Below are 51242 nucleotides of genomic sequence, written 5' to 3'. Positions count from 1 at the left end.
GGATAGTATCAGAGCGTACAAGTGCGAAGTGTCGGATGAAGTGAGAGGTAGGGTTCATCAAATGAGTAGTGACATCCTCAATACATGAACCGCCACAGAAGTAGATACTCATGAGAGAACGGATGATTTCGCTGTACTGATAACCGAACGATCTACACCTTAGACCGAGGGTTGAGTCGATGACAGATGATAATGTGGAGTCAAATTGCTCCATGATTGAAAATAATCCCCCAAAAGGAGTGAGTCTCTCAGATTTAATTTGTATCTTCGCCATGTCTATCGTTGGATTCTCTTGTTTTTTTTGCAACACTAAGATAAGTGAAAATTCTGACATGGCAAAATCCTGAGCAACTTTTTGTTGCTCAGGTACTTAAAAAGTTTAATTTATAATAGTGTTGCGGAATTAAGGTTTTTAGTAGTTTTTAATGCCTTTATTAGTGAACATTTTTGTAGTTGGCAACCTTATAGGTAAAGAATTAAATAAGTAAGGTTGTCAGATACGTATAAAAGACTCATGGTACTGATAAATATATCAATAGTCTATTATGATGGTATTTACGATTAATATTCTACTATTCCTACTTGTCCTTGGTGTTTGGCTATGGATGGATAATAGGAAGAAAAGTAAACAAAAGGATGTAGTTGGCGATGCAGAGGGTTCTTGTAAAAGCTATTATCGTTTCTTCTTCTGGCTGTTTCTACGTTTTTTGATATATGTTCTTGTAACAGTCCTGTTGTTTACAATCATGTTGAGCTTCTACGAAGATGATTATCCAGAGGATTCGCTCTCCTGGTTAATGATTTTTGCAATACTTGGTTGGTTCATTTCAATACCTATTGTTCTTGTTTATATCTGTTCTCTTGTACAGTCGGTTTGGTATCGTAATTATGTGAACAATATCTTTCTTGGACTCCATTGCTTTAATATCTTACAGGTGTTGTGTATTACGGTATTTGCTGTTGTTCCACAAGAAGAATGTACTCCTGAGACGATGGAGGCGTCCTACAAGGCTAATCGGCAGAATATAGAGAGACTTATTAAGGTTACAAGAAGTTGGCTACCAGATAGTACTGGATTCTCTGTAGCGTATTCGAAGCATGGAAAACTGACGGACTGGGGTGTATCTTCAAAGCAAGACGTTAATTTCAAAGGTGATGAGATAGAGTCGAAGAAAGAACAGGAAAGAGAACTACAAAAGATAGGATTAAGTATAGACAGACTCGATTCTGTTCGTTTAGCCTTGCAGAAGATGGGTTATCGAGGCTTGTCTGTCAGTAGAGGTGGTTTTGTAAGTGACTATACAGAAATCGTTTATGGGGTGACTGGAAATAAAGAGTTTGATTATAGAATCTATGATAAACCGCTCACAGACTCACTTGCGTATGAGTTAAATCGGCATTATAGCCTTGTTGTCTACAATCGATATGTAGTGTTTAGTTGTGTGGAGTCATCTGATTATGATTATCCTTTCCCTGGTAAATATGACTATTTGCAGAAACATGCAAGGGCTAAGCGTGTGCAATAGTTTGTAAGAGAGTATATGTATAAGGGTTTTAGTACATCACTACTGATAGTAAAAAGCCTTCATCTTCTGCAAGGACAATAATGCTGCAGACGGATGAAGGCTTTTTATGATTGTGTTTTGTTTACTCTTTAGAACTTGTAAGTGACTGTAGCTTTTATGTTCCGTGGAGCACCTGGGAAGGAACGGAGTTTGTCGTAACCTCCTACCCAATAAACTTTGTTCATTGCGTTGTCGAGATTTAGTTGTACCTGCAGGTTACGGAGACGATAGTAAAGTGCTGCGTTGAGGAGTCCATAGCCAGGATAGACAATGGTATTCTCACGTCTTCCAACCTGTCCGTAACGTTTTGTTACAGCATTGAAACCCAGACCGAAACCAAAGTTGCGTAGCACACCTGTCTGAATGATATACTTCGACCAAATGTTGAATGAGTTACGTGGTGTGTTTGGACGTTGCATACCATAGTCTTTCTCTGAGTTGGTTGCAGTCTTTGTGATAGCAGCATGGGTGTAGGCATAGTTAGCAACGATACTCCAATTAGGAAGAATGAAACCTGCTACATCTAACTCAATACCCTTTGAAGTTTCTTCTCCCACTTGTTCTAATAACTCTGGATTATTTGCATCGTTGGCATTATAGAGTGTATTGCGTTTCTGAAGATGGAAGAAAGAAAGGGTTGTACTGAGTCGTTTGTCAAACCATTCACCTTTCAAGCCCGCCTCCAACAACTGGCTGTATTCTGGGTCGAATGGTCCACCTGTGTTAGGGTTGCCCTGTACGGATGCACTCTGTGGCTCAAAGCCTTTTACCCATGTACCATACACATTCAGATTCTTGTTGATAGCAACGACAGCACCAAGACGTGGAATGAACGCATGCTGCGTGGTACGGGTCTCCTTATTGGTCTTATAATTTAGTACATCAGTGAATATTTCCTGGCGAATACCCAAGAGAAGCTTCACTGGTCCTACCTCCATCTGCTCTTGAAGATAGATGCCATGAGAATACTGCAGGTAAGGAGAGAGTGCTGTTGAGACAAAGATATACTTTGAGTAGTCGCGTTCAATGTTGTTATTATTACTTGTCAAGTCATAGTAAGGCACATTCGTTCGTGGATTACCATCCTTGTCGAGTACGTATTTAGCAATGTTGGCAGGCTTGAAAGCTGTTGTTGTCGTACCGTCTTTTAGCAGATAGCCTCCTGCAGTCATTGCTGATGAGCCTGCTTGCTGTGCCATTTGGAAATAGTCATAGCCCAAGAGGATACGATGATGGACTGAACCCGTGCTTACGTTATAGTTAAAATAGGTGTTGAAACTATTGTTGCGGAAGTGACGCTGGCGTATAAGGCACTGCATAAGAATGCGTGACGGACTTTGTGTACCATCGGCTAACTTCACATACGCATTAGCCTGATTGTGCTCACGAAGGTCTTCATCATAGGAAGAATTCAGATAGGTAGCATTGAAAGAGAGGTTGTCCGTGAACTTATGAGTTACACCAAGCGTGATATTCACGAGGTTCTCCTTTAGATAGTCATTTGTTGCAGAGAGCGAACGACTAATTGGTACTGAATTGAGGTCACCATCTCCAAAGATAGGCTGACCACGGTCAACCTTGCCATCGGTGCGCTGATAAACGATGTCGACGTTAAAGCGTGTCCTTTGTGTTGGGAGAAACGAGAAAGATGGTGCAACGATATAGTTTGTGTTTTCTTGTAGGTCACGGTAAGAATCAGTATGTTCGTAACCGATGTTAAGACGATAAAGTAGGGTATGCTTCTTGTCTAATGGTCCAGTAAAATCTCCATAGGTGTTCAGTGTGTTGAAGCTACCAACGGTTGTTGATACTGTATTGCGTTGATAAGGTAGTGGTTTCTTAGTTACACGATTAATAACACCACCCGGTGCAGCATTGCCAAAGAGAGCAGAGGCAGGACCTTTGATAACTTCAACACGCTCGATGTTTGCTAATGACTGCTGTTTCCAAAGACTTGTCTGTGCTCGCATACCATTGACAAGGTTACCAGAATTACGGTTACCAGTAGTGCGGAAACCACGGATAGAGAAGTCATTATAGAAGGTATATTGGTTTACACCACTGATATTCTTTACAACCTCATTGATAGTTGTTGCACCTTGGTCGCGCACTAACTCCTTTGTTACGTAACCGATAGATTGTGGAATGTCTTTCAAAGGTGTCTCTGTCTTTGTACCGATGAAAGAGTTGGTATTCTTATAGGAACGTTCGTTACGTCCGATAACTTCTACCGTCTGAAGCACTTGGTCGTGCAGATAAGGAGTTGAGAACAATGTGTCTTGTGTTAAGCTGTCAGTTGTGACTTTTCCCGGTGAGTTTGTTTGTGCATTTAGCGGTAGGGCTGCAGAGTATAATAATGTGCCCGTTAATAATAAACAAGAGTGTAATTTTTTAACCATATTGATAAATATAATAATCCTGAAATAATTTATAAGCGGTGCAAAAGTATATATAAAATATGATTACTACAATACCTAAGAGTTGGTATAAATTAGTTTCTGTTAGGTTATTGAGTGACAATATGTAATAATAAGTCCCTACTTATGTGTGGTGTGAGAGCACTTGTAAAAGTTAGAAAGAATGGTTTAACTTCCGTATCTCTCCAAATGTAGCGAGGAATAGAATGTTAGTTTACCCTTATGATAAAGCTGTTAGCTGAAGAGGGGGACGCTAAACGAGTAAGTAGAAATTGTAAGGATATTTCTGTGATTACTCCCTCTTCATTCAGAGAAAAGGCTGTATATGAGGGAAGAAGAGGCCTAACTACGTTCAAGAACATGCTCTTCTTATATGAAGAAGACGCCCTTCTTGCTGCAAGAGGGACGTCTTCTGTGACGCAATCTGTAATATGCTGATTTGTTGTGTGTTATGAGTTTGGCTGTTGGAGATGTTATATCCTTTCGGTGAAGATGTTTCGTACGATGTTATGTAATGATTTTTATTATTTTACTGGTTCTTTTGAAACATGGAAGATTACCTATTACGTTTCTATGAAGATGTTGAGCAAAGTAGTAGTTTACGTTCTGTTTCTTAGTGTAACGTCGGTTGGAAAGTTATTAGTCGGACGGTAAGTCTTCTCTTTTCAATTAACTACGTTACCCAGCAATAATGTTTTTTACACCTCTGTATTCTGAAGAACATACTTCGGAGACTCACCATACTTGTTTGCTTCTGGCTGACTATCTTGTAGAAGGAAAACCAGAATTGTAATACCTAAGGCGATGTTTATTAGATAGAAAACGATAGCTAAGATACCTGTTATGCTTGTTATAGCACTAATCAAAACGTTCATTGCGGCCTGAATATCTTGTGATCGTATGGCTTCTAAATATGCGCTGAAGTTGAAAGACACAAAGAAAAGTGTACAAGAAATTGTTCCCACACAAGCTTGGGCAGCCCACCACCATCCGCTTCTTCCAGTGTCATGCAAACGACGGAACTGCATAGAAATACCTGCAATACTAAGAACAAGTGCTACAAGAGGTCCGACAAAGGGAACTAATGATATAACAAAAGCAGCGATGAAAAGGGTAAGAAAGCCCCACCAATACTCAGAACGACGGATGCGTCCATTGAACTGAAAGAATTTCTTGAATGCGTTCTGTGCTGCTACAGCAAACTCAACTTGTGGTAATTCCTTAAACTGTGACATAATTAGTATAGTTTTATTAGTTAATCTTAGATGCTCATTTGTCTTATTCTTTCAGGAGGTCAGGACGCAATCTTCTAGTTCGCTCCATTGCTTGATCAAACTCCCATTGTTTAATCTTAGCCTCGTGTCCACTGAGAAGTACCTCAGGAACATCCCAACCATTATAACTACGAGGGCGAGTGTAGATAGGTGCTGAGAGCATATCATCCATAAAGCAGTCTGAGAGTGCACTCTGTTCGTCACTGATAACACCTGGAACCAGTCGTACAACAGCGTCAGCAATGATGGCAGCTGGTAGTTCGCCACCTGTTAAAACAAAGTCGCCAACAGAGATTTCACGTGTAATGAGATGGTCGCGTACACGTTGGTCAACACCTTTATAATGTCCTGCAAGAATAATGAAGTTACCTCCCAACGAGAGGTCGTTAGCTATCTTCTGATTGAATTGTTCGCCATCAGGAGATGTAAAGATGACTTCGTCGTACTCCCGCTCTTCCTTCAAAGTAGCGATACAACGGTCGATAGGCTCAATCTGCATGACCATACCAGCTTGTCCACCAAAAGGATAGTCGTCAACACGACGCCATTTATCCTTTGTGTAGTCACGTAGATTATGCAGACGAATCTCTGCTAACCCTTTCTTTTCAGCTCTGGCAAGGATGCTCTCGTGTACGAATCCTTCCAGCATTTCTGGTAATACGGTGATGATATCTATTCTCATATAGGCACAAAGTTAACTAATCTTTTGCTATTACGTTGATAGTTTAGGATTTTTTTGTAACTTTGCTGCAGTTTCTAATATATAAACTAAGAACAGTTATGAAAAGATTCTTTTCCCTCGCTATCTGTATGGTAGCAGCTTTTTGTTGTGCAAACGCACAAGATGTCCAGTTGCATTATGACTTAGGTCATAGTCTTTACAAGAACCTAAGTTCTCGTACGTCAGTAACAACAACAGTAGAAATGTTTAAACCTGACACATGGGGTTCTACCTATATGTTTACTGATATTGACTACAAGAGCGATGGTGTAATGGGTGCTTATTGGGAGATTTCACGTGAGTTTAATCTTACGAAGAATAAGCAGTGGGCTGCACACATAGAGTATAATGGCGGTTTAGGTTCTGGTAAAACTATGGATAGCTATTATGGTAACCGTTATCAGCATGCTGTTCTTCTTGGTGGAGCATGGAACTGGGCTTCAAAAGACTTTTCAAAAACGTTCAGTCTTCAGTTAATGTATAAGTATCAGTTTAAGAATGGTCACACTGGTGCACATCCTTTCAGTGGTTTTCAGCTGACAGAGGTATGGGGTACAACCTTCGCTAAAGGTCTTTGTACATTCTCTGGATTCTGTGACCTTTGGTATGATCCAAATGTTAATGGTAAGTTGATACTCCTTTCTGAACCTCAGTTCTGGGTTAATCTCAATACACTCAAGGGTATGAAGAATGTGAATCTATCATTGGGTTCAGAGGTTGAGATTAGTAACAATTTCGTATGGAACGACAAAGGACAGAATAACCACTTCTATGCTATCCCTACGGTGGCAGCTAAGTGGACATTCTAAGCAGATAATATAGAACTTAATTATTTTAAGATAAGAAAAGAGAGTGTGTCAGAATTCAAATGCCATTTTGATAACCTTACAGTTTGAAACAATTCATTTTAAAAGACCATTTCTATACTCGGTTTTGAGTAAAGGAATGGTCTTTTCTTTGCCTTTAAGAAAAAAATACTTATAGTTTGAAAGTTGTCAAGTTATTAATTTGCATTTTGACACCCCCTCTTTCCCATATATTTTGTATTATTTATATCCTATAAGGTTTATATTGTTAGTACCTAATGTCATTAGAGGTTGTCCTAATAAGTAACAGTGTATAGGTGATAAATGGCGAGATAGTATCTTTATTTGATACTGTCCTATAAAAGTGCCTCAACTCAAATTCTATAATCTCTAATGACTGCATTTGCGTTAAAGATTAGATTTTATTTATGAAATGATAGATTAATGATATATATGAGTTAATGGGTATCTCTTTGAAATGCCCAGCTATATCTGTCTTCATGTATTATGTTTTTCATCGCTTCACGGTATAAATCATTTTCAGCATCAGCAAAATAGATATCGGAGCAAAAGTCATTCCACCACTGCTCAATGTTTTTATAAAAGAAATCTAATTCTTCAACTGTAAATGAGGGATCATAATCGTCTACTGTTATTCCTTTGTCTTTCAGTTTTTTAGTAATACTATTCTCTGTTTCACTTGAGTTTATAGATACATTATACAAAACTGCTTTTTGTGATACCACTTTATCTTTAAATCTTTTTTTCATTCGATCATGCCATGCATGCATTAAAATGTCGTCTGGAAAATAGTTTTTACCATTGTTACTTTTGACAAAAAGATCTTTGGAGATTCTCGCATTATGTCGAAAGAATATTTTCTTTATTTCATCAACATTTTCTTTTAGGTCTGCTTCTTTATCCATTTCAAGAAGAAAACCACTTTGTAGACCACTTCTTGAGAAGATCTGTTTGCCAATAGTTTTTAAAGCATAATGCTCATGTTGCTGGAATGCTTCAGGAAATTTTAATTCATAATAATATATTACTCCTATTTCGTTTTCTTTAACAAATGGAACATATTCATCAGTTTCACTCTTATAATCTGTAGTAGCAAAGAATTTTACAACTTCTAAATCAGATGAAAAATCAAGAAAGTGTGACTTATTATAATAATGTTGTGCTAAACCAGAATAATGCATTCTAATACGGAAAGTATCATGAAGTAATTCTATACCATTTTCCAATAATTGAACAATCGGATGACTGCGAATTAAAAGTTCTAACTCTTGGGAATAAATCAAGAAATCTAAGTAATCGCCGGCATCGTTATGTTTCTTATCTCGAAATAAATTAGGTTTACATGGTTTACCAGGATAATAACTTGATTGTCCACGGTACAAAAATTTATGTTTATATAAATTAGGCTTTAAACAGAAATAGAAATGTTCTGGGTGTGTAAAATCCAAAGGTGCCATCTTTGATATGAAAAAGGATTTCTCTGGAAAAGAATGTTTTAAATGAGCAACATACGGAGAAGCCCACATAACACGAAAATGTTCAGAATTTGTGTCATAGAAATAATCCATATTGGCGATATCATTTATCAAAGAATCGTTAGTATAAGCAACATGTTCCATCTTTCTAAGAAATTCTACAGCATCGTTTATATTGTTAAAAGGATTCTTTGAAGATCCTTTTTCACCCGATAAAGGTTCAACTCCTGTATACGGAACGCTTCTTGTATATTTTTTTTCGATTTTTTTTCGATCAGTTTCTTCCAAGCGAAGTTTATAAAAATAATTACCCTTATAAGGATTTGTTGGCATTTTAAATATTTTTCCATGAAGGTTATACTCGTTAGCGAGAATTTGTAGTGCTCCCTCGAATTTTTTTTTAGGTTGTAAAGATGGGTTACACGGTAGTTGCAGTCCTTTTAAAAAACATAATGCAGTTGCAAAATTTATTGCATCACAGATGGCATCTCCATGCCAGTCAAGTTTTCCTTTAGCTTGTCTTCTTTGGGAAATATACCTGATACGTGCATACAAATCTATTCTTAGTTGAGTAAAACTATTACTACTGCGTAAAAAATCTTCCCCAATTACTATTGTGTCATCTTGAAGAACTGTTGAAATCTGTGGTTCTTTAATTTTTGGGGGGATAATATATGAAGTAAAAATAATTCTTAATGAATCTGCACTTATATTAAGAAAATGACACGCCTCTTTTACAAAGGATTGTGATAATTGTTTGATTTGATATAATGATAACATTTTATATATTTAGATAAAAGATTTCATAATTTTATATTTAAAATAGATTTGATTCCATTATATCTATTGCGCCTAATGGATAATTATTTGTTCTATTTTGTGCAAAACGAGCTATGAATTCATCTTCAGAGATAATAGGGATAGAAAGTTCCTTTGCTTTCTGATTCTTTCCAGAAGTACTTTCTACGTCATTATTAATAAGATAATTCGTTGATTTAGAAACAGAACCAGTTACCTTACCACCCTGACTTTCTATGTACGCTTTCAGTTCGTTACGATTCTTATAATGGTGAACATCACCCGTAACAACGAAGGTTAATCCCTGGCAACTATTACCAGTTGGTGCTGATGATGGCTGACTAACGTTAAGTTCGGCCAATAGATGTTGTAGCATTGATTGATTATCATTATCTTTCATCCAACGTACAAAGCTTGCACTCTTCTCTGGTCCAATACCAGCAATCGTTGAGAAGACATCTTCTGCAGCACTTTCTGTAGCTGTTTTAATAAGTTCCTCCAATGGATAAGCTGATAAAAGACGATTGCAAACATCTTGTCCAACAAGGGGAATGTTTAAAGCAAAGAGCAGACGACGTGCTTCAACATTACGCGCTTTTTCAATAGCAGCCAATAATTTAGTGACACTCTTGTTTCCGAAACCTTCCATTGTACGCAGTTCTGTGGCATGTTCTGTAAGATGGAAAAGGTCAGCATATTCACGAACCCATCCAAGGTTTATAAATTTCTGTACGGTTTGTTCAGAGAGTCCGTCGATGTTTACACCTTCTTTTGATACAAATCTACCAAACTTCTTCAGCTGTTTAGCTGGACAATGTGTATTGGTACAGTGTAGTGTGCGTGTTCCACTAACCTCACTTTCGCTAACTTCTGTAGCAGAATGGCATACTGGGCAAGTCTCAGGAATATGGAAAGTACCAACGCTTTCAATAACGTTAATAACCTTTGGAATAATCTTATTTGCCTTTATAACAGCTATCTTCGTTCCTTTATCACCAATCCCTAATCGTTCACACTCGGAGATGTTGCAAAGTGATGCACGTTTAACGGTTGTTCCTTCTAAGTCTACAGGACGAAAAACAGCTACTGGCGAGATTGTTGAAGCAGCACATGACCATTCTATATAGTCTAATTCCGTTTCCGCACTCTCGTCTTGCCATTTAAAAGCATAGCCTGCACGTGTGGCATGGTGACCAGTGACAGAACCTGTTGCAGCATAAACGGTGTCGTCGTATGAGATTACCAAGCCGTCAACAGGGTAGGGAAATGGTGATGAACTCACACCAGTAACTCTTTCTGTCCAATGATGAATGACCGCTTCTATATTGTCAATGGTAGGCTGTTCGATAACCTCTCTGTCTATAACTTTGAACCCTTGTTGTTCAAGCCACTCCATTCTTTTTCCCCAAGAAGTTATTTCTTCCTCTGTATAAACGAGTGTAAAAGGAATCCAACGCAAGTGGCGGGCTTTTACTTCATTGATGTCTTTCAGTGTGAGTGAGCCTGATGCGAGGTTGCGAGGGTTGGCATATTCTTCCTCTGCTTCCATGTTAAACTGTTCAAAGTCAGGATAACTGATGACAGCTTCACCACGAATAACAAGATGTCCCTTATAGGGAATGGTTTGCAAGATACCATCAATAGCCGTAGAAAGATGAGTAATATTGGTACCAATATGTCCATTACCACGTGTGACAACCTTTGTCAGTTTACCATTATCGTATGTAACAACAAGTGTCAAACCATCCAACTTCCATGAAAGCCATATAGGTCTATTCTCTGCCCATTTAGCAAGGTCTTCTACCTTCTTAGTTTTTGCCAAGGATAGTGCAGGGAACTCATGTTCTTCCTTTTTGCCAGTAACATTATCGGCAGCTACATTTTGTGTTGGAGAATCGGGGAGTATAATACCTGTTTCTTCTTCTAATTTTTTTAGCTTATCAAAGGCTGCATCCCATTCATAGTCTGTCATAAGTTCGTCACGACCATTGTAATAAGCGTCGGATGCAGCATTAAGTTGATCGACAAGTGATTGTATTTCTTTGTTCATAATTAGGTTTGATAGCTGATGATGATAAATTGTTCTGTGTATTTATTAAGTAGGAATAAGAACTGATTGAACCGTTAGAGGCTATTTCCAAAGCTGTTTAATGAGTGCTGCATCAGCCTTCGTCCAATTGAGCTTTGTAAATTCCTCTGGCCTTAACCAGCATGCGTCAATGTGTTCAAGAAGTTTGAAATCTTTATCATGTGCCATACAGTCGTAGGCAGTAAGCCGGACAATGAAATCAGGATATTCATGTTCAATACTCCCGAGCTTTGCCCCTACATAGATATTCCAATCCATCTCTTCGTGTAGTTCACGTCGCAAAGCCTCGTAATCATTTTCTCCCTCCTTTACTTTACCGCCTGGGAACTCCCAATGCTCAGCAATATATTCAGGCCCTTTACGTAACCGTTGGGTGCATAAAAACCTATCACCGTCATGGATAACAGCACATACAACGTTTAGATATTTCCTTTCCATCGTTTTCTTCTATTATCAAGATAATTTTATCTTTTACTTCATACTTTACTTGCAAATATACTACAATTTAGCGAACGAGTCTATCTTTCTTATAATTAATTTGATTTCTTTATGTGCAACTCATTTCTTTTGCTTACCTTTGCGCCAAAGTACAATCGAATTAATATTTTTTATGTCTACACTAACACTTGCTATTATCGTCGTTTTCGTCTTGGGTTATGCACTCATAGCGATGGAAAGTCTGACGAAAATCAACAAAGCTGCAGTTGCTTTGTTGATGTTTGTTTTCTGTTGGGTTCTCTATATGGTTGACCCTTCACCATTTGTGCAACTGATGCACCCAGAGTTTAAGGGTATTGGAGATCAGCTCGTCACATTTGCCAACAAGTTGATAACAGAACATCTTGGAGACACTGCAACCACGCTTTTCTTCCTTATGGGAGCTATGACAATCGTTGAGATTGTCGATCAGAATGGCGGCTTTAATTGGGTTAAAGACGTGATGCGTTCTAAGTCAAAGCGTAGTTTATTATGGAAGATAGCCTTCATGACTTTCTTCCTTTCAGCTATCTTGGACAACTTGACGACAAGTATTGTGATGATTATGATTCTTCGCAAGCTCGTTCAAGACCATAAGGATCGTATGATTTATGCGTCATTGGTTATCATTGCCGCCAACTCTGGTGGTGCTTTCTCACCAATCGGTGATGTAACAACTATTATGTTATGGAATGCAGGAATGATAACAGCTGGTGGCGTGATAAGCGAGATTTTCATTCCATCTCTTATATCAATGATTATCCCAGCCTTTGTTCTTCAGTTCTTATTAAAGGGCAAGTTAGGTGGTGATATGTTAGAGACGGATCACTCTGGTGATACTGAACTATTAGAGTTCAATGGCTCACAACGCAAGATAATCTTTGCCATTGGAGTGGGTGGTCTCTGCTTCGTACCAGTATTCCATTACTTCACAGACCTTCCTCCATTCGTTGGTATCCTCCTTGTATTAGGTATTCTTTGGACGATTACAGAGATATTCTATCGTAGTTTGCATCGTTCAAAAGGCGCCAGTGAGGATTTCTCAAAGCGAGTATCCAACTTATTGAGTCGTATAGATATGTCAACAATCCTCTTCTTCCTTGGTATTTTGATGGCTGTTGCCTGTCTTGAGGAGGTGGGAGTATTACACGAACTCGGTGGAGGATTAAACAGTTTCTTCCAAGGTAATCATTATGCAGTGACAGGAGTCATTGGTGTTCTCTCGTCTATAGTCGATAATGTACCTCTTGTTGCAGGTAGTATGGGTATGTATCCAGTTCAGGCAACAGGCGACATGACAGTTGATGGTATCTTCTGGCAGCTATTGGCTTATTGTGCTGGAGTAGGTGGTTCTATCCTTATCATTGGTTCTGCAGCAGGTGTTGTCGTAATGGGATTGGAGAAGATTACCTTTGGTTGGTACATGAAGAAAATTTCGTGGATAGCTTTCTTAGGCTACCTCTGTGGTATTCTCTCTTATTGGGTTATCCGTACGTTTATCTTTAAGACACCATTGTAAACGACCGTATTATTATTCAAGGAGTATTAGAAATTACATTATACATAAAGCGGGTGGTTCCTCTATAGGTGGGAAACACCCGCTTTACTTGTTCTTTGTTCCCACATCTTGTGGCTTTCTCATTATTTATGAGTCTAAATAATCTACCTTGTATAAGTGATTTTTCATGTCTTAGAACTTATCAAATATTACCGTCATCAGCATGAGTAGGATTGTGGAATATGAAGGAAAACAACTACATAAATACCCAATATAGTTTTATTTTAGTTTGCTGTCATATTTAACATTTCGTGTAAGCTGTTGTAGACTAATGTGTTATACGGCGATGATAGCTGACAGGAATGACAGCAAATTTGGTTTTCAATAAATCAGCCAACGATTGCGAACTCCTCAGATGTACAAGAACATTACCAAAAAAGTTTATGTTTCCCCTTTTATTCTCACCTTCTGATAGGATTAAACTTATCTGTCCAATGGAATAAGCTACAAGACAAATCGATTGTTATGTATTCTTCTCTATGAAAGATGAATTCCCCAACATAAATGTAGCAAAATAGCTTTAATTGATATGAGGATAATTGTTTGCTAACAAGAACCCAAAACGTTCATGGGAAAGTGGACGCTAACACCATGGCGACTCATAGTTATTTTATTTAGAATGGCGCGTGAATGGCTGTGGAGCATGTAGTATATTAGGATATTATATACCACACAAAAAGGAGATAAACACCGATAAATGATGTTTATCTCCAATTTTTTTTGTTGTGTTTAAGTGATGCTTTAGTTGGCAAAGCGTACGTTCTGTGCACTCATTCCAACGATGATGTTACCCTGGATAAGCTTACCTTCTGGTGAGTAGTAGAACACTTCGCTTGGTGCATTATAGCTTGGATTGTCTATAACATAGATGTTACCCCACTTGTCAACATTAACTTGTTGAGGACTGCGAAGCCCTGTCATGTCGAGGTTCGTCTTCTGACCTGTAGCTAAGTCATAGAGGAAGAAACTCTTATCATTGCTTCCGTAAGGAGCATAGAGACAGACAAGCGCATTCTTCTGGGCACTGTATGCAATGGAAGTAGCATTGAAGAGTTGTGTCACTTTGTTGGTCTTTGTGTCAATCTTCTGTACTAATGGCTTTTCTACATAATCAAACATAGACACAATAAATACGTCGTTGCCAGCAGCAATGTTCTGATTGTAAGGGTTGAGACCAACCTCAATATTCTTTGGATTACGGAATGTATTGAGGTCAACTACTGCTACGTACTTACCATTACCGGTCATACTATAGTTTGAAAGGTTTGCATAGAGCTTACCATTCGTAATTGAGATGGCCTCTGGGTGGTCACCCACAACAACAGAGTCAACCATTGGCTTCACTTTGTCGTTAGGATTCATCTTATATACTTTACCGCTGTAGGCAGAGAAGTAAACATACTTACCATCTGTAGCCAAGTAACGAGGCTCAACGTTGTGGAGCTTAATTGTCTGTTCTACTTTACCTACACGGTTCAGAACCTCAATCTTAGAAGATGTAGTACAAGCAACGACAACCTTATCACCAAATACGATCAAGTCTTGTGCATCACCAATCTTGATGCCATTTTGTTCCTGGTAAGCATTGCGATAAAGGAAAGGTGCTGTTGGACGAGCTTGTATGTTGTAATCAAGAATACCAACAGTTCCATCATTTGCACCAAAGTTACCGGCACAAGAAACATACACATCTGTGGTTGATACCTCTGGTTGCTTACCATCATAAAAGTCGTCATCATCGCTACAAGCGGTGAAAGTGAGCGCAGACATGAGGATAATGCCTAACGCAAGTAGATTCTTTTTCATTGTCTTCATTGTTTTGTTTATAATTGATTTTTGATTGAAACCTTTTATTGTGATTATATTCTTGCTCAAAGAACCCAGCTTACAGACAGTCGCCAGTTGGTGCCTGGCATTGGATAGAAGCGAACGACCTCATAGTTCTTATTGCCGAGGTTGCGCACATCAAACTGTACTCGTAATTGCTGCTTATTGATGTTGAACTCCCGAGAGAGCGTTATGCTATGGTCAGCAAATGGTCTCATACGATTGTCTGGAATGTTATAACTCAACGTGTATCGCTCTCCCATCACTAAGACATTATAACAGAAGTCGAGCCAAGGAGTATGTAATAAGATACTTGCTGAACCCGAATGGCATGGGGTATAGGCTATCTGATTACGATAATAGACAGCTGTAGGGTCGCTGATGTCCGTTGCCTTCATCAGACTATAGCTACCTGTCGCACTCACGGACCAATCATTACCCCATCTCTTCTCAATGTTTGCTGATACATCCAGCCCTAATTGGCGCACCTTCCCAGCGTTCATCATCTGCCAATAGAACATCTTTGGCACCGCAATAATCTTATCGGTGACGTTGCCGAAATACCCATCAGCGGTCAAGGAAAGCTGGAGTGTACGATTAAAGGTGTGCGAGTAAGTCGTACCAAGGTTCCACATGCGTGATTTCTCAGGGTTTAGATGGCGGTTGCCGATACCTGTATAATATAGTTCATTGAGTGTTGGAGTACGGAAAATGTCCTTATATCCAAAGCGGAGGCGGAAGTCTTGCAGGCAACGCCACTGCATACTGAAGGCAGGCGACAGTCTGTGAAATCCGTTCGAAGCGTTCCCTTGTTTTACACGTTCGTAGATATTCGTTGCGAGAAGAGATGCATTGATACTGAAAGAACCTATCTGATAGTTGGCTGCTAAGGCTGTCCACAGCGAGTTGCGGGTTGGGTTAGCAGCTTTCGGCAGTGTCATGGATAGATGGTTGTGCGCATAATCCTGTGCGAAAGAAAGGTTTAATCCCTGCAAAGGATTTGTCCACAGCGTTGCTGTTAGGTAAGTCTCGTTCTGTCGATAGGTATCTTCTTTGTATCCACTGGCAGGTATATCAGAGTAGCGTGACCATGAATAGTTCCATTTTGCAGCCGCTTTCATCTTGATACGATTGCTAAATAGGTTCTCATAGAGCATTTGTGTAAAGACATTCTTATCTCTCAGCCGTTCTGCCGAATATGTGTTGTCATAGATGACAGCCCCTGGCAATCCTCTGTTTGACGTGAAGCCGTAAGCTTTCCACTGCAATGTCTGCTTATCCGTGAGCTGATAGCTCATGTTCAGTTCGCCTCGCCACGTCTGTATGTCACTGTTATTTCTACGCTCATGGATGGTCTTGATACCATTCTTTAGCGTGAACCAGTAAACTCCGTCAGCCCTTTCGTAGCTCGTGTATGCGCCAATCGCCAAACGTGAGAGCTGTTGATGATAGAGTAGGGAGGGCGAAAAGAGCCCATAGCTACCCGTGCGCAGTGTTGTTGTGAGGTGTGGCTTGCGATCGGATATGCCTTGTAACGTACTGATATTGATGAGTCCTGCCGAGGTATAAGCCTTTGCACTCTGATAGATATTGTCTTCTTGTCCAATCTGCAAACTGACGAGTGAGACGTTGTCAAGCGTGAAGCGAGAGAGATCTACCTGTCCACTCTGGCAGTCGCCCACCTGTACTCCGTCATACGTAACACCCGTGTGCCCAGCCCCTAAGCCTCGAATATTGACAGTCTTCATACCGCCTACACCGCCATAGTCCTTCACCTGTACACCAGCAAATCGTTTCAGCGCATCGCCCATATCGTGTATGCCGAGACGCTCCATATCCGTGTGTGACAGAGTCTGTATCGGTGTACTTGCCAATACATTCCCAGGAATACGGAAGCCTTTAACCACCACCTCCTCTATCGTCTGTGTGGAGTCATTGGTTACGGTTTGTGCTGTCATACTCAAAGGGCATAACAACAGTAAGAAAGAAGCCAGTTGCCTCATCTTCTTATAATGTATCATAATGGTTCTATGCAGTGCCCTTCCTCGAGAGATGCAATGACTTGCAATGGCAGGTCTTCTGACTTGTTATCCAAAAGAAGGTAAACGCCTTCCCAATCATTTGTTATCAGTGGCTTATGTTTACCTGTGACAGACAACTTACAGCTGCGGGACAGTAGCGGAATCTCACCGCTTTCCCTTTTTAATCATGCTTATAATGAACCTATTGCGCCTACAAAGATACGATAAAGGGTGGAGATTAACAAATAAAGGTATGCTTTTCTGTCTATCGTCTCACAGGAATGTTGTCATAGTGAGAGGATAGACTGTAATTCTATAAGCAGTCCTATCGTTTCATAGATAATGTTCTTTTGAACCGATAAAAGCTGTCCTATCTCAAAGTTCAACCTCAATCAAGGTGTTTTTGAAGGTGTTTCATCTGATGTCCACCCCATTGGTTATCGTCTACATAAACGAAGCCTATGCGGTGATAAAGTCGTTCGGCAGAAGGATTACCAGTGTCGACGAGTAGACCAGTAGGGAGGTTCATCTTCCTTCCTTTCTCTATTGTTGCCTCAAGAAGTAGCTTTGCAATCCCTTTCCCACGGAACTTTTTGTCTACACAGAGCGAATCGATATACAGTTCGCCAGCCGATGTCTCGTCATCCATATCACCGTAATTGCGACCGAAAGCCTTGAGGGCTCCTTCGATGAAGGCTTGTCTCAGCTTCGGAAGTCTCGCACCATCATAACTGACACAGATACCCGCAATCTCGTTATGTGCTGTTAGTGCAACCAATGTGTTGAGATAGGAGTATTGCGAATCATCCCGTTCTACTAACGATGTTATAAGCTGATGGAACTCTTCTAAGCTATGGTCTGGTCCTGCAAACCACTGACAACAGTCGTGGTTCATCGCTTCCATTATCAGTCGGGCTATTACTTCAGCCTGTTCTTTTTGTGCATCTTCAATTCTAATCATATTGCGAAGATACGAAAACTATTTGAGATAGCGTGTTTCTCGTGGGTGGAATTCGTATGATATAAGGTTTGAATAAACTCCCCACCACCTCCTAAGCGAGGAAGGGGTGGGGTGAAATAGGATTAAAGACCTAAATCTTTCATAGCCTTCTTAGCAGCCTCACCAGACTTACCCTGCATCTTTTCGGCAGCTTCCTTAGCAGCCTTCTTAGCAGCTTCAATCTGTTCAGGTGTTGCATTCTTTACTGCATCCTTTGCCTTCTGTAGACTTTCTGTAACGTCCTTTGGGTCCTGCTTTGATGCTGCGTCAACTGCCTTGCCAACAGCCTCAGCAGCTGCTTCATTGCCAGAAGCCTTCAAAGCCTCTTGAATGTTCTTTGAATTACTCTGCATCCACTGCTGAATCTTTCCGATATACTCCTGTGCCTGCTTTGGATCCTTCTGTGCCAACTCAGCCATCTTAGTCTGAGCTGTGGTCAATAAAGCGGCAACACCCTTCTCATCCTTAGCCTTTATCTTCTCGTTGAGTTGGTTGATGAGCTGGTCAGCATCGGTAGGAGCTGCTGCTGCTGTTGCTGAGTCAGGAGCAACAGACTCTGTTGTGTCTGAGTCTGCATTAGCCTTTGGAGCATTAGTTTTACCGTTGTTACAACTTGAAATAGTCATTGCTGCTACAGCAAGAGCCATAAGAAATACTTTCTTCATAATTTTCTTAGTTTAAATGAATTAAAGACTTAATCTATAAATGTCCTCAAAGATAAGTATTATTCTTGTTAGTTGTTGCCTTTTTAGAATGTTTTAACTATAAAAATGTAAAGTTGATTGACTCAGAGATAATGGTCTTTCAACGTGGGTTTAACCTGTGATTCGTTGCTTGTCGATGATGTTAGACGCTCTCCTTAACGGGCAATAACGATCTTCGTCTTACCCTTTTCCAATACTTCGGAGGAATTTGCAACGTGGTAAAAAATCATTACATAAGTGCGAGATGAATATCCTCACGAAAGGAATGTAGCTCTGCTTAAAAGTAAGTTCGTAACTTATAGTAAATCAAAATGTTACGTATAATGCCGAAAAAGACGCCCTTCTTGCTTCAAGAAGGGCGTCTTCAACATGCAAGAAGGGCATGTTCTTGAACGTTGAAAGGCGTCTTCTTGCTTCTTCCTCGGCCTTTCTTCGAATGGAGAGACAGGAGTTTGATGAAATATCCTTACAACTTCTATCTGTATATTTAGCCTTCCTTTGGTCTCTATCAATATCATTGTAGGGGTGTTGTGGGTTTTGTATCTCACAAAGAGATATCAATTTCTCCACAGAGAGAGAGCCCGCTGAGGAATTGTTTAAACGCAAGATATCACAGAGCTTATAGCCGGTGTCAGCGATAGTACTCTGTGATATCTGTCGGTAGAAGCCCTTTTGAAGACTCTTCACGTGTGCAAAAATGCTCTGTTTCGTTTGTGGTATTCGTGAGAGATGATTAATCTCACGCCGTTCCCATCGACATCCTTATTCATCCGCAAAAGGTTAAGATAGGATGTCTATCACGTCTTCAACAATCTGTTCATCAAGTAAACGGTTGTCTGAAAGAAGCTGTTGAAGGTCGAAGCGGTCATAGAGGTCTTTCTTTATACCTCCCACGAGCACCTTCATCTCTGATGTCCCGTAGTAGGCAGCGATACGTTCTCCGAAGCCTCCATCTTTACTACCATCTTCTAATGTGACTACCAAATCGTGGCCTCCCTTCAGTGAGTCGAGCGTCTCTCGGTCAACTTCATTCAAGTAACGAGGGTTGATGAGTGTTGCCTTTATTCCCTTCTCAGCAAGTAAACGAGCAACATTTTCACCCTTTTGATAGAAGGAACCGGCAGCGATAATAGCAACCTTTTCACCCTTCTGTGTCACTTTGTATTTTGCTTCGTAAGCATATTCTCTGTCAACAGTCTCCGTAGTGTGATGCACACCATTGCTTGGTATGCGGATAGCAATAGGCTTCTTATCTTGCAGGATAGCCCAACGTAGCATTGCAAAATACTCTTCACATGTTGTTGGAGCAAGGTAGATAAGCCCCGGAATACTGCATAACATTGGTATATCAAAGAGACAGATGTGGGTGATGTCATTCATGGAAGCAGTGCCGCCCCATGTCACATTGATAACAGCTGGATTAGCGTTGATACAGAGATCCTGTGCTATTTGGTCGTAGGTACGCTGGATAAAGGTACTGAAAACAGTCCATACAGGTCGCAATCCTCCCTTTGCCATACCAGAAATCATCGCTACAGCCTGTTCTTCTGCAATACCTACGTCAACATGTTGTGCGCCAGCTTCTTTACGTTTCTCTGGTGTGAAACCTGCTGCAGAAGGTGTACCAGCTGTCACAGCGACGAGTGTTTTGTCTTGCTTCATCTCTTTCAACAGCCAATCACTAAGTAGTTGCTCGTAGGATTCAGTAGTTGGACGCTCTGGTCTGCTGCCATCTTCCTTATTGAAAGGCATACCATAATGCCATGCTTCCTTATTCTCAACGGCTGGTGTAAAGCCATGTCCTTTCTCGGTCTGGATATGAACTACGGTCGGCTTGTTCGTATCTTTCACGCTGCGGAACACCTCGATGAGTTTTTCTACGTCGTTGCCTTCCTCTAAGTACTTATACTCGAAGCCCCAAGCCTTAAACCAGTTGTGGTTGCACTGGCCATTGCTTTCACGTAAGTCACGTAGGTTTTTGTAGATACCTCCGTGTGGCTCAGCGATAGACATCTCGTTGTCATTCACGACGATAAGAATACCTGTGCCGAGTTCGGAAGCCTCGTCAAAGCCTTCAAAAGCCTCGCCACCAGAGAGAGAACCGTCACCAATGACAGCTATAATATTCTCTTTCGTCCCTTTTATATCACGGGCTTTCTGCAGACCAGTGGCAAGACTCACGGAAGTAGAGGTGTGTCCAACTTCGAAATTGTCATATTCAGGACACTCCGTTGGTGAAGAATAGCCACTAATAGCATTCATTTCGTCGACGTTACCAAGGAACCCTGAAGCACGTCCTGTTAATACCTTGTGTGGATAACTTTGGTGGCTCACGTCAAAAACCAACTTGTCTTTAGGCGTGTCAAAGACATAGTGGAGGGCAACAGTTGCCTCTACAAAGCCGAGGTTAGGTCCAACGTGTCCGCCATGCTTGCTTACACGATTTAATACTGCTTGACGGGTCTCATCAGCAACAACCTTTAATGCCTCAATATTCAGCTGCTTTAACTCGGCTGGAGATTTAATCTTCTCTATATACATCTTCTCTATTTAATGTGAATACATATCTTATTTGATTGGCAAATGTACTTAATTTCTGTTGAGTATCCATTACCTAAACTATTTATAAAACAATTATTTTTATCTTTTTATCAATTGATTGTATCTTTGTATTGCGTTCCTTTTGTTCTATTTAGGTCTTGTGGAAAAGTTTGTTATCCCTGTAATGGAGTTGTATTTTCGGCTACAATCACTTATTCTACTTGTGTTTTGGGCCAGTTGACAAGGTAGAGATGTTCAGTAGCACGAGTGAAAGCGGTGTAAAGCCAATGGATGTAATCGGGTGTGAGCATCTCGTCTGTCATGTATCCTTGGTCAAGATAGATGTGTGCCCACTGTCCGCCTTGTGCTTTGTGACAGGTGATAGCATAACCGAACTTTACCTGTAAGGCATTATAATACTCATCTTCACGCACCTTTTTCATGCGGTCTGCCTTTAGAGGGATGTCTTCATAATCCTCCAACACATGTTGGAAGAGTTGTTCGTTCTGCTCTTGAGTCAAGGCAGGGGCTTCCGTCATCAGTGCATCAAGGATAACTGTCATCTCCTCTTCAGCGTTATTATAGTCGGGAAACTCCAGTGATACATCGGCAAAGCGGAACCCATAGAACTCGCGGACATTGCGAACACGACGCACAACAGCGCGGTCGCCGTTGGCAATGAAGGTTAGTACGGGTTTTTCTATCTCCTTTCCACCTCCTGAAGGGAGTTGCGTAACCTGTCTTGTCGCTTGTGTAGTAACGCTGTTTACATTATTTGTAGCATTGTTGAGGCTGCCATTGAGAGAAGGTGATGGGGGTGGGCTGTTCTTATACTTATTCTTCACGACCATCAACATGTCGCCTGTTGTCAGTTCTTCCTCACGTCCAAGAACCATGTTTCGAATACCTTGATTGAATACATTAGCACGTTTGTTGGAGCGTGTGATGACCATAGTCTCATCGATTCCCACCTCGGAATAGCTGGAAGCCAGTCGTTCGATAAGTTCATCACCTGGTACGATGGAGATGTCAGCAAAGCCCTTGAAACGAATCTTTGGTAGTTGCGTTACCTCATCATGGGTTATCATTTGACGAATAACGGTGGCATTATAGAGAATGCCAGAGTCTTGACTCTGACGAAGAACCTCGTTTAAGTCGCATTCATAGACTGTCAGACCGTAGGCGCGAAGAACATCGGCACGCAGAGCAGGGCTCTCTTCTTCACCTACAGGAGGGAGCTGTGCCTTGTCTCCAACAAGCAGCATGCGACAGTTTCGGTCGTTATAAACATATTGAATAAGGTCGTCAAGTAAGCAACCACTGCCGAAGGTGGTGTTGTTAGACGATAAACTAATCATCGAAGCCTCATCGACCATAAACAAGCGGTCGCGGAAGAGGTTGACATTTAGATTGAACTTTCCATCTAATCCGGTAAAGGCTTTCTCACGATAGATGGTGCGATGGATGGTTGCAGCGGGTTGGTTGGCATTTAACGAGAACACCTTAGCAGCACGACCCGTCGGTGCTAAGAGTGTTACCTTCTGTTGTAATTGCTGCAGTGTACGTACAATCGCACCCGCTAAGGACGTTTTACCTGTTCCGGCACTACCTCTGAGAATCATTACAACACGCTCGTCACGGTCGGTCATAAAGTGTGTAAAGACCTCAATAGCATGTGTTTGGTCGGTTGTTGGTTCAAAGCCAAAGTTCTGTAATATCCTATATTTCAGTTCATCAATTATCATTGCTTAATGTCTTTTACCCTCATTAATTCCAATCTTTAATGTCTGCTTTACCTTCTATCTGTCGTTCGATGTTGTCAGGAAGTTGTGAGAAGAAGTCCATACCAGTGATACGTTCTACCTCATCGACAGTGTTGACGTAGTCAGTCTTCTTATGTCCTTTGGCTGAGACATTCCTACAGATAAAGCCAATAGCCTTCGGTTCGTCTTTCAGACGGAGGATAACTTTGAAGAAGGCTTCGGGCACTTGCACCTTATTCTTACCTATTGTCTTATGCTTTTGATTGAGATAAATAGGTCCACAGACAATATATACGTCGCCATACTCTTCTGCCCATGTGCGGCATTGATTCTCTATTGAGTTCCACAGACCACTGTTTAAGGCTGGGTTCTGTGGACACACATTGGTCATGAGGAAGCTTTGTTCCATTGCTCTCTGGCTCCAATGGTTGTCAGCAGCAGGACACATGTGACCTCGGTCGTAGCCAGAACGCATATAATCGTAGGTGTCGACACGTGGTTCTGGTACGTCTTCATCTGCTTGGAAGGTGATACCCTTGCGCTTAGCAGGACCATTAGTGTGAGCTGCTGTGAGGTGCCATGCCACCCAATTAGGTGTACGTGTATCAGCATTATATGAAGTTGTATAACCTTCGCGATAAAGTAAAAGGGACGGGACATTGGCTTTGCCGATAGGAATCTCTAAGCCTTGTTTTACTTTAAGCGTCTTTCTTTGATTGGTATTTGGGTCCTCATCTGATGTGTTGGGAGCGTCTGCTCTTTCGTTGTTATATGACTCTACAAAGGGTTTGTCTAATGTTGACAAGTCTCCTCTTCGTTTCTCTCCTTGACATGCAACGGCTACTAAGGACAGAGAAAGTATGATGGTTTTTAAGAATATATGGTTCATTGATTGGTATGTTGGTTTTAATGCTATTTATAATAAGGTGGGGCAGCTCCTTATTCAATCCTTTTCCTAATGAGGTGAGAATAGCTTTCTGCCTCAAATGGTTGGTTAAGAATAGAAAAGAAGGGCTATATGTACCTGTTAAGTCTTCTTGTTTATAATAAATTACATGTGTTTACAAAGTTACTATTTTCTTATTACTTAATAGGTGTTTTTCATCAAAGAAGTTTATTAGAGGGCTATCTTTTATTGGTCTTATCCGTTGTTTAGGGTGATATAACAGCGACTTTTTGTAGCGTAAACATTTGTTTTTCTGTATGCTTTTAGCTTTCCCAGTACTGATAAAGGACAAGTTCTTTTGTCCTATTAAGTGTGAAAGGAAGGCGGAGGAGGGAAAGTGCAGTACGAGTTTCTTTCTCTTATCCTTTTCTTTATTGCGTATATACCTTATATACAAATGGTCTTCTTCAGAAAGGAAAACGCTGAAGGGGGTGATAGTCCATGAGACTAAAGATAAAAGAAATTAATCATTAAGTTGTAAAATTATTGCTGAAATGCTTGCAAGTAATGATTTTTAATATTACATTTGCAGTGTACTATTATGGTAGTACACTGTTACTAATAAATAAGCAAGTAATAAATGACGTTATATAAAACAATCTAATAAAAGAAAGAAAGCCTTATGATTCAAGTTAATGAACTGACTTTCAGTTATCCTAAAAGCAAGCACAATGTGTTTGAGGGACTGAGTCTACAACTCAAAGAGAACCGAATTTATGGTCTTTTAGGCAGGAACGGTATGGGAAAGAGTACACTGCTTTACCTCATTGCTGGCCTTCTACGACCGCAAAAGGGTAGTGTTTTGGTTGATGGTTATACTGCTTCAAGTCGTTACCCAGAGATGTTAGAGGAACTGTATATTGTGCCTGAGGAGTATGATTTGCCTAATATGCCACTCAGTAAGTACGCTAAGATTCACGAAGACTTCTACCCTCGATTTAGCGAGGAGGTTCTTGAAAAGTGTCTGACCGACTTTGAGATGTCCTTAGATGTCGACTTTAAGCAACTCTCTATGGGACAGAAAAAGAAGGTGTATATGAGCTTTGCACTTGCTACTGGTTGTCATCTACTATTGATGGACGAGCCAACTAACGGGCTCGACATTCCTTCAAAGGCTCTTTTCCGTAAGGTTATTGCTGGGAATATGGCAGAAGATTCGTCGTTGATTATCTCTACCCATCAGGTGCATGATGTTGAGCAGCTGCTTGATCATATCATCATTCTTGACAATTCACAAGTGATTGTGAACGCATCAACTGAGGATATAACAAATGATTACACCTTCGGTATTCGTCAACCTAACGAGATGGACGACAGCGTACTCTATGCAGAGCCATCCATTCAAGGCAACAACGTGATTGCACGACGTCAGACGGGTGACAACGAGACTACGATCAATCTTGAATTGTTGTTTAATGCTGCAACAACAGGTAAACTTAAATAAAACGAGGAGGAAGAGAATTATGAAGACGACATTTGCAAAAATCATTAATATCAGCCTAATCTCTGTAGCTTGCTTACTTGCTTTAAATTCTTGCTACATCCGAAAAATTGACTACGGAAAGATGGTGACAGAGGAGGCCTCTGTTGATTCGTTTGACACGATAGACATCCGTGGAGCTGGTACTGTTTATATATCACAAGGTAAGAAGTATAGTTTAAAGTTTAAAGGGGAGGAGGAGCGACTTGATGTATTAAGTTTTGTCAATAAACAGAATAGACTGGTAATTGACATGAAAAACCTGATTCAGCATATAGGCTTTTTTGATTTGAAACCTTCAGATAGGGTAACGCAAAGTATTGTTATTTATATCACTACGCCAACACTCTCAAAGCTAAGTTGGAACAATTCTGCTACTGTTATTCTTTCAGATTCTTTTAAACTTGATAAGCTCAGCATTGATGCTCCTTTAGGTGGTAATCTGAAGATAAATAAGATGAATATCAATCAGTTGGAAGTCTCTATGAATGGTTTGGGGGCTATTGATGTTAAAAGCCTAACTGCTAAAAAGGTAATCTTTGATACCTATGGAGAAGTAGGCTTAGGTGTAAATTTCTATCGAACTGATACGGCAATTATCTCTGCGAAGGGTGAACCAAAGATCAATACTACGGGAACAACGTGCTTACCCTTGACCATGGTTACAGAGAAGGGAGCCGTTATTAAAGATAAAACAACAAGAATAAAATAGAATTGAGGAGGATATAAATTATGACAAAGTTTGATTTAGACCGTTTCGGTAAGGTAATGAGCAGACTCTCGGTGATAAGTCAGCGCAAGAGAAGTGTAATCTTTATTACTTTTCTTATCATATTCTTAGTTCTTGCAAAGTTCACTACACCTATGTTTTCTGGAAAGTCTATGGATGATATAGGTTACAAGTCATTCGTTTCAGAAGTTGTAGATTTTATTGGGATTTTTTCTCCAATTGTCTTCTTCGTATTAGGTACATTTTTCATTCAAGACCTTGAAGGGCGTCAGCAACGTATCAATGAATTGATGCTGCCAGCTACTAATCTTGAGAAGTTTGTTGCACGTGTGCTATTGGTTGCAGTGATTTATCCTTTAACTATTTGTGCTGCTTTTATTGTTGCAGATGGATTACAGCTGTTGATTTCAATGCTTATTGCACCCGAAGAAAGTTTTTCTATGGTTGTAGCCTACTTTGACAGCAATTCGTCTATAGGAGATTCGCTCCTATGGGATAAGGTTCTGTCAACACTTATGAGTTATTCAATTGCTATCTTTGGAGGTTTACTTTTCCGCAAGTTAGCTTGGCTGAAGACGACAGTTAGTTATTTAACTGTGATTATTCTTTCTATAATAGGTTTCTTCCTTTTAAAGATATTCCTTTACGAAAGTACAGACTATGAGGTTGTTTTTATAGAGAATCCTTATGCTTCTCTTATCTCGATTGGAGTAAGCCTATTGATGTTCTGGTCTTCCTATAAGATTTACACACGTCTGCAGGTTATTAACAACCGATGGAGAAATATTTAACAAGGCGTGGATTAAATAGTAAGGCTTATGAACTTCGATAATAACAAGGCTATTTATGAGCAAATGGCAGACCGCCTTTGCGATGAGATCATAGCTGGGACCTATAAAGCTGACGACAGAATACCGTCTGTCCGGGAGTATGCCGTTATGCTGCAGGTGAATACGAACACTGCAGTGAAGGCCTACGAGCTACTCTCTCGTGAGGAGATAATATACAACAGGCGTGGACTGGGGTACTTTGTCTCGGCTGGTGCACGTGAACAAATCATGAGTACTCGACGTAAAACATTCCTCACACAATCGCTCCCTTCCATTTTCCGAGAGATGAAACTGTTAGGAATTACTATAAAAGATGTTGAAAAGGAATGGACTATTGCGCAGCAGTAGTAATTGTTCTTTCCCAAATGAAGGCACTTACAAAAGCGTACTACGGATAGAGATTTACCGAAGAAGCTAAACGTCAGTGTTTTATTATACCAATTAAAATAGGCAAAACAGGAATGTATTGATTATAAGTTCCTGGTTTGCCTATTTTATATATGTCATGAGGAAGACTCAATTCTGTTATCGGTTGTCTTGCAGCATTTCGAGTAGTTCTTCCTGTGTCAGTGCATGAGAGATGTCAGAACCCTCAAGAAGAGAGTCAGAAAGGTTACGCTTTGTCTTATGTAGACGTAGTATCTTCTCCTCAATGGTGTGCTGACTAATCAAATGATAGACTGTTACGTCCTGTTGTTGTCCTATTCGATAAGCACGGTCGGTAGCCTGCTGCTCGATGGCAGGATTCCACCATGGATCAAGATGGATGACATAGTTTGCACCCGTAAGGTTGAGTCCCAATCCTCCAGCCTTCAGACTAATGAGGAAGAAAGGACACTTCCCTGACTGAAACTCCTTGACTAACTTCTCGCGCATAGCCATCGGTGTGCTTCCGTCAAGGTAGAGATAAGGAAGTTTAGCATTGTCCATAGCCTTCTTTATCTCCTCGAAGAAACTGGTAAATTGGCTGAACACGAGGGCTCGGTTGCCACTGTCGTTGAGGCTCTCAGCCAAGTCGATGAATGCAAGAACCTTACTGCTTGGGAGTTTCCACTTCTTATCAACTAACGAACAGCTACATGCCATCTGGCGTAAACGGGTGATTTCAGCCAATACAATCATCTTGTCAGCTTTTTTGTCAAGCACCTTCTCTTCCACATGACGACGTCTTATCTCATACATAGCCATCTCTTCAGACGACAACTCCACAGGTAGTTTTATTTCATTCTTAGCTGGTAATTCATCGATAACTTCTGCTTTTGTTCTCCGCAACAGGAATGGAGATATCAGTCGACGCAGCTGATTTTGTCTGTTTTTGTCGTTCTCACCTTCAATTGGTAGGATGAATTTCTGCTTAAATTGCTCTGCACTTCCCAAAAGACCAGGGTTAATAAACTGGAAGAGGTTCCACAACTCAGCTAAATGGTTTTGAATAGGAGTACCCGTAAGGATAACCTTTCGCTGTGCTTGTAGCTGCATAGCTGCCTTCGACATCTTTGTGTTAGCATTCTTAATGGTGTGTGCCTCGTCAAGACAAACTATATTCCATTCACGTGCAGTGAGGTCTTTCTGCTGAATATTCAATAGTGCATAAGTAATGATAATGACATCACCAGCCTTGGCTTCCTTAATATCTTTTGAGCGATCCTCGCTCTGATTGAGTACAGTAAGGTTCAGTGTCGGTGCAAATCGTTTAAGTTCGTTGCGCCAGTTGGGTACAACAGATGCTGGTGCAACTATCAGTGAGGCACCATTTGCACTCTGTTCAAGGAGTAGGGTAATGGTCTGGACAGTCTTTCCTAATCCCATGTCATCAGCAAGACATACACCAGCTCCCCATGCAGTCAATCTTGACATCCATTCAAATCCTTCTTCTTGATAATCACGTAGTTGTGCTTGTAGCGTCTTGGGAACGACTGGCACCTCCTTACTGCAGGTTTCAATACGCTTACGCAAGGCATCTATCGCTTCATTATGCTTGATATCTAAAGATGAATCATCTAACAGATCGCCTATTAAAGAGACAGCTGCAGGAGCCATTTGTAGGTGTGAACGGCTCTCTGTTGTCACTGTGTCGAGTCGTTTAAGAATACGTGAAAGTTGGCTACTAAGGGTGATAAACTCATTGTCACCAATGCGAATAAACTTCTGTTTATAGTTTTGCCGCATAAGTTCGAGCAGTTTCTGGAGAGAGATAACTTGTCCTTCGCTTATTTGTACATTACCCTCTACCTCAAACCAACCGTTTTTCGTTTTGAAAGAGATGTGTGTTGTACTACTATTAATGTTGGGATGGTAATTTATTTTACAGCCTTCAGCCCATTCCAAAGTACAAATATCTTGATGTTCCTTGCACCATTCTATAAAAGGAAGTAACGACAGAAGTGAAAGACCTAAAGGCTCGTTGATACTCTGGGGAGTCCATGTGTCCTCTTCTTCGAGGACCTCAGACACTAGCAAACCTTCGTTGATGGCCTTTAAGTATTCCCGCTCTTTCTTTAAATTTCGTACCAGTTGTACTTTCTGTCCATCTTTTTCTGCGATTGTAGTGATATTACCCTTACCTGGAACAAACAGCATGCTTTCAGAAGCTCGTACAGAAGCAGTCATTAAGAAGTTATGGTTCTTGTCTGGGACGATGCGGAGAATGATACATGGAGAAACGTCAACTTTCTTCATAGAGTCAAGCTCTGCAACCATATTAGAGTGTATCTCAGTCTTACCTCCAATAGCTGTTATTAACTTGACAAGATAGGGCTCGGCCTCTGCGGGGTAACTTGCCTGAGTAAGTATCTCCTTATATGTCTTGTATTCAAACTGAGTAGGCGTAAAAACAGAGTAGTCTGTCTCCGTATTCTTAGTAAAGAAGAAAGATGACCTTATCCCCTTCTCTAACTCAATTACATTGGTAGAGACGCTAAAAGAACCATCTTTTTGTTTATTAATAATCAGATGAGGCTTGTCTAAATGGACCGCTACAGGGATGAGATTATTGGTGTTGCCTATATAGATATGGTCACAATCGATAAATAGATATAAATACTTCTCTATATAAATACTATATTCCCAAGTAGAGATTTCCGTCTTGACATTCTGATCAATACTGTCAAAGCATGGCTCATCGAGACTCTTAAACTCCTGAATAGATAACTCCCTACCCACAGACCAGCTTCCATTCTTTAGCTTTCGTTTGAGGATTGGGACTATGATACCATATCGTAAGATATATATAAGTTTAGTATTATACTCCGTTTCACCTTCTTGTACATCCTCTGTTTGGTTTTCTGCAAGGAGTGATTCAAGACGAAGTTGCCAAGCAGACTTTATCTCCAGTCGGTTAAATAAGGATGTCCCTCCGAAGAGCTCTTGCAGTTGATGAGGTTTAGCGTCCTCCTCCTTTGAACATGTCTCAAGTTGTAGGTACGCCCAGTTAGGTGCTGTTGGTGGTATCTCAGCACTTTTTGGGGTCTTTCCTAATCGTTGATATAATATCCATGTTAGCCAGCTCACCGCCTGCGTATTGGCATCGTTGCGTATTGTCATGAAATAAATATCATTGATGTGTGGGTCTTTTTTGTCACAGAAATAATCTCTCAATGGTGAAAGTATCATTGATGACAGGTTTATAAAGGAAGCCCCCTTCTTGTTCGCCATAGTCTTCAGCTTCTGTAAGGATGATTCTGTATTGACGAAAATAGCAGCTAAGGCAAAGTAATAGTTTGAGATGGGGTTCGTGAAGGTACCTTTTATTATGGTTTGCTTGTTATGGGCTGCTAATGCCTTAGTGTATAATTTGTAGGCTAAAGAGTAATCGTCCTTGTATAAAGCACCAATCGCAGCTATCTGGAGGGTAAAGGAGTTGGCTATAGAAGTATGTAAATCAATGCAGAGCTTACCTGTTCCTAAGTAGTAATAGAAGGCAAAGATTCTAATTGATTCAGAGCTCTTTATATTCCCTTTTTTAGTTGTCTTATCCTGTATAATAAGTTCTTTAAGGTAATCCCAATCTAATTGTTTGTCTTGTAAGAGTGCTCTAAGCAGGTTGTCATCTATAATAGACAATAAGAGATCATCTGGTAGCGAGCTAAAGAATGGTTTATACAATCTATCATCAAGAATGTCGTAAGAACAGTAACATAGTTCTATTGTTGTCTTATAATCTGAATACCTTACTGCCTCAGGCTCCTTTTCAGCAATAAGATATACAATGAGTCTGATTAAAGGGTCGAGTTGGCTAAGTCGTTTCTTTTGCTGAAATAGACTTCTTATACTCTTCAAAAGAGGTTTATTCTTAGTCTTAAAGAGTTCGACAATGGCTGGTATTATTATGTTTCTATCTGCGTATATAGTTTTTGTATTATACGAAACTTGTGACTCATACAGCATATTATTAGTAAGTAACTGTTGTAGAGTTAACTTAAAGATAGCGGGAGACATTATTTTAGAAGCCAATACACTAAGCTCAGTTTTTCCTACTTCATTATGATGAAAGTAGGACATCAGCATAAGAAGTGATTGTTCATTAGAGGAAAGAGATGAGAAAGGTGTCACTTTGAATAGAATCTTAATTAATGAATGAATATACTTTTAAGATAGATGTATGATGGGGGGATAAACGTATTTAGTCCATAAGAGGAGTAGAGAGGTTGGGGAAATACAGACGAATCTCCTAATATGTATGATAGATAATACCTGCTAACAGGTGTGGAGTATTTTATATTTAGATGAGAGTAAATGGACTATATGCAGTTAGACCTTTATGATTATAATCAATCTATGGTAAGATCCTTATGAACATAAAAAGTTTATAGTATCCTAAATGAACTCATATTGCATGAGAACATTTAAGATACTATATTCGTTTCGATTACTTTGTTTGTTCAGTAATAGCGTTCTTAATCAATCCTTCCAGCTCCTCTGCAAGTTCTGGATTATCTTTGATCATAGCCTTGGTAGCATCACGGCCTTGTGCGAGTTTGGTACCGTTATAGCTAAACCAGCTACCACTCTTCTGGATGATGCCGTATTGAACACCTAAGTCAACAATCTCACCAATCTTTGATATACCCTCACCGAAGGTGATCTCAAACTCTGCTTTACGGAAAGGAGGTGCTACCTTGTTCTTAACAATCTTCACACGAACCTGGTTACCAATAACTTGGTCGCCATCTTTGATAGATGTTACACGACGGATATCAAGGCGAACAGAACTGTAGAACTTCAAAGCGTTACCACCAGTAGTTGTCTCTGGGTTACCAAACATGATACCGATTTTCTCACGCAACTGGTTGATGAAGATACAACAAGTATTGGTTTTTGCGATTGTTGAGGTAAGTTTACGCAACGCCTGACTCATCAATCGTGCCTGTAAACCTACTGCAGAATCACCCATATCACCCTCAATCTCCTTCTTTGGGGTCAAGGCTGCTACTGAGTCAACTACGAGAATGTCAATTGCAGATGAACGAATTAACTGATCAGCAATCTCTAATGCCTGCTCACCATTGTCTGGTTGTGATATCCAAAGATTATCAATATCCACACCTAACTTCTCTGCGTAGAATCGATCGAATGCATGTTCGGCATCAATGAAGGCTGCTATTCCACCCTGCTTCTGTGCCTCTGCAATGGCATGGATAGCCAATGTTGTCTTACCAGAACTCTCCGGACCATAGATCTCTATAATCCTACCACGTGGATAACCACCTACACCAAGTGCCGTGTCAAGTGCCACACTGCCCGTTGGGATTACCTCTACCTGCTCTATCTGCTCATCGCCCATACGCATGATAGACCCTTTACCAAAGTCTTTCTCTATCTTAGACATTGCAGCCTGCAAGGCTTTCAACTTGCCTTCAGCTGCTGATGTTGTCTCTTCTTTTGCCATATACTATTGTCTTATATTCTGATTGATATAATATTATTTATTCTTCTTTCTGCTCTTTGGGTAAGGTAACACCTCTACCAAGGCCTTAACAACTTTGACAGCAAAGTCGGTCTTTGACACATCTAAGATGTAGTGTTCCTTAGCTCCTTCATAAGGGAATCCACGTTCGGCAGATAGCATCATTGACTTAATTGCCTCGTGTTCTTTGACATACGGTATATTGTCACAAACTATGATAACAGGCTTTTCGTCAACATAAACTATGTAGCCACCAAACATCTTCCTACATCTCACAGTCCCTGCAGCAGATATCTGACTACTGACAAATTCAATAAAGTCCAAAGAGCAAGCCATCTTCTTATAGTTCTAAATCACCTCCAAACTCCTCATGCCAAGGTAGTCCCTGTTTATTGAGAACCTCCAAGAATGGATCTGGGTCGAAGTCTTCCACATTCCAGACACCTGGCTTACACCAAAGACCCTTGAAGAACATCATTGCACCAGCCATTGCTGGTACGCCAGTCGTATAGCTTACGCCCTGCATACCTGTTTCATTATAGGCATCCTGATGCTTGCAGTTGTTATAGATGTAATAAGTTTGTTCCTTACCATCCTTGATACCACGGATACGGCAGCCGATAGAGGTCTCGCCATCATAGTTCTCACCGAGGTCTTGTGGGTTTGGCAATACTGCTTTCAGGAACTGTAAAGGTACAATCTTAACCTTTGCAGTCTTACCAGAACCGTCAGCTAATGGTGCTTCATACTCAATCTCATCGATACGACTCATACCAAGGTTCTGAATACAATCAAGGTAAGTAAGGTATTGCTGACCAAAGGTCATCCAGAAGCGAGCACGCTTAATTGTCGGATAGTTCTTGACTAATGACTCCAACTCCTCGTGGTGCATCAAGTAAGAGTCGCGTGGACCGATATTTGGATAGGTAATATCTTGATGTACTACCAATGGTTCTGTCTCAATCCATTTACCATTCTCATAGTAAAGACCCTTTTGGGTAATCTCACGGATATTGATTTCTGGGTTGAAGTTAGTTGCAAACGCTTTGTGATGGTTACCTGCGTTACAGTCAACAATATCGAGATAGTGAATCTCATCAAAGTGATGCTTTACTGCGTATGCAGTGTAGGCTTGTGACACACCAGGGTCGAAACCACAACCGAGGATAGCTGTTAAGCCTGCTTTCTCGAACTTATCTTTATAAGCCCATTGCCAGCTATACTCGAAGTGTGCCTCATCCTTTGGCTCATAGTTAGCTGTGTCAAGATAGTTGCAACCGCAAGCTAAGCAGGCGTCCATGATGGTGAGGTCCTGATAGGGTAGTGCCAGATTGATTACCAGCTCAGGTTTGAAGGAATTGAAGAGCGCCTTCAACTGTTCAACATCGTCTGCATCAACCTGTGCAGTCTTGATGTCAGCCTTGTAGCCTTTGTCATGAATAGCCTTAACCAGCGCATCACATTTCTCTTTACGACGGCTGGCAATCATGGACTCCGTAAACACGTCCTGGTTTTGGACAATCTTAAAAGCGGCTACAGTGGCTACACCACCTGCGCCAATCATTAAAACTTTTCCCATAGTTCAATCCTATTCCTTGTCATATTATCCTTTCTCTCCATTCCAATGAGGGGGAAAAGGGAATGTTATGTTAGGAATTCTTATTTTATAATTATTGTTTTTATGCTTTTTTCTTACTTAATCTTACGGTCAATCTCTGATGAGGTTATGCCCATTGCGTTTAGTAGTGAATAGCCTAAGATTTGCTGTTTGAAGTTGCCTCCTTCGAGTGGTTGCATTGCAAACAGCGTGATATGTTTTAGCTCATCATCTACATCGCGAAGCGTAGATCGTAGTGCACTCATCACATGCCCATCCTCTGCATTTGGTATTATCATAATACGCTTAACCTCTTCATGATTAAGAATGGTCTTCAGAAGGTCGAGAAGAACATAGTCTTTCTCGGCTGCTTCATCACCAGTAGCAATCGTATTGATAATGAATTCTCCAAGTTGAACATCTTTGAAAGCTTGTCCGTTCAACTCTTTCTCATAGTCAGACGGGACAAAGTTCTCAAGTTTTCGATTCTTTCTGTCATGTAGAAGCACTACTTGTGTCTCATGATTTCCTGGCTTCAATCGTCCGTCAAGGGCTATGTTTACAGCCCACTGACTGAAATCAGTAGCTGGAATACGACGGTTAAGCATTCGCTCAAAGTTGACAATGAGGTCGAACGCAACATGGTCTATATAATCACCATCCACGATGATGATATTCTCACTCCATTTAATGTTCTGTGCTTCTTGTGCATTCATAGCTACAAAGATACATTAAATCAAGCAAAATGCAAAATAAATAACTTCGTTTTTAATGCTTTATCTGTTTGTGTGATTTATAGATAAAGATAATTATAGCAAGGAAGATAAGGGAGAACAGTACTATTGATGACATGGGAAGCATTTGGGCAGAACATGCTGTAAGATACAATATAACTACCATTAGTATGGGCATAATGGTACGGATAGCCTTTGGATTGCTCTTTCTTCGACTTTGTTCGCTCAATAGACTTGTGTCGTATGGGTGCTTCTCTTGGTTGATAATCAGTAGGAAGACGATTATTGAAATAGCAGGATGTGCCAATATAAGATACTTAGGACCGTAGCTGTCTGCCTCTCCACCAATGTTCCAATGTAGGATAATCGTCTCTGGTCCACTCAGAATACAATATAATGCAATTATTGTAATAGCAATAATAATGGCTAATGATAAGATTTTACTTTTCATATTCGGATTGTTGTCTACGTTAGGAGTAACTGTCTTCATGTACAAATATACGCATAATCATGGTAAATTCAAAGCGAATATGTTGTTTTTTCTTCTCTTAAACAAAATAGATTAAGAGCGTATTCATGATGGCTTTTTATGTTGTTTATTCTCTTTCTTCAAATTCTTTTCATGAGTGAAAATATTTTTTTCATGAAAAAAAGAATTATGTTCACGTAAAAAAATATTTTTCTTCATGAAAATAATTCGTAGTGATGTCTTTTTTGTCTCAGAAATGTTGAGTAGGAATAGTGATTTTGTTATGCTTTTGAGGGTGTGCTGAATGGTTTTTATCAATTATAAAGAGTAGGTCTGTAATCTGTTTCGATGGCTGTGAGAATATGTATAAACAATCAGTAAGAGACCTTTCTATGGTAATAGGACTGATAATATGAAACGTGATGAATGATTAGAGACAATAAAAAAGAGGCCTCTCCATTGTGGAGAAGCCTCTTAGCGTATGTTATATAGTGATTAAACTATATCAATTTAGTCTGTGCAGTAGGCGATTATGCCTCTTCACTCCAGTCTTCCTTGGTCTTGCGAACATAGCTCTTGTAACGTAGCTTAGCCATATCCTCACAAGCCTTGAAGAGCTCTTGACCCTCGTTTGGATAAGCTTTGAGGACAGAGAGGAAGCGAACCTCACTGTGAAGGAACTCTTGGAACTTGTCCCAATCTGGCTCCTTAGAGTCGAGAGAGAATGGGTTCTTGCCTTCTTCTGCCAACTGTGGGTTGTAACGCCAGAGGTGCCAGTAACCACAAGCAACAGCGTTTGCCTCCTGAGCCTGGCTGCGACCCATACCACCCTTAATCTTCAAACCATGGTTGATACATGGAGAGTAAGCGATAATGAGTGATGGACCTGGGTAAGCCTCAGCTTCACGAATAGCCTTTAAGGTCTGTGCGTTGTCAGCACCCATAGCTACCTGAGCTACGTAAACATAACCGTATGTAGTTGCCATCAAGCCGAGGTCCTTCTTACGGATACGCTTACCCTTAGCAGCGAACTGAGCGATAGCACCGAGTGGAGTAGACTTAGAACTCTGACCACCAGTGTTTGAGTAAACCTCAGTATCAAGTACTAAGATATTAACGTCTTCACCAGAAGCGATAACATGGTCGAGACCGCCGTAACCGATATCGTATGAAGCACCATCACCACCGATGATCCACTGGCTACGCTTAACGAGATAGTGGTCGAGAGTCTTCAACTCTGCACATACAGGGCAACCCTTTGCTGCACCAGCCTCGATTAATGGCTTCAACTTAGCTGCTGCAACCTTAGAAGCATCAGCATCGTTCATGTTGTTAAGCCATTCTTGAGCTGCTTCCTTGAACTCTGCAGATACATGCTCGTCATCCATAGCACCGCTAAGGAGCACTACGATGCGCTCACGCATCTTCTTGTTACCCATAGCCATACCCATACCGAACTCGCAGAAGTCCTCGAACAATGAGTTGTTGAATGCAGGACCGTGACCTTCCTCATTAGTTGTGTAAGGAGTAGAAGGTACTGAAGCAGAGTAGATAGAAGAACAACCAGTAGCGTTAGCAATCATCTCACGGTCACCGAAGAGCTGTGAAACGAGCTTAACGTATGGAGTCTCACCACAACCAGCACATGCACCAGAGAACTCGAACAAAGGCTGAGCAAACTGAGAATTCTTAGCGTTTGACTTGATATCTACCAAGTTCTGCTTGCTCTTAACGTTCTTAACAAGGTAGTTCCAGTCGGCTGCACGACGTGTAGCTTCCTCTTCACCTGCAACAAACTGTGTCATTGACAATGCCTTGTTACCCTTCTTACCTGGGCAGACATCAGCACAGTTGCCACAACCTGTACAGTCAAGAACTGATACTTCGATACGGAATTGCATACCCTTGAGCTGCTTTGGAGCAAGGATATCAAGTGTTGGCTCGTTGAAGCCAGCCTTCTCTGCCTCATCCAAAACGAATGGACGGATACAAGCATGAGGACAAACGAATGCACACTTGTTACACTGAATACAGTTCTCAGCATCCCATGCAGGAACAAAAGCAGCTACACCGCGCTTGTCGTAAGCAGCAGTGCCAACTGACCATGTACCGTCAACGGTGCCATGATTAACGAAGTCAGAAACCTTCAAGAGGTCACCTGCCTGTGCGTTCATAGGACGAACGAGTTCCTTAACGAATGCTGGAGCGTCGTCAACCTTAGCTTCATCGTCTGGAAGGTTAGCCCATGCTGGGTCAACAGTCAGTTGTTTGTACTCGTTACCACGGTCAACAGCAGCGAAGTTCTTGTCTACAACATCCTGACCCTTCTTGCTATAACTCTTAACGATGAACTTCTTCATCTGGTCTACGGCAAGGTCGAGAGGGATAACCTCTGTGATACGGAAGAAAGCAGACTGTAGGATGGTGTTGGTACGGTTACCAAGTCCAATCTCCTGAGCAATCTTTGTTGCGTTGATATAGTAAACGGTAATATTGTTCTTAGCGAAGTAACGCTTTACCTTGTTAGGTATAAAGTGTACGAGTTCATCACCCTCAAAGATTGTATTCAGCAAGAATGTACCGTTCTTACGCAATCCACGCGTTACGTCATACATGTTCAGATAAGCCTGAACGTGGCATGCAACGAAGTTAGGAGTATTTACCTGATAAGTAGAACGGATTGGGCTATCACCGAAACGGAGGTGAGAACAGGTGAAACCACCTGACTTCTTAGAGTCGTAAGAGAAATAAGCCTGGCAGTGCTTATCAGTGTTATCACCGATAATCTTTACTGAGTTCTTGTTAGCACCAACTGTACCGTCAGCACCCAAACCATAGAACTTAGCCTCGAACATGCCTTCACCACCTAATGGAATCTCTTCAACCTCTGGGAGAGAAGTGAAGGTTACGTCATCAACGATACCTACTGTGAAGTGATCCTTTGGCTCTGGCAATTCAAGATTATCATAAACAGCGATGATCTTAGCTGGTGTTGTATCAGCTGAACCAAGACCATAACGACCACCAACAATCAGTGGCTTGTTCTCAACATCATAGAATGCACTCTTAACATCGAGGTACAATGGCTCACCCTCTGCACCTGGTTCCTTTGTACGGTCAAGTACTGCAATACGCTTAACAGACTTAGGAACTGCAGCGAGCAAGTGCTTAACAGAGAATGGACGATAGAGGTGAACGGCAATCATACCAACCTTCTTACCCTGAGACATCAAGTAGTCGATAGCCTCACGAGCTGCCTCAGTTGCTGAACCCATCAAGATGATGATATTCTCAGCATCCTCAGCACCATAGTAATCAAAGAGGTGATGCTCACGACCAGTAATCTTGGTCAATTCGTTGAGATAGTGCTCAACAACCTCTGGTACGTTTTCGTATGCGCTGTTAGATGCCTCACGATGTGTGAAGAAAGTCTCAGGGTTCTCAGCAGTACCACGTACAACTGGGCGCTCAGGAGTCATTGCACGGTCGCGGAAACGCTTAACATCTTCCTCGTCAACCAATGGACGGATGTCTTCCTGGTCAAGACACTCAATCTTATGATACTCGTGTGATGTACGGAAACCGTCGAAGAAATTGATGAAAGGAACTGATGTCTTCAATGAAGCAAGGTGAGGAACTGCAGAGAGGTCCATTACCTCCTGTACAGAACCAGAGCAGAACAATGCGAAACCAGTCTGACGACAAGCCATAACGTCCTGATGATCACCGAAGATACAAAGGGCGTGGCTTGCAAGTGTACGTGCTGAAACATTGAATACACATGGCAAAAGCTCACCGGCAATCTTATACATGTTAGGAATCATCAATAGAAGACCCTGTGATGCGGTGAAGGTTGTCGTGAGAGCACCAGACTGTAAAGAACCGTGTACGGCACCAGCTGCGCCACCCTCTGACTGCATCTCCTGTACGCTAACAGTCTGACCCCAAAGGTTCTTACGTCCACGTGCTGACCACTCGTCTACGTGCTCAGCCATAGGAGATGATGGAGTGATAGGATAGATAGCAGCTACCTCTGAGAACATGTAGCTCACATGAGCAGCGGCTTCGTTACCATCACAAGTGATAAACTTCTTTTCTTTAGCCATTTTGAAATTTATTAAATGAATATTGTTATAATGTTTTTGGTCTTGCCTAATATAGGAAACCCATTAGCCAAAGAGGTACTTGATTGTCTTTCCCAACTTCGGTATTGTATATAATATAGGTTGTGTCGTTACTGAATCGTTTCTTGTTCTTTCCTGTATCACAAACCTTAAATTTGTCTTTCTGACTGATAATATATGTACCAGGCTTATTACTTTCGTTTACTAAGCAGACTTCTTGTAGCGCATTGACAAAGAATGTCTCCATAAGTTGCTGATCATCAAGATGGATAGGATAGATGGCATATATCAAGTTGGAGTTCTGTAGCATTACCTTTGCAGGTTTCTTTGGAAACTCCTGACCTACTGGGTAAACAAGACTTATGAGTCGTGCATCAGCGAGATTCTTGATGTAATTCATCACAGTAGCTCGACTTGTATTGATTTCTTTAGCAAGGTTACTGATGTTGGGTGCCTTTGGACCTTCCAGAGCAAGAAGATAAAATAGCTTCTTAATCTTCGTGAGATACTTCAGATCTATTTGTTTGATGAGGAGGATATCGACCTCTGTCATCATGTTCATAGTCTTTAATAAGTTCTCAGAAAAGTTACGATGCTCTAAGAAGAAAGGGTAGAAACCATGGTGAATATAGTCTGCAAAGAAACTCATGGGACTAACCTTTGAGAGTATTTGTCTTGTTATTTCCTCGTGGTTGTTTACTATGTCTTGTAATGTGTAAGGCTCAAAGTGTTGTCCTGTCTGTAGGTTTAAGTATTCACGGAAGGAGAATCCTCTAAGGTTGTAGCTCTTTACTATGCCATTCAGTTCGGGGTTTTCTTCTTTCAATCTCATGACGCTTGACCCCGTGAAGACAATCTTCAACTCAGGATAAGAGTCATAACACAAACGGAGTTCACTGCTCCAATTTGGCTGCTTGAATACTTGATCAATTAACAATACTTTTCCTCCATGACGATAGAACTCGCCAGCAAAGTCTGCTATTCCTCTACTTTGGAAGTAAAAGTTGTTCATGTTTACATAAAGACATTGGCGATCAGTAGAGCCATAATGCTCTTTCGCATATTGCAATAGGAAGGTAGTCTTACCCACGCCTCGTGTGCCTTTGATGCCAATGAGCCTGTCGTTCCAATCGATTTCATCCATGAGCCGACGGCGCACAGGGGCATTTACGTGCTCCACCAAGTAAGTATGCGTGCGAAAGAATGCGTCCATCTTGTTCTCTTTATATAATGTTATGCACATGCAAAGTTACTACTTATTTCTCTTATTTGCAAACTATAGATAGCAAAAAATGATTTTTTTATTTTATTTTGTGGTATATTTGCTTTGATGTACCTTTGCACAACATAAATAAAGGACATCTATGACATTACATATATTCAATCCCGAGCATGATATAGCATTAGCTTATGATAATAAGTATTTTACGGCTCCACACGCTGGGAGGCTACTTCGTCACGATTTAGATTATCTTCCTGTTCTTTGGGCAGCGGAAGGTGACTACGTTCTTGTAGAGAACATTGGCTCTGCCAAGCAACATGCGCTTCGCTTTCAACGTTACGGTGAGCAGGTTAACTTTGTAAGCAGAAACGATGTAGAGCGTCTTTCTGAATATATAGATAATGTGTCACCATGGGGATGGGACGCTGCCTTGAAATTTCAATTAGAACAGATGGGCGTTAAAACAGCAGTTCTTCCTACTGACAAAGAACTTGCCGATATACGAAAACTTAGTAATCGACAGTTCTCTTCTGCCGTGTTAGAGGATGTACAGACACAACTAGCTAATCCAATCTTGCTTGGTAAGGCTTTTTATGTAGACTGTTTTGCGGATTTAGAAAGCATGCTTCAAACGATAGGAAAGGCTGTGATTAAAGCGCCATGGAGTAGTAGCGGGCGCGGCGTACGCTATGTTGATTCAATCTTGGAGCCAGCTTTGGCTAATTGGGCTAAGAATGTTATAAAGATGCAAGGGGGAATAATGATTGAACCCTATTACAATAAGGTGAAAGACTTTGGTGTTGAGTTCTATTCTGATGCTGAAGGTGTTCACTATGCGGGACTATCTGTCTTTCATACCGTTAATGGGGCGTATCTTGGTAATAGCCTTGCTGATGAAGTAGAGAAGAAGTCTATCTTGTCTACTTATATCTCAGAAGGTCTGTTGAAGGATGTAATAATATCCTTGGAGCAGTTGCTTACCAGTCAGTTGCGTGGTGTTTATAGAGGTCCGTTGGGTGTTGATATGATGATTGTTGCGGCAGAAAAGGGGTTTATGCTTCATCCTGTTGTCGAAATAAATCTACGACGTACGATGGGACATGTTGCTTTGTCGCTATCAAGTCGGCATGAACTCTCTGATAGAATAATGCGAATTGATTACGACGGGGCGCACTATCATCTCCACCTTGTTCATAAGGATAGATAATGACTACTGTCAGAGAAAGGGTGTAAAAGGGTCTGCGAGTTGATATTGAGGGATAGTAAAAAGATAAGGTAATCCTAAATATTATCATATCTTGATGTCGTTTATGTGGCTTACTGAGTTTCTGAGTGATGTTTCAGATACTACATACAGTGCCTATATAATTTTTTTCTGTATGCAAAATTCACCGTTGTTCTGTGAGTGACTGAAGTGTCCTACTGCTTCATTCCTTGTCTTCATGATAACATCTTGATAACTACTTTATATCTCGGGGATAACCGCAAGTGAGTAAAAAAGTATTATATTTGTTCTATATAAATACCCTCATGTTGGGGGCATAATATCCCTAAGGTTTGAGTTTGTAATATTCAATAAATCAGTATGTTATAAGCAGCAAAGCAGAAGACGCCCTTCTTGGACCAAGAAGGGCGTCTTCTGCATACAAGAAGGGCATGTTCTTGAATATAATTAGGCCTCTTCTTTGAGCTTAAAGAGCATGTGTTGGGGTTGAGAGTCGCGAAAAATGTTGACATAAAGAGACTTGACACCTCTCCTCATAGACTCTCAACGAAGGGGAAAGGAATGTGTAGTGGGAAGGACCTCCCCCGACCCCTCCGAAGGAGGGGAGCGCCTAACGGGATATGGTTTGCTATGATTTAATATGTGACAAGGAAGGTGAAGGAGCTTAATTCTATCCATTACCATCTAACACTTAACACCCAACACCCATTAAACAAGCCATTACCACCTAACACTCAACACCCAACACCTATCAAACAAACCTTTGTCACCTAACAAAACACCTAACACCCATCAACCACTATACAAATCATTACCACCTAACACTTAACACCCAACACCCATAAAACAAGCCATTACCACCTAACACTTACCACCCAACACCCATCATTTAGACGGTTATTCATAAATAGGGAGAGGAGGAATAAACTCTTGGATTGTAGTAAAATTGATGATAAGAGACAACTGGCAACGATCATGCTTGAAACATGGTTGTCGTATGCCGATAATTAATGGAATTCTTTTCGTGGTATTGTGAGTTTGTTTACAATGTACAAACCGTTGCTTATTCAGCTATCATAACCGAATAAGGAGTAATATATTAGACTTTAGTTTGTTAATGAATCCAGTTGGATTAGTTGCTATATAGCCAGTAGACCAATACAACAATTGCTATAGCAACGAATGTCATAACAATCTTCATGACCTTATTTATAATCTTGCGACGGCGTGCAGCTGATGAAGAAGGGGGCTTAATTCCTCCCGTGTGATGGTGCGTATGATGATGCCTTGTCATGTTTTAGAGTTTGTGTGAGCCGGTTCTCCTGTATAGAAGTAACCCTTTGTTTGTTAATATAACTTTACACTAATTGTGACAAAGGTACAAAAAATCACAGATACAACCTAATGTATCCGTGATTTTCTTAATTTTAATTTATTTTAGAAACGGAAACTTAATTCCAAGTCGAACATTGAGTAGTTCGGATGACCTGCAGGACCATTCAAGGAACGGTCGTGAACGTAAGAATAAATACCACTTAACGCAAGGCTCTTAGTAAACTCATAATCAAGTCCTAAGTCGTATTGTGTGCGCTGCTTATCTGCTCCATCAGATGGCTGATACATATCGTAACGTGCCTTGGCATGTAGCTTCTTAGGAATGATAGGTGCAATGACTAAAGCATAAACACCCTGAGCTTTGTCTCCATCTGCACTAAGATTGCAGTCTGTAGCTGCCGAAGCATCTGTGTTACTCAGTGCTTTAGCGAAGGCATTACCAGTAGAATGTACGTATTCAGAACGTACTGTCCAGTCTTTAACCTTGTATTCTGCAGAGAAGGCATAGCGTCGTTGTTGCAGACTACGTACACCAGAGTGTGTGGTTCCGGCTGCGTCTGTCCACGTACCCTTGCGAGCATACGAACCTGTCCAGCCGAAACAACCTAAGCGCATACCTTCAATAGGCATTACCCATACGCCACCAATGATGTTCTTCTGCTGGTCGACATCTCTAACGTTGATACCCTGTCCGTCGAAAACTCCAACTTGATAGTGTACAAGGTTCCTACCAGCATTATTCTTTAAGAAGTCACCTTGTATCTGTACACCAATATCACGACCGTTTGAAGGATGCGCACCAGCACGGTCAGAGAAGCTTGCCAACTTCTGAACACTTTGTGCTACGCTCATGAAACCTTGGTCGATAGGGTGGATAGGATTGTCGAATGTAAATGGATTCTTGAACTGTCCCGCCTTAACACGGAAGAATTCATATTTCTGCCACTCGATGAATAAGTCGACTACACGGGGTGATGCGCCCAAAGTAGAGGTGTTACCATTAAACTGTAACTGTGCTTTCCAATACCAATCATTTAAGATACGGCCATCAAGAGAGACACGACCAAGACGGAGGTTGAATGTGTTTGACTTGTTGTTATGCATACCATTGTATTGGTATTGAACGATACCAAAGCCTGACAGCTTAACGTTATTAATCCATTTCGGTGCTTCTTGTGCTTTGCTGAGAAGCGAGCATAGCATCATAACAGATAAGATAATTGTTTTTCTCATAACTATATGAATTTAGGTAATGATAATAGCTTAGGTTGATAACTTGGCTGTTAACGATGCAAAGATAGTGTTTTATCAAACATAAACAAAATATTATGATGTTTTTATTGTGTGTTTTTCTTTGTGATGGCGATTGATAATGTTATCCTTATATATAATAAGGTGAAATTGTCTGTGATGTCAGTAACAAAGGAGGAAAAACCTGTGAACTGACAAGACAGACAATTTTTCTTTCTATGTTATAGCTTTGCTATCTCTTTTCTAATAGTACTATATTCTCAACGTGTGGGGTGTGAGGGAACATGTCTACGGGTTGAACGGCTGCTACCTTGTAGTCAACATCGAGTAGAGCGAGGTCGCGTGCCTGTGTGGCAGGGTTGCAACTCACATAAACAATTCGTTTTGGACTTGCTCCAAGGATTACGTTTACAACGTCTTGGTGCATGCCAGCACGTGGAGGGTCGGTGATGATGACGTCTGGACGACCGTGTTCATGGATGAAGTCTTCCGTAAGGATGTCTTTCATGTCACCTGCATAGAAGAGCGTATTGTCTATTTTATTAACCTCAGAATTGACCTTTGCGTCTTCTATAGCTTCTGGAACATACTCAATACCAATAACTTTTTTGGCCTTCTTGGCGACGAAATTGGCTATGGTTCCCGTTCCTGTATACAGGTCGTAAACAAGTTCGTCACCTGTAAGGTTAGCAAACTCGCGCGCTACAGAATAAAGATGGTATGCTTGTTCGGTATTGGTCTGGTAGAAGCTCTTTGGTCCCACCTTAAATTTCAAGTCCTCCATCGTCTCAAAGATATGGTCATTTCCCTTGAAGAGAGTGAGGTCGAGGTCGTTAAAGGTGTCGTTACCTTTCTGGTTATCAACGTAGAAGAGTGATGTAATCTGTGGGAAACGGTCGGCAATATGCTGCATTAATGCTTTTGCACGTTCGTCATCTCCCTCCTCATCATAGTGGAACTGTATGAGTACCATCCATTCGCCGGTATTAGAGTTACGCACCATAATATCACGGAGTAGGCCATGCTGTGCACGAATGTCATAGAACTTCATCCCTGTCTGGTGTGCATAGTCGCGAATGTCATTACGTAGCTCATTACAAAAGTTGTCCATCAACCAGCATTTCTCGATAGGGTAGACCTTGTCAAAAGCTCCTGTGATGTGGAATCCGATTGCTCCTTCTTCTAAGCCAGCGTCTTCTGGCAGAGCTTGAAGCTCCTCAGCTGTGTACCATCTCTTGTTAGCACAGCCGAATTCGAGCTTGTTACGATATTCCTTTGTATGTACAGAACCCATGATAGGGCGGAACTCAGGAAGCTCAACCTTGCCGATACGGCTTAGTTGGTCGTAAACTTGTTGTTGCTTTGCCTTTAGTTGCTCTTCGTAAGGGAGGTTCTGCCACTTACAACCACCGCAGATACCGAAATGTTCACACATAGGTTCTTGACGAATATTGCTCTTGCTAATGAAGCGGATGACGGTAGCTTCACAGTAGTTGCGCTTCTTCTTGCGTATCTGAAGGTCTACAACGTCTCCTGGTACTACAAAAGGAACAAAGATAACCTTGTCGTCTACGTGCGTAACACACTTTCCTTCGGCTGCTACAGCCTCTATTGTGATATTCTCCAGAATGGGTAATGGCTTTCTTTTTCTACTCATAATCTGTTTTGTATTTCGTTGCAAAGTTACTAATTTTTTCTTGTTTGTGGTTTACATGATGATATTTATCGGTTCTGTGTACGCCAACAAAGTAAAAATGTAAGGTCAACATAGCAAATTTTACAGAAAAGTTTGCTACTTTACCTATTTATTGGTATATTTGCACTATACAAATAACTAAAATTCATTATCATTTTTAACTTATGAGCGAAAAGAGAGTTTATACCTTTGGTAATGGTAAGGCTGAAGGTAAAGCTGACATGAGAAATCTCCTTGGAGGCAAGGGTGCTAACTTGGCAGAGATGAATCTTATTGGTGTTCCGGTTCCTCCAGGCTTTACAATTACCACAGATGTATGTACAGAGTATTATGAGAAAGGTAAAGAGACTGTAGTAGGTTTGCTAAAGGCAGAAGTAGAGAACAGCGTTAAACATGTTGAAAGTTTAATGAACTCAACCTTTGGAGACCCATCTAACCCTCTGTTGGTGAGTGTACGTTCAGGTGCACGTGCTTCTATGCCTGGTATGATGGATACCATTCTTAACCTTGGTCTTAATGATGCTGTGGTTGATGGATTGGTTAAGAAGACAGGTAATGCACGTTTTGCTTATGACAGTTATCGTCGTTTTGTACAGATGTACGGCGACGTTGTATTGGGTATGAAGCCTGTAAATAAGGAAGATATTGACCCATTCGAGGCTATTATTCAGAAGGTTAAGGCTGAGCGTGGCATTAAGCTTGATAACGAGATGACTGTTGACGACTTGAAGCAACTTGTTGTACTCTTCAAGAATGCTATCAAGGAGCAGACCGGTAAGGAATTCCCAAATGATCCTATGGAGCAGTTGTGGGGTGCTATATGCGCTGTGTTCGACTCATGGATGAACGAGCGTGCTATCCTTTATCGTAAGATGGAAGGTATTCCACAGGAGTGGGGTACAGCCGTAACCGTACAGGCTATGGTATTTGGTAATATGGGTGATAGCTCTGCTACAGGTGTTTGCTTCTCTCGTGATGCTGGTACTGGTGAGAATCTCTTCAATGGTGAGTATCTTATCAACGCACAGGGTGAGGATGTTGTTGCAGGTATCCGTACTCCACAGCAGATTACTAAGGAAGGTTCACTCCGTTGGGCTGCTCAGCAGAATATCGATGAAGAGACTCGTGCTGCTAAGTATCCTTCTATGGAAGAGGCTATGCCTGAACTTTATGCACAGCTGTTTGCCCTCCAGGATAAGTTGGAAAAGCACTACCATGATATGCAGGATATGGAGTTCACTGTACAAGAAGGTAAGCTCTGGTTCCTCCAGACTCGTAACGGTAAGCGTACAGGTACTGCAATGGTTAAGATTGCTATGGACCTGCTCCATGAAGGTGAGATTGATGAGAAGACAGCGCTTATGCGTTGTGAGCCAAACAAACTCGACGAACTTCTCCACCCAGTATTCGATAAGGAGGCATTGGCACAGTCACATGTGTTGACACGTGGTTTGCCTGCTTCTCCTGGAGCTGCAAGTGGACAGGTAGTGTTCTTTGCTGATGATGCTACAAAATGGCATGAGGATGGCCATCAAGTTATCATGGTTCGTATCGAGACATCTCCTGAAGACCTCGCTGGTATGTCTGCTGCTGAGGGTATTTTGACTGCTCGTGGTGGTATGACATCACACGCAGCCGTTGTTGCACGTGGTATGGGTAAGTGCTGTGTCAGTGGTGCTGGTGCTATCATGGTTGATTACAAGGCACGTACCTTGGAAATTGATGGAACTATAATACGTGAGGGAGATTATATCTCTTTGAATGGTTCAACAGGTGAAGTTTATCTTGGTGAGGTGAAGACTCGCCCTGCTGAGGTTACAGGTGACTTCGCAGAGTTGATGGACCTTTGTAAGAAGTATAGTAAGCTGGTTGTTCGTACCAACGCAGATACCCCACATGATGCAGAAGTAGCAAGTAATTTCGGTGCTGTTGGTATTGGCCTCTGCCGTACAGAGCACATGTTCTTTGAGAACGAGAAGATTAAGGCTATGCGTGAGATGATTCTCGCTAACAGTACGGAAGAGCGTGAAAAGGCACTTGAAAAGCTTCTGCCTTATCAGAAGCAAGATTTCTATGGCATCTTGAAGTGTATGGATGGTAAGCCTGTAAACATCCGCTTGCTCGATCCTCCTTTGCATGAGTTCGTTCCACACGACCTTAAGGGACAGGAAGTAATGGCTGAAGAGATGGGCGTAAGTGTTCAGTTTATTCAGAGCCGTGTAAGTGCACTTTCTGAGAGCAACCCAATGTTGGGTCTTCGTGGTTGTCGTTTGGGTAACACATTCCCAGAGATTACTGCAATGCAGACCAAGGCTATCCTCGGTGCGGCTGTTCAGTTGAAGAAGGAAGGATTTGATCCTAAGCCAGAAATTATGGTACCATTGGTTGGTATTGTTAATGAGCTTGACATTCAAGAGAGTATCATTCGTAAAACTGCAAGCAAACTCTTCAAAAAAGAAGGTGTTGAGGTTGAATTCAAGGTGGGTACGATGATTGAAATCCCTCGTGCTGCTTTGACAGCTGATGTTATTGCACAGAAGGCTGAGTACTTTAGCTTTGGTACAAATGACTTAACTCAGATGACCTTCGGCTATAGCCGTGACGACATCGCAAGCTTCTTGCCAAGCTACTTGGAGAAGAAGATTCTTGATGTTGACCCATTCCAGGTTCTTGACCAGAAGGGTGTTGGCCAGTTAATTCAAATGGGCGTTGAGAAGGGCCGCAAGACTCGCAAGAACCTCAAGTGTGGTATCTGTGGTGAGCATGGTGGTGAGCCAAGTTCTGTTAAGTTCTGCCATCGTGTAGGTCTTAACTACGTTAGCTGTTCTCCATTCCGCGTGCCTATCGCAAGACTTGCAGCGGCACAGGCAGCAGTGGAAGAATAAAGCGCAATAAGCTAATATACAAGCAATTAGGCTGTAACTCCTTGGTAAAACAGGGGTTGCAGCCTAATTTCATAAAGGGACGGATGTGCATTTGTATACACTTTCTGTGTACTTTTGAACACTGAAACTTACCAAAATTTACACCATAGGCGACAGGGGGACTTACCACAGACTTACCAATGATACGAACGAATAGATAAACGACAGACGATTATGGCAATATTCAAGGCAGTAGTTAGGAGACCACGCAAGGATGGCTTCTGGCAGGTATACATCCGGGTGGGTGTAGGTGTGAAAGTTGGTTATATCACGACCGACAAGTATGTAACGAGCAAGGGGCTGGGAAAGGGAAATGAGATAACAGACCCTTATGTCCTGCAATATTGTTCCAGCCTCATCATTGAGTACAACGACAAGCTCAACAGAAAAGACACATCGAGGTGGACTGTCAGACAGGTAGTGGAATATCTACGAACAGCAGACATAGATTTATGCTTCAGCGAATATGCACGGCTTCACATCGACCGTATGATTGACCGTGGACAGGAACGTAATGCACGCAATTACCAGTTAGCACTCCAGCATTTGGAACGTTTTTGTGGGACAACGAAGATAATGTTTGATGAATTGACTTCCCCTACTGTGAACAGATGGATACAGACCTTAGAACTTACGAAGCGAGCCAAGGAGATGTACCCTGTGTGTATGAGGCAAGTGTTTAAGTCTGCCATCATGGAATACAACGATTACGACAATGGACTTATCCGTATCAAGACTAACCCATGGACAAAAGTGAAGATACCAGCTGCAGACAGAACAGAAAAGCTTGCCATCAGCCCAGAAATGTGTCGTGAGTTCTTTTCTGCCCCTCTCCCAGAAAGCAAAATGAAAAGCCCTTTGCCAGAGTTTGGACGTGATGTGGCTAAAATGATACTATGCCTTGCTGGTATCAATACCGTAGACCTCTACGAGTTGAGGAAAGAAGACTATCAGGATGGACGCATCTGTTACCGTAGGGCGAAGACACGCAAGATAAGACGTGATGAGGCTTACATTGAAATACGTGTTGAGCCGATTCTTCTGCCGTTGTTTGAGAAATACAAGGCTGACGAAAATGACCCATACCTGTTTAACTTTCATTCTCGCATGACAACAAGTGACAGTTTCAATGCGAATGTTAATACTGGACTTCGCAAAGTGTGTGAGAGTATGGGCATGCTGAAAGACGAGTGGTTTTCAGCCTATACTTTTCGACATACATGGGGCACAGTGGCACAGAATGACTGTGGAGCAACTATTGACGAGGTGGCATTTGCAATGAACCACAGCAATGGGCATGCTGTAACGAGAGGATATATCAAGTTGGATTTCTCTCCTGCCTGGGAACTTAACAGGAAAGTGATTGATTTTATTTTCTTTTCTACTGCTAAGAGCAAGCAAGGATGTGCGCATGGTGTTGATGAACCGAAGACCGATACATTCAGAATTGCACCCAAATACATGATATACGCAAGAGCATATTTCAGAGGACAGATGCTTGCAGAGGTCTCGGATATTGGTTTTTCAAATATCGACGAGGTAATATCTCGCCTCGTGCCACAGCTGCCTGACACTATCCCATTGCGCTGCGCAGTACAGTTTCGGATAAAAAATGTGGATACCGACCGTGAAGCGGTGTACGAACGCACAAAGGGAAAAGGCTTCTGAATTTTTCTCATAACCGATTTGCAAATAGCAAGTCGGTTTTTTCATGCCA

33 protein-coding genes, 1 pseudogene and 1 riboswitch are annotated in these 51242 nt (G+C 41.2%); of the genes and pseudogenes, 10 read left to right on the top strand and 24 right to left on the bottom strand.

All coding sequences use genetic code 11. From position 1 onward, the window contains the following. Positions 1 to 14: 14 nt before the first annotated feature. Positions 15 to 274: pseudogene (locus HMPREF0666_RS16440) on the bottom strand (IS1380 family transposase); the annotation flags it as partial. 271 nt (positions 275 to 545) lie between these two features. On the opposite strand from HMPREF0666_RS16440, the gene HMPREF0666_RS05590 reads away from it, so the two are divergent. Continuing rightward, on the top strand, positions 546 to 1526 hold the full coding sequence (locus HMPREF0666_RS05590; protein WP_009011376.1) for a hypothetical protein: 981 nt from the start codon (positions 546 to 548) through the stop codon (positions 1524 to 1526). Positions 1527 to 1654: 128 nt separating this feature from the next. On the opposite strand, the gene HMPREF0666_RS05585 is transcribed toward HMPREF0666_RS05590, so the two are convergent. The 3 genes from HMPREF0666_RS05585 to trmD form a co-directional block, all read right to left on the bottom strand. Continuing rightward, a complete protein-coding gene (locus HMPREF0666_RS05585; protein ID WP_009011375.1) occupies positions 1655 to 3964 on the bottom strand; it encodes a TonB-dependent siderophore receptor in 2310 nt (769 codons plus the stop codon). Positions 3965 to 4680: 716 nt separating this feature from the next. Beyond that, on the bottom strand, positions 4681 to 5217 hold the full coding sequence (locus HMPREF0666_RS05575) for a DUF805 domain-containing protein (RefSeq protein WP_009011373.1): 537 nt from the start codon (positions 5215 to 5217) through the stop codon (positions 4681 to 4683). Between the two features lie 43 nt (positions 5218 to 5260). Further along, positions 5261 to 5938: a tRNA (guanosine(37)-N1)-methyltransferase TrmD gene (gene trmD / locus HMPREF0666_RS05570; RefSeq protein ID WP_009011372.1), complete on the bottom strand. Its 678-nt coding sequence runs from the start codon at positions 5936 to 5938 to the stop codon at positions 5261 to 5263. Positions 5939 to 6036: 98 nt separating this feature from the next. On the opposite strand from trmD, the gene HMPREF0666_RS05565 reads away from it, so the two are divergent. Continuing rightward, on the top strand, positions 6037 to 6786 hold the full coding sequence (locus HMPREF0666_RS05565) for a DUF5020 family protein (RefSeq protein WP_009011371.1): 750 nt from the start codon (positions 6037 to 6039) through the stop codon (positions 6784 to 6786). A 455-nt stretch (positions 6787 to 7241) separates the two neighbouring features. Here HMPREF0666_RS05565 and HMPREF0666_RS16085 read toward each other — a convergent pair whose 3' ends face one another. The 3 genes from HMPREF0666_RS16085 to HMPREF0666_RS05550 form a co-directional block, all read right to left on the bottom strand. Beyond that, a complete protein-coding gene (locus HMPREF0666_RS16085) occupies positions 7242 to 9059 on the bottom strand; it encodes an FRG domain-containing protein (RefSeq protein ID WP_009011369.1) in 1818 nt (605 codons plus the stop codon). A gap of 37 nt (positions 9060 to 9096) precedes the next feature. After that, positions 9097 to 11127 (bottom strand): NAD-dependent DNA ligase LigA, encoded by a 2031-nt coding sequence (ligA, locus tag HMPREF0666_RS05555; RefSeq protein ID WP_009011368.1) that lies wholly within the window; start codon positions 11125 to 11127, stop codon positions 9097 to 9099. A gap of 81 nt (positions 11128 to 11208) precedes the next feature. Next, a complete protein-coding gene (locus tag HMPREF0666_RS05550; RefSeq protein ID WP_009011367.1) occupies positions 11209 to 11604 on the bottom strand; it encodes a (deoxy)nucleoside triphosphate pyrophosphohydrolase in 396 nt (131 codons plus the stop codon). A gap of 172 nt (positions 11605 to 11776) precedes the next feature. On the opposite strand from HMPREF0666_RS05550, the gene nhaD reads away from it, so the two are divergent. Beyond that, on the top strand, positions 11777 to 13162 hold the full coding sequence (gene nhaD / locus HMPREF0666_RS05545; RefSeq protein WP_009011366.1) for a sodium:proton antiporter NhaD: 1386 nt from the start codon (positions 11777 to 11779) through the stop codon (positions 13160 to 13162). A 780-nt stretch (positions 13163 to 13942) separates the two neighbouring features. Here the strand turns inward: nhaD and HMPREF0666_RS05540 are convergent. The 7 genes from HMPREF0666_RS05540 to HMPREF0666_RS05505 form a co-directional block, all read right to left on the bottom strand. Further along, positions 13943 to 15007 carry a YncE family protein gene (locus tag HMPREF0666_RS05540; protein WP_009011365.1) on the bottom strand — a complete coding sequence of 355 codons (1065 nt, stop codon included), beginning with the start codon at positions 15005 to 15007 and terminating at the stop codon, positions 13943 to 13945. A gap of 65 nt (positions 15008 to 15072) precedes the next feature. Continuing rightward, positions 15073 to 17049 carry a TonB-dependent siderophore receptor gene (locus tag HMPREF0666_RS05535; protein WP_042856026.1) on the bottom strand — a complete coding sequence of 659 codons (1977 nt, stop codon included), beginning with the start codon at positions 17047 to 17049 and terminating at the stop codon, positions 15073 to 15075. Between the two features lie 30 nt (positions 17050 to 17079). Beyond that, a riboswitch (cobalamin riboswitch) is annotated at positions 17080 to 17270 on the bottom strand. A gap of 167 nt (positions 17271 to 17437) precedes the next feature. Then, entirely contained in the window at positions 17438 to 18010 is a 573-nt protein-coding gene (locus HMPREF0666_RS05530) for a GNAT family N-acetyltransferase (protein WP_009011363.1), read from the bottom strand. 122 nt (positions 18011 to 18132) lie between these two features. Continuing rightward, positions 18133 to 18714, bottom strand: a complete 582-nt coding sequence (locus HMPREF0666_RS05525; protein WP_009011362.1) for a hypothetical protein — start codon at positions 18712 to 18714, stop codon at positions 18133 to 18135. An 819-nt stretch (positions 18715 to 19533) separates the two neighbouring features. Next, the gene (locus tag HMPREF0666_RS05515) at positions 19534 to 21294 is read right to left on the bottom strand and encodes a 1-deoxy-D-xylulose-5-phosphate synthase (RefSeq protein ID WP_009011361.1); all 1761 of its coding nucleotides are present in this window, start codon (positions 21292 to 21294) and stop codon (positions 19534 to 19536) included. A gap of 212 nt (positions 21295 to 21506) precedes the next feature. After that, a complete protein-coding gene (locus tag HMPREF0666_RS05510) occupies positions 21507 to 23039 on the bottom strand; it encodes an ATP-dependent RecD-like DNA helicase (RefSeq protein ID WP_009011359.1) in 1533 nt (510 codons plus the stop codon). A 22-nt stretch (positions 23040 to 23061) separates the two neighbouring features. Further along, positions 23062 to 23946 (bottom strand): DNA/RNA non-specific endonuclease, encoded by an 885-nt coding sequence (locus HMPREF0666_RS05505; RefSeq protein WP_009011358.1) that lies wholly within the window; start codon positions 23944 to 23946, stop codon positions 23062 to 23064. Positions 23947 to 24625: 679 nt separating this feature from the next. On the opposite strand from HMPREF0666_RS05505, the gene HMPREF0666_RS05495 reads away from it, so the two are divergent. Genes HMPREF0666_RS05495 through HMPREF0666_RS05480 form a run of 4 tightly spaced genes read left to right on the top strand, consistent with a single transcriptional unit; the run spans position 24626 to position 27391 of the window. Then, entirely contained in the window at positions 24626 to 25447 is an 822-nt protein-coding gene (locus HMPREF0666_RS05495; RefSeq protein WP_009011356.1) for an ATP-binding cassette domain-containing protein, read from the top strand. A gap of 19 nt (positions 25448 to 25466) precedes the next feature. After that, positions 25467 to 26195, top strand: coding sequence for a GIN domain-containing protein (locus HMPREF0666_RS05490; RefSeq protein ID WP_009011355.1), 729 nt, complete (start codon positions 25467 to 25469; stop codon positions 26193 to 26195). A gap of 20 nt (positions 26196 to 26215) precedes the next feature. After that, positions 26216 to 27004, top strand: a complete 789-nt coding sequence (locus tag HMPREF0666_RS05485; protein ID WP_009011354.1) for a hypothetical protein — start codon at positions 26216 to 26218, stop codon at positions 27002 to 27004. 27 nt (positions 27005 to 27031) lie between these two features. Next, entirely contained in the window at positions 27032 to 27391 is a 360-nt protein-coding gene (locus HMPREF0666_RS05480) for a GntR family transcriptional regulator (RefSeq protein ID WP_009011353.1), read from the top strand. Between the two features lie 177 nt (positions 27392 to 27568). Here the strand turns inward: HMPREF0666_RS05480 and HMPREF0666_RS05475 are convergent, their stop codons facing one another. The 8 genes from HMPREF0666_RS05475 to HMPREF0666_RS05440 form a co-directional block, all read right to left on the bottom strand. Beyond that, on the bottom strand, positions 27569 to 31321 hold the full coding sequence (locus HMPREF0666_RS05475; RefSeq protein WP_232214062.1) for a DEAD/DEAH box helicase: 3753 nt from the start codon (positions 31319 to 31321) through the stop codon (positions 27569 to 27571). 589 nt (positions 31322 to 31910) lie between these two features. Further along, positions 31911 to 32930 carry a recombinase RecA gene (gene recA / locus HMPREF0666_RS05470; RefSeq protein WP_009011351.1) on the bottom strand — a complete coding sequence of 340 codons (1020 nt, stop codon included), beginning with the start codon at positions 32928 to 32930 and terminating at the stop codon, positions 31911 to 31913. Between the two features lie 33 nt (positions 32931 to 32963). After that, positions 32964 to 33284, bottom strand: coding sequence for a TfoX/Sxy family protein (locus HMPREF0666_RS05465; protein ID WP_009011350.1), 321 nt, complete (start codon positions 33282 to 33284; stop codon positions 32964 to 32966). Between the two features lie 4 nt (positions 33285 to 33288). Beyond that, the gene (locus HMPREF0666_RS05460; protein WP_042856023.1) at positions 33289 to 34527 is read right to left on the bottom strand and encodes a saccharopine dehydrogenase family protein; all 1239 of its coding nucleotides are present in this window, start codon (positions 34525 to 34527) and stop codon (positions 33289 to 33291) included. 113 nt (positions 34528 to 34640) lie between these two features. After that, entirely contained in the window at positions 34641 to 35261 is a 621-nt protein-coding gene (locus HMPREF0666_RS05455; RefSeq protein ID WP_009011348.1) for a DUF6621 family protein, read from the bottom strand. Positions 35262 to 35313: 52 nt separating this feature from the next. Beyond that, positions 35314 to 35730 carry a DUF1648 domain-containing protein gene (locus HMPREF0666_RS05450; RefSeq protein WP_232214061.1) on the bottom strand — a complete coding sequence of 139 codons (417 nt, stop codon included), beginning with the start codon at positions 35728 to 35730 and terminating at the stop codon, positions 35314 to 35316. A gap of 548 nt (positions 35731 to 36278) precedes the next feature. Further along, positions 36279 to 39854 (bottom strand): pyruvate:ferredoxin (flavodoxin) oxidoreductase, encoded by a 3576-nt coding sequence (gene nifJ / locus HMPREF0666_RS05445; protein WP_009011346.1) that lies wholly within the window; start codon positions 39852 to 39854, stop codon positions 36279 to 36281. A 46-nt stretch (positions 39855 to 39900) separates the two neighbouring features. Continuing rightward, on the bottom strand, positions 39901 to 41085 hold the full coding sequence (locus tag HMPREF0666_RS05440; protein WP_042856055.1) for an ATP-binding protein: 1185 nt from the start codon (positions 41083 to 41085) through the stop codon (positions 39901 to 39903). Positions 41086 to 41236: 151 nt separating this feature from the next. On the opposite strand from HMPREF0666_RS05440, the gene HMPREF0666_RS05435 reads away from it, so the two are divergent. After that, entirely contained in the window at positions 41237 to 42301 is a 1065-nt protein-coding gene (locus HMPREF0666_RS05435; RefSeq protein WP_009011344.1) for a hypothetical protein, read from the top strand. Between the two features lie 1455 nt (positions 42302 to 43756). Here the strand turns inward: HMPREF0666_RS05435 and HMPREF0666_RS05430 are convergent. Together HMPREF0666_RS05430 and rlmD are read right to left on the bottom strand one after the other, a co-directional pair. Continuing rightward, complete coding sequence (locus HMPREF0666_RS05430) at positions 43757 to 44887, bottom strand: porin (RefSeq protein WP_009011343.1); 1131 nt, start codon at positions 44885 to 44887, stop codon at positions 43757 to 43759. A gap of 250 nt (positions 44888 to 45137) precedes the next feature. After that, a complete protein-coding gene (rlmD, locus tag HMPREF0666_RS05425) occupies positions 45138 to 46562 on the bottom strand; it encodes a 23S rRNA (uracil(1939)-C(5))-methyltransferase RlmD (protein ID WP_042856022.1) in 1425 nt (474 codons plus the stop codon). A 203-nt stretch (positions 46563 to 46765) separates the two neighbouring features. On the opposite strand from rlmD, the gene ppdK reads away from it, so the two are divergent. Next, positions 46766 to 49486: a pyruvate, phosphate dikinase gene (gene ppdK, locus HMPREF0666_RS05420; RefSeq protein WP_009011340.1), complete on the top strand. Its 2721-nt coding sequence runs from the start codon at positions 46766 to 46768 to the stop codon at positions 49484 to 49486. 213 nt (positions 49487 to 49699) lie between these two features. Next, positions 49700 to 51193: a phage integrase SAM-like domain-containing protein gene (locus HMPREF0666_RS05415; RefSeq protein WP_009011339.1), complete on the top strand. Its 1494-nt coding sequence runs from the start codon at positions 49700 to 49702 to the stop codon at positions 51191 to 51193. The last annotated feature ends 49 nt before the right edge of the window (positions 51194 to 51242 follow it).

The organism is Prevotella sp. C561 (assembly GCF_000224595.1).
GTDB lineage: Bacteria > Bacteroidota > Bacteroidia > Bacteroidales > Bacteroidaceae > Prevotella > Prevotella jejuni.
Note: the sequence above shows the minus strand (reverse complement) of the source record. Positions and strands in the feature narration are given on the sequence as shown.

Excerpts from the sequence above, each read along its gene's own strand:
- HMPREF0666_RS05590 (WP_009011376.1), top strand. The coding sequence starts at position 546 with ATGATGGTATTTACGATTAATATTCTACTATTCCTACTTGTCCTTGGT.
- HMPREF0666_RS05585 (WP_009011375.1), bottom strand. The coding sequence starts at position 3,964 with ATGGTTAAAAAATTACACTCTTGTTTATTATTAACGGGCACATTATTA.
- HMPREF0666_RS05575 (WP_009011373.1), bottom strand. The coding sequence starts at position 5,217 with ATGTCACAGTTTAAGGAATTACCACAAGTTGAGTTTGCTGTAGCAGCA.
- trmD (WP_009011372.1), bottom strand. The coding sequence starts at position 5,938 with ATGAGAATAGATATCATCACCGTATTACCAGAAATGCTGGAAGGATTC.
- HMPREF0666_RS05565 (WP_009011371.1), top strand. The coding sequence starts at position 6,037 with ATGAAAAGATTCTTTTCCCTCGCTATCTGTATGGTAGCAGCTTTTTGT.
- HMPREF0666_RS16085 (WP_009011369.1), bottom strand. The coding sequence starts at position 9,059 with ATGTTATCATTATATCAAATCAAACAATTATCACAATCCTTTGTAAAA.
- ligA (WP_009011368.1), bottom strand. The coding sequence starts at position 11,127 with ATGAACAAAGAAATACAATCACTTGTCGATCAACTTAATGCTGCATCC.
- HMPREF0666_RS05550 (WP_009011367.1), bottom strand. The coding sequence starts at position 11,604 with ATGGAAAGGAAATATCTAAACGTTGTATGTGCTGTTATCCATGACGGT.
- nhaD (WP_009011366.1), top strand. The coding sequence starts at position 11,777 with ATGTCTACACTAACACTTGCTATTATCGTCGTTTTCGTCTTGGGTTAT.
- HMPREF0666_RS05540 (WP_009011365.1), bottom strand. The coding sequence starts at position 15,007 with ATGAAAAAGAATCTACTTGCGTTAGGCATTATCCTCATGTCTGCGCTC.
- HMPREF0666_RS05535 (WP_042856026.1), bottom strand. The coding sequence starts at position 17,049 with ATGATACATTATAAGAAGATGAGGCAACTGGCTTCTTTCTTACTGTTG.
- HMPREF0666_RS05530 (WP_009011363.1), bottom strand. The coding sequence starts at position 18,010 with ATGATTAGAATTGAAGATGCACAAAAAGAACAGGCTGAAGTAATAGCC.
- HMPREF0666_RS05525 (WP_009011362.1), bottom strand. The coding sequence starts at position 18,714 with ATGAAGAAAGTATTTCTTATGGCTCTTGCTGTAGCAGCAATGACTATT.
- HMPREF0666_RS05515 (WP_009011361.1), bottom strand. The coding sequence starts at position 21,294 with ATGTATATAGAGAAGATTAAATCTCCAGCCGAGTTAAAGCAGCTGAAT.
- HMPREF0666_RS05510 (WP_009011359.1), bottom strand. The coding sequence starts at position 23,039 with ATGATAATTGATGAACTGAAATATAGGATATTACAGAACTTTGGCTTT.
- HMPREF0666_RS05505 (WP_009011358.1), bottom strand. The coding sequence starts at position 23,946 with ATGAACCATATATTCTTAAAAACCATCATACTTTCTCTGTCCTTAGTA.
- HMPREF0666_RS05495 (WP_009011356.1), top strand. The coding sequence starts at position 24,626 with ATGATTCAAGTTAATGAACTGACTTTCAGTTATCCTAAAAGCAAGCAC.
- HMPREF0666_RS05490 (WP_009011355.1), top strand. The coding sequence starts at position 25,467 with ATGAAGACGACATTTGCAAAAATCATTAATATCAGCCTAATCTCTGTA.
- HMPREF0666_RS05485 (WP_009011354.1), top strand. The coding sequence starts at position 26,216 with ATGACAAAGTTTGATTTAGACCGTTTCGGTAAGGTAATGAGCAGACTC.
- HMPREF0666_RS05480 (WP_009011353.1), top strand. The coding sequence starts at position 27,032 with ATGAACTTCGATAATAACAAGGCTATTTATGAGCAAATGGCAGACCGC.
- recA (WP_009011351.1), bottom strand. The coding sequence starts at position 32,930 with ATGGCAAAAGAAGAGACAACATCAGCAGCTGAAGGCAAGTTGAAAGCC.
- HMPREF0666_RS05465 (WP_009011350.1), bottom strand. The coding sequence starts at position 33,284 with ATGGCTTGCTCTTTGGACTTTATTGAATTTGTCAGTAGTCAGATATCT.
- HMPREF0666_RS05460 (WP_042856023.1), bottom strand. The coding sequence starts at position 34,527 with ATGGGAAAAGTTTTAATGATTGGCGCAGGTGGTGTAGCCACTGTAGCC.
- HMPREF0666_RS05455 (WP_009011348.1), bottom strand. The coding sequence starts at position 35,261 with ATGAATGCACAAGAAGCACAGAACATTAAATGGAGTGAGAATATCATC.
- HMPREF0666_RS05450 (WP_232214061.1), bottom strand. The coding sequence starts at position 35,730 with ATGAAAAGTAAAATCTTATCATTAGCCATTATTATTGCTATTACAATA.
- nifJ (WP_009011346.1), bottom strand. The coding sequence starts at position 39,854 with ATGGCTAAAGAAAAGAAGTTTATCACTTGTGATGGTAACGAAGCCGCT.
- HMPREF0666_RS05440 (WP_042856055.1), bottom strand. The coding sequence starts at position 41,085 with ATGGACGCATTCTTTCGCACGCATACTTACTTGGTGGAGCACGTAAAT.
- HMPREF0666_RS05435 (WP_009011344.1), top strand. The coding sequence starts at position 41,237 with ATGACATTACATATATTCAATCCCGAGCATGATATAGCATTAGCTTAT.
- HMPREF0666_RS05430 (WP_009011343.1), bottom strand. The coding sequence starts at position 44,887 with ATGAGAAAAACAATTATCTTATCTGTTATGATGCTATGCTCGCTTCTC.
- rlmD (WP_042856022.1), bottom strand. The coding sequence starts at position 46,562 with ATGAGTAGAAAAAGAAAGCCATTACCCATTCTGGAGAATATCACAATA.
- ppdK (WP_009011340.1), top strand. The coding sequence starts at position 46,766 with ATGAGCGAAAAGAGAGTTTATACCTTTGGTAATGGTAAGGCTGAAGGT.
- HMPREF0666_RS05415 (WP_009011339.1), top strand. The coding sequence starts at position 49,700 with ATGGCAATATTCAAGGCAGTAGTTAGGAGACCACGCAAGGATGGCTTC.